Origin of the sequence: Dyella sp. (assembly GCF_035486915.1) — a bacterium.
In the GTDB taxonomy this organism is placed as follows: domain Bacteria; phylum Pseudomonadota; class Gammaproteobacteria; order Xanthomonadales; family Rhodanobacteraceae; genus Dyella_B.
In genome coordinates, this window is sequence record NZ_DATHMR010000102.1 from 1 (window position 1) to 53,819 (window position 53,819).

The following is a 53,819-nucleotide window of genomic DNA, read 5'->3' on the forward strand; positions in this document are numbered from 1 at the left end:
TGGAGGCCTTTTTGTTTTCATCCCAATGATGCGTATAGAGCTAACTGGAGGAGTAGTTATCGTTGGAATTGTGTAATAAAGATACGTTTGCTCGTTCCAATCACTTACGAAGACTTCTGCGCGTTGAATTCCCCTACTCAACGTGCCAGCTGGATGTAGACCCAATGCTCTCAAATCTCCTTCAGCCTCTTTCACGGACAGCGTTGAGCTGCATGAAACATCCACTGTGGAAGTGGAACCGTACTGCCATTGCAGTGCTCGCCAAGTTGAGACGGCCTTGTTATATGGAAGAGCTTCTTCATGCGTCTCCACCCGAAGGGATAAATAAGGCGAAAAATTGTTATTTGTTGATGGCAGGGAAAATTGTTCGTAAATGCCAACGACGTCCGTCGGGCTTACATTAACGACATGTTGCATCTTCACACCTGCCACGTGCTCCATGTCTTCGATACTTATGTAATTGTTGTTTCTTGCCATCAAAGGAAGGAGTTTTTTCCATAAGGAATAAAGGCAATCCTGAGACGGTAAAGGTCTGCTTTGGATTGATTCTGGCGTGTCAATGACAGCCTTAGATGTCTCATGTGTACACGATGCCAGTGAGAGCGTCGTGGCTAGGAGCATCACCTTTAACTTATCCATACCTCTTCCTAAACGTATGATGATATAAGGCGAACAATTATGTCCGCTTTCGGCCGCGATTTCAGCCGAAAACGGACATTACTCGCACAGCAGAAACTTAGTAAAAGGGTGCGATCGACTACTCACGATCAACCTTTGGTCAACACGCAAAAAAGCCAACTTCTACGGTTGGCTTTTTTGTTTTCGAACGTCTACTAACTTGATGTCGTCAAACCACGGTGTCGACAAACACTCCGCGCAGTCCGGAGACACCGCTTTCGCTGAAGTTGTGTGCCAGCGTTTGCAGAAACAATGGCAGGCTGGGGATTGTGCTGCTTGAAGAATCGGTCGATGTTTCAGATGACGAACCAAGTGACGACCAAAGATTTTGGAAGACCGTGGTCAAACTACCGGTGCCGCTTGAGGTGGGCGACGCGCTGTTCGAACTGGCATTCAATGACTGAGCCAGATTGGAGAATGTCGAAGCAATGTTTCTGTACTGCTGGACTTGCTGCGACCCTTTCAGTTGCTGCGGCAGAGCTGCGAACTGCGTACCGCTCGTTGCAGTCGTGTTATTTGAGCCAGCCGCGCCGGGTGCTGAGGTTAATCCGAGTTGCGCCATCGCGCCTGCAATAGCCGAAGCTAGCGGGTTCGCATCTGTGTCCGACGTGCCCTTCGAGGCGACAAGAGCCGCAGCTGTCGACTCATTGAGCTCTTTTTTGTGATGGGTGTAGCGGGATGAAACGAGGCCGCCGATGGGCTGCAACTGCGTACTGCTAATGCTTGAAATAGTCATAACAGGCAGCCCGTCGTGGACAGTGAGCACTCCTATATTACCTCGCAAATCCCTTACCGCGCTAAGTAGACCCGCCCCCGGTCGAAAGCGGGCATTAAATATATGAATTTAGCGACTTTCGGGCTTGAGCAAACGTAGTGTGTTGAGTTGACTCTCAAGAGCTTCCATGGAGTCCCAGGGCAAGATGGGTGAATTTTGCCTTTCGTCTGGCGGGTTCTGGAGCAACCCATCAGACCAACCACCGCAGCCCATAAGAGGTAACAGTGGCCGACGGTGCAGCCACGCAAGACAAACTTCCGAGATAGTGCCAGCGCGACCTCCGATGACAATGCATGCGTCGCCGGCGAGTGCCATGATCAGATTTCTTGCGTCACCCATTCCACATGGAATGACGACTGTTGCTGGCCAGTCTGGCGCTGGCATGTCCGCGTTCGTGATGATGCTGACAACCATTCCGCCAGCGGCCTGAGCGCGTTGTGCCGCTATTCGGGTAGCTGGACTTCCGCATCCGCTGATCACGGTAATGCCTAAGCGGGCGAGTAGTTCTCCGGCCTGTCCGGCCAGATCGTATGCCTTGGACCCTGGCTCTGCACTTCCCAACACGCAAACTTGAGGTTGGCGAATAGTATCGATCATGTCTGTCCTTATGGCTGCGCGGTTCACTTCCTTGATGATAAATTTTTTAACGCAACGGAGCCCGCCATATCGAATGCCAACACACTTACCCAGTGTACGCTTTGAGTCAAAACCAGGTTTCGACGAGACGATGATCGTCACTGGGCAAGCGCGGACAGATGGTTAGCCCTGGCGGCATCTTCTTGCGCAATTCTTGCAGGGAATGTGCAATCAGCTTTTCACCTGTCGGCTTTTCGACCTGATAACGCCGAGCGACGAAGCAGTCGGGGTGCTCCGGCGGATATTGAAGGACGATCCAGATTGAGAGCGCTTCTTTGCTCATCGTGATTGGCTTGATGCGTGTTCATAAGGGAAGTCTTTGTCACTGGCAATATCGGCGACAACACAGATCCCTTGACGCTGAATGGTCCCGGCAATGGATGCTCGCGCCATTCTTTCTTAGTCAGTTCAAAGCGCGGGTGAACCAACGGACCTTGGCTTTGGCCCGCGTTCAATGAGCTCGGCGATTGCCACGTTGCTTCTTTCAGCGCATCGCTAGTTTTTACGATCAGCGAATCGTTCGAGGCATCTTGCGCTCGCCCGAATGATTCACGAGAGCTGGCGAAGCATTTCCATGCCGGGCGCGCAGGCCGATTCGAGGCGTGCGCGCTCGTCGGCGGGCAAATTCACCCATTTCGGCGGATTCTTCCGCACGCGCGCGGCCGCCTGCGCAAGCCAGGAAGGATCGTCCAGGCTGGGGTCCATGAAGCGAACGATGCGCCGGAGTTCGGCGTGTGGCGCATCGAGCATCGACTCGTAGCGCACGTGGAGAACCCGCTCGGCGGGCACGTTCTGCAAAAGTTTCAGGCCCACGATGATCATCTCGGACCAGGCCATGCCGATCGGCGCGATCGGTAACTCGAAGCGCTGGAATACATCGACGTCGAAGCTCTCGGGTACAAGCCCACGCCACGCCGGCGGCAGGTCCGCGGGTGCGTCGTACGTCGGCGTGAGATAGGGGGCCGAGCCGAACCGCTGCTTGAAGATCGCGCCGATCATTCCCATCCGCATCGGAGGAAACCGGCTCGCCGAGACTGCAAACTCCCGGCCATCGCGAAAGACATGGATGAACTTGGCCGTCGGAAAGAAGTGAGACAACGGATGGACGAGACCGAGCGAAGCGCCCGAGCGTTCGCACCAGAATCGACGTCCCAGGCGTGTACACAGCCACTGGAAGACGTTGAGGTATTGCCGGTAGATGCGATCTTCCGGCAACGCCTGCACGAAAACGCGCAGCTCTTCGTGGAGACTGTCGGGGTCTTCCGTGAGCAACGGAAGCGTCATCGCCAACAGCGGTGGAATGCCCGTTTCGCGAAAGCGCAGTGCAGAAGCCAGGGGATATCGAAACTCGTCGATGACGAGACCGCGCTCCATAAGACGCAGCCACGCCGTATGGCGAGAGCGCGGTTCGCTCAACACAGACCAGAAGTTCGGGCCGTCGACCGGATCTTTCTGGAAGCCCTGCGGATGAAGCGCGTTGAACAACTCCGAGAGACTCAGCACGTCTGGATGCAGCGAGAGCAGATCGGAAAGCATCGTCGAGCCGGAACGGCCCGTGCTGACAATGAAGAGGGGGGCTTGGGACGAAGCTGTCATCACGGGGCGCGAGTCTACTACTTAGATGGCGAAAGCAGCGATCACTGCCAGTCACATGAAAAATCTCTTTCTGCGCGATGCAACACGTTGGCTGGCATCGCCACTAACCCATTGAGACGCCCCTGCGGATCGAATGAACGTTGCCTCGAGGAGCGTACGACTCAACGTGGTGAGCGCGTTGTCCGTGGCAATCAGCTCATTATTGTGAATCCCCACAACGAACCGGGAAAAATCGCTAAGCGTCGGGTGTTTCAAGGCTGTGTTCGGTCGGCTGCGGTGTGATGGTCATCACCATAAGCCGTTCGGAACCCTCAAAACGATGCCACATGCCCGCAGGTATGACGACGAGTTCTTTCTCGGCGAGGAAGTACCGTTCCTCTCCCGCATTCTTTAGCAAGATAACCGTGGTTGTTCCATCCAACACCATGACAACTTCGTCGCCATTGGGGTGACGCTCCCATTCACTGGAGCCCGAGTAATAACTCACATAAACGGCACCATCGCGGTACGGTGCGACTTCGGCGAAGGCTTCATTCGCCTCGTCTCCAAATGCCATTTCCGGAGATCGGTTCGGTAAGTGTTTCAACCCGGACAAGACATGCACGAGTGATTTTTTCATAGGCAACCAGCGATCCTTCTTCTATCCAATGACTTGATTGACGGGCGGCGACGCGAGGCTGCACATCTTGCGAATGCTATCTAAGCGAACTTGCTATGCCCAGACCGCGTGGCCTTTCAGTCCATGCTCGCCACTTTTCGACATTCAATCCTTTTATCGCGAGCCAAAGCGCAAACAATCCTTCGCCAACCGGACAAGGGAACAGCAGATAGGGGAGCAACCGTGCCTGGAGTGCTGGCGAGATGAAACTGACGAAACCATCGGTGAAATAGCAGAAGCCCGAAATGCCGAGCAGAATGCCGACGATTCTCGGAAGAAAGCCAGAACGGAAAACCACAAAGCCGGTCAGCATCTCGTCCAGTCCGTAAAAGACGAATGAAATAAGAAGACCCGTATTCTGCAGTTGCAGAGATAGATACGAGAGGCTTTGCAATTGTTCGGGGCTGAATGCGCCCATCGCGCTTGCCTCCGTCGCTAGCTTCAATGGCACGTAGGCATTGAGCATGTCCAGACTTTCGATGGCCGTACCGACAAGTCCACAACCCATCGCGACCGCCGCAATGATGAGGTTTACGCGCTTGAGCAGTATGAAGGCGATGATTTCAGCGGGGATGTTACATAGCAGCAACACGATGTGGGCCGTAAAGCCCATCCGAAAGAGTGTTTCGTGTGCGGCGATGTTATGGATGGTTTCCGAGACGCTGCCGTCGACGATCAGCGTGTTTCTCACGTAGCCGATATCGAACGCGCCGGTCACGATTCCCACCAACGCCAGAATGCCGACGACTCTCGCCAGAACAAGCGGAGAAAACGGTTCGGAACGGAAATGGGACATCATGAAGCTCCCTCTTGTGGACGTCGCAAATATGCAACAACCCGTACGAAGATGGCCTGCCATTCAAGATAAGTTTGCGGCGATGGGCTTTCGCGTGCCAGAAGTACTCGTCATTGGCCGCAAGGGGAGCCCATGACCGTGCCGCTTTTCATTCCATTTTTCGCGTGCCGCCGGCGATGGCCATTCAAGCGGGTTTAAATCAATGATCGTATGAAGTTGAGAACGGGATCGAAAAACGTTTCGTGCATACGTTCGGCGAAAATGAGAACCACGCAGATAGCGACGATGACAAACATGACGGCCTTACCCACCGTGCTCAATACCTTCATGAGCGTCACTTTCATGGCATCCCCTGCTCCTGGCCAGCTGATCGGCTTTTGCAGATAGTCGCGCTATCGGTAGCCGATTGCGAAGCGGAAGCTTACTCCTATTTCCGCGCCCAGAGCCCAGAGCTAGGCGTTGAAATGCGGCAGCGGTAACGCTTCCACCTGGGGTCTGGCAAAAAGATAACCTTGCTGAAGTGGAATACCCAGATCGTGCAGCGCAAGGGAGTCGTCGGCGGTTTCCACACCTTCCGCGATAATTTTTATCCCCAGCTCGTCGCACATGCTTACCGTGTGCCGGATGATGGCGCGCCGATTCTTGTCGAGCGAAATGCCCTTGATCAGGGCGAGATCGAGTTTCAACAGATCGGGCTGGAAATCCGCCAGAAGATTCAATCCCGAATAGGCCGCGCCGAAATCGTCGATGGCGGTAAGAATGCCTTGTGCGCGGTACGCCTTCAAAACGATCAGCAAGCGATCGAGATCGGCGACGGCTTCTTGTTCGTTCACTTCGAAAATGATGCGCGATAGCGGCCAATCGACACGCTTTGCCGCCGCGACCGTACCCAGCAGGCAGTGATAGGCGTCGTACACCGCATTGGGCATGAAGTTGATGGAGAGCAGCGCCGGCGGCTTCAATCGACCCGCCCATTCAAGCGCCGTAATGCGACACAGCTGATCGAACGCAAAGCGGTTAACGGCATCGACGCTGGAAAGAATATCGCTGGCTGACGCACCATCTTGGCCGCGCACAAGTGCTTCGTGCGCGAACGTCGTCTTATCGATAACGTTGATGATCGGCTGGAAAGCCATGGTAATGGCCCGCTGAAAAACATTTTTGTCGCTGCAGCGCTCACATGTTCCCATTTTTCTCACCCATGAACAGGCCGCTGCTAACAAATCGGTATGTGTTTCTGCCGGCTTCCTTAGCCAGGTAGAGCGCCTCGTCTGCGAGTTTCATCAATGCGTCCTGGGTTGCCGATCCTTTGAAGAAGACAGCACCCATACTGATGTGCACGTCGATGCAATGGCCGCCAGTGCGCACGGCCACGTGTAACTTTTCCCACAATGTGCGTACGAATGTCTCGGCAGCAATCTCTACGCTCACGTGATCGCACAGGATTACGAACTCGTCGCCACCTATGCGTGCAACGACCGCGCCATCGTGCATGAAGCTTTGCAGGCAGCGCCCTACTTCGGCCAATACGAGATCGCCGGCGGCGTGACCGTAGGTATCGTTGATGGATTTGAAATTGTCGATGTCGAGCACCGCCATCAGCACGGGCGCCCGGCGCTGGCATGTCTGTCTTAACAGCGTGGCGGACTGTTCGTTGAAGTAACGGCGATTGGCCAGGCCCGTCAGTGCGTCCTGATGAGCCAGCCGAAGCAGTTCGCGCTCCACATTTTTGATGTGCGTGATTTCGGTGGTCAGCGCGTACACGCCACGAACATGACCCTTGGAGTCCTTGTCGGGCACATAATGCGTCTGGAAGTGAAGAAGCCTGTTCCGATAGGTGGCCTCGTATTCGAACCACACGGATTCACCTGCGTACGCGCGATCCAGGTATTCCTTGAGTTGATCGTAAAGCGTCGGCCCGCGCACTTCCTTGACCGTCTTTCCGATCATTTCCGTGGGGGCTTCGCCGGATACCTGTTCGACGAAGCGGTTGACGTACGTGTAGCGCTCGCACAGATCGATACGTGCAATGATCGCGGGCACGTTGTCGGTGATGGTGCGCAGCTGCGCCTGACTTTCCGTCAACGCTTGCTGTATCTGCACACGTTGCGTGACATCTCTGCCCGTGTAGATGATTTCTGTGGTGCCGTCCCCATCCGGGCTTTCGACGAGTCGCGCGAATGCCTCAATCCAAAGATAGTGACCGGCGCGATGTTGCAGTCGATACGTTGCCGTGGTCGTACCGCCCAACCGGCGCAAAGTAGCGACCACGTCGGCAATGCGCTGCCGATCGTCGGGATGAATCAGATCAGGACGTGGCGCCATGAATTCCTCGACGTCCCACCCCAGCAGTTCCTTCACGGATGGCGATACATAGCGACGGTCGCCATTGGGGCGAATGCGCATGACCAGATCGCCACTGTTGTCGGCGAGCATGCGATAACGAATTTCGCTGTCGCGAACACGTACCTGCAGCCGATCCTGCTCGACCAATGCCAACGCTACCGGCAACGCAATGAGGCACGTGACACCGATGAAGACCTGCGCCATCACAACCTTCAACGCAGGCGTTGCATCGTGCACGAGGTTGAACGGCCCAACGTCCAGTGCCGTAGCCGTACTGGTGATCAACGCGACAATGGCTATGCCGATCACCAGACCTGCAAAGCGATGGCGGAAGATCAGCAACAGCAATGGCGGATAGATCATGAACAGCAATGGGTATCGCGACACTGCAAATGCCACGAGGGATATCGCCGCCAGTAACAGCAGGTGCAAGACGAGTGACAAGGGCGTACTGGATGAATTGACCAGCCGGCTTCCGCGCGTCACGACAACAATGGATGTCGTTGCCGCGATGATCATGCCCAACAAATGCGCTCGGAAAACCGTGTTGAAGCTTACCCAGAACGCCAGGTCGGGCCAGACGTGCGTGATCGCAGCGACCGCGAAGGCCGAAAGGCCGCAGGCGATTGCAGCACTGATCAGAGCGACGCGGGCCAGATCGGTAAAGCGCGTTTCCTGGGTGATGACAGGAAAGTGACGCCTGATGGCCAAAGTGACCATTAGCGTCTCTCCGAGATTGCACAAGCCCAGTGCGAGGGACGGCAGGAACGCAAGGTTCCCGACGAATTCCCTAGCGGCGAAGTAGCCCAGAAAACCGGCAATCAGCAAAGGCCAGGTTTCCCGCAGCGGCTTTCGAATCAGCAGCCCGATCATGGCTCCGTTTGTGAGCCACAGGCACGCTGGCGTGTGTGTATAGCGCGCCAACACAATGGCATACAGCGAAAGGACCCCGCTCAAGGCAAAGAGGCCCATCAGCTGCCAAACCATTCCTGGCGCACGCTTCAACGGCATTGTTAGATCCCGGATTCCCTTTTTTGGCAGTCGTAGCTGCCGTGCAGTCTTGTTACCTAAGCAAGACTTCTGCCATAGGCCGGGATGTAAGGCTTGGGTGTGCCGGGACAGCTTGTAGAAGGGTTCGCTTAACAAACCGCGTTCAGCTTCAGCAGCCGGGCACCGGCAGCTGTGATGTGTTCGCCCCTTCTTAATGTATAGATCAACCCGGGCGATTTTCTTTCATTCTTCAGTGCACGCTTATTGGCCACTCTTGTGCGCAGTCAGACCGAGAAGAAAGGCTTGTGTTTGCTTTAGCGCTTCGTTCGATTCCGGCAGGGCCAAGTCGAATTGGTATTCGTGATCCAGCGCCGGGGTGTGCGACGCGGGATAAAACAGTGTTTCGACATGCACGCCCTGATGCCGCAGCGCATCGGCCAGCGCGTAGGACTGTGGCGCCAGCACGTCGATGTTGCCGACACTGATAAAGCTTGCAGGGAACTCAGGCGTGACATGCGGGACGATGGAGAAAGCATCCAACATCGACACCGGCGGATTCAGCGAGCCGAAGTACGACCATATGAAAGTGCGTGCGAGCTTCGATGATGAGGCCTCCGACACGATCACGCGGCCATCATACGGACCACAAAACAACACTGTGCCCAAGAGCTGCGAGCGAGCAATACCGGGATGTATACCCATTGCCCTCGCATAGACGGGCGATGAAACAAGTAGAGCGATCTGCGCCGCCAGCTGAGCGCCCGCAGAATCGCCTGCAAGAATGAACCGATTGCGATCCAGGTGCAGTTGCGCAGCGTTGTCGGAAAGGAACGTTAATGCATGGTTGAGCGCAACGACCGGCACCGGATACGGATGTTCCGGAGCTAGCGGATAGTCCACTGCAACCACCGCATAACCGCCCGCGGCGAGAATGCGGGCGTAATTCGCCATTTCCATGCGGCTTCCTGCGATATACCCGCCTCCATGTATCCAGAAAACGACGGGCAACGCATGACCGTCAAGTGCAACGGGGCGATAGATATCCAACAGCGCGTTCGGATCGTTGGCGTTGTATTGGATAGCAGCCTGCGTGCGAATGCCCGGAGGCACGCGATGGCTCAACGCTGCGTTGCCATCGATACCATCGCGACTAAATTCCCGGCGAATGATAAGCACCGATGGCCATGGACTGCATTTGAATGCAGCGAATGCGGCGATAGCTACGATCGCCAGCAAGATCAGAAGACCCACCAACACGCGCGATAAGCGATGCCTGGTTGAGCCAACTGCGGTCATGACGGGACCTCGCTAGCGACATATTGCACGTTGTGTATAAGGAGCCTTGGTTTTTTCGCCGGCGGCGAATTGACTCAGACTCGGAAGGTTCTTATTTAAGCGCAAAGTGCTCCTGTCCCAAAGAGCAATAGGTGTCCATGCAAATACGGTCAAACTTGGACCTGCGTAATCGTCATTCCGGCGAAAGCCGGAAGCGCTTTACAACGGCGCATGCCGGTCATCTAGTGCCTTCCGGACTTTACGGTCGCTGGATTCCGGCTTTCGCCGGCATGACGACAAGGCAAGTTTGAGCCGCGACAGTTCAATCATCGAACACGCGTAAAGTGCATCACCCAATTCGTTTCCCATGTTTTTCCACCGTCAGGTGAGTAAGCCTGTTCCCATTGCGCGGAGTCGGCGGTGATATGCGACCAGACAAAACGTACGCGGATGGGTTTTCCGTTGAGGGTGTCGTTTGCATAGAACGTTCCAACCCCATTGACGAAATTGCCTTTGACCGGCGGATCGAGAGCGGCAAACGGTTCGCGGCTGTCCAGCCACCAAATGGCCCATTGGCCGGATACCGGATCGTAAGAACGCAATCCGACGCCCTTATAACTTCCGCTGGGCTTGTTGATGACGTTGTCGTCGACGTTGGAGTACCCGTTCATCAGTTTGTGCATGCTGCAGGTGCCGTCGAATTCCACCCAGTCGTGGCTGCCGGCCAGACGCGCCTTCAATTGGCGGTGCTCGACATGCCAATCGCCTACCAGAAAGTCGAAATCGTGCAGATGTGTGAGGTTGGGTGCCGATTGCACCGGCTTGGGCGCGTCCTGGGATGCGTGGGCGGGCGTGGCAGATATGAAAGAAACAAGCGCTGCAGCGATCAATACGGTGTGCAAGGATGTCATGGCAATGCTCCGTCGGTGGTGTCGAGGCGAGCATGACGTACAAAACATGTCAGAGCATGTCATGTATTTCCGTTGACGATCGAAGGGCGCTTTGGCATTGGCATGGAACGCTCAATTGGCTCTTGCAGGTTTCGGGCTTTCTGGCGTGAATGGCTGGCAGGCGGCGAAACAAAAAGCCACATCACGACACGCTGTACATCCACGACGGTTGTCCCTTTCAACGATTGGAACAGGAGCGTTGGATATGCGCATCATGGGTATGGGTCATCTGGCGTTTGCCTTGACGATGATCGCACTGGGTTTGCTTGGACTTTTCGCCGGTGACTTCGCGCTGGTCTGGCAACCCGTTCCGCCAGACATTCCGGGCCGCACCATACTCGCCTGCATGTCGGGCGCGCTCATGGGTGTCATGGGCGTAGGTGTGTTGATCAAACGGACGGCCGTGCCTGCGGCGTTTGCCCTGACGATTTACACATTTCTCTGGGTGATGCTGTTGCACGTGCCCCATCTGATCGCTACGCCCTCGCAGGTGGGAAATTGGGGCGCATGCGGCGAGATTGTCGTGCTGGTTGCTGGCGCGTGGATTCTTTACGCGTCGTTGGCGACACCGGCCGATAAGCCTTATTTTCAAGCCTTATGCAGCGCAAAAGCCGTCCGCGTCGCGCAGATGTCATTCGCTGTAGCCATACCCTTTGTAGGTGTCGAGCATTTTGTCTACGCGAAAGACACGGCTAATCTGGTGCCGTCGTGGTTGCCATTTCATTATGGCTGGGCGTATTTCACCGGTGCGGCGCACATCGCCGCGGGTATCGCGATTTTCTTCAATATTCTGCCGCGATTGGCCGCTGCGCTCGAAACATGCATGATGGGCATCTTCACGGTGTTCGTCTGGATTCCCGTCGCGATAACTACACCACCGCAACGATTTACATGGACGGCATTGTTGATGTCGGCCGTGATTACCGCCGGTGCGTGGATCGTTACCGATTCCTATCGGAAGATGCGCTGGTTTTCCTTCAACCGTTCGCGCAACCGGCTGGGTGAATGGGCAACCTGACGCCGCAAGGGACACGAAAGGGCCGCAAATGCGGCCCTTTCGCTATACGCGATCGGGATGGTGCCGGATACAAATAAGCGACATCCATGTCATCTAAGGTATGTAGACTGGCAACCCGTCACCCACCAGACGGGCCGTTTGCGCCATGACCACGGAAAATCCTTCCGCTCCCTGGAAGAAGCCCGCCCTGTTTGCAGCCAGCGTCGGCGCCTTGGGCGTCGTGTTCGGCGATATCGGCACGAGCCCGCTTTATACATTCAAGACTGTTCTGGACATGACGGGCGGTAATAACGCGCCAACGATTTATGGCGTTATCTCGCTGCTGATCTGGACGTTGATTATCGTCACGACGATCAAATACGCCAACTTCGCGATGCGCATCGACAACGATGGCGAAGGCGGCATCCTTGCGTTGATGGCGCTGCTTGGCGTGAAGCGACGCAAGCGTCCGCTGATTGTCGCGGCAGGCCTATTCGGTGCGGCGCTCATTTATGGCGACGGTGCGATTACGCCGGCGATCTCGGTGCTTTCTGCGCTGGAGGGTTTGAACATTGTCGCGCCATCGCTGCATCACTACGTGTTGCCGCTGACGGTTCTCATACTGTTTGCGTTGTTTGCCGTGCAGCCGGCCGGCACGGCAAGGATCGGCCGTGCGTTCGGCCCCATCATGGCGATATGGTTTTTGACGATGGCGTTGCTTGGCCTGTGGGGCGTCGTGAAGCATCCGGCCATCTTGTGGGCGCTTAATCCGTATTACGCCTTCCACTACCTGTTGCACAGCGGGGCGGCCGGCTTCCTTGTGCTGGGCGGCGTGTTTCTTTGCGTGACGGGTGCCGAAGCGCTCTATGCGGACATGGGGCACTTCGGCGCGGGTCCGATCAAACTTGCGTGGTCGACACTGGTTTTCCCGAGCCTTGTGCTGAATTACGCAGGCCAAGGCGCCATTGTGCTTGCCGGTGCACCGACCGAAGGCAACATTTTCTATCGCCTGTGTCCCGCATCGCTGACGCTCCCGCTGATCATCCTGTCGACGATAGCGACGATCATCGCGAGTCAGTCAATCATTACCGGCGCGTTTTCGATGACGCGCCAGGCGATCCAGCTCGGCTGGATGCCGCGCCTGAAAGTGTCGCAAACGTCTGAAGAGGGTTACGGACAAATCTACGTCGGCGCCGTCAATTGGTTGTTGATGCTGGTGACGATTGGCCTGGCGCTGGGTTTTCGCAAATCCGACAACCTGGCTGCCGCTTACGGTATTGCCGTATCGGCGACGATGCTGATGACCACCGCGTTGTTGTTCATCGCCATGCGCGAAATATGGAAGTGGAGTCTGCTTGCCAGCGGTCTTGTCGCGGGCGTGTTCTTCATTGTCGATGCATCGTTCTTTGCATCGAACATGATGAAACTCCTGGACGGCGGTTACGTGCCGCTGCTGCTTGCAGGGCTGGTGTACTCGGTCATGTACATCTGGCACCGCGGCGCCATGGCCGTGGCGCAGCGGCTCAGCGAAGATCCGGTTCCCGTCGATGCCTTTCTTGAAGATTTGCCGCATATGGGCATTACGCGTGTACCGGGCACTGCGGTCTTTCTCACGCGCGCGAAGGCGGTCACGCCGCCTGTCATGCAATGGTATGTGAAGCACAGCAAGGCGCTGCAGCAGAACGTGCTGGCGGTGACGCTGGATATCGCATCGACACCGTGGGTGGCTGCGAAGAGCCGCGTGGCCCTGGCGGAGGTGGCGCCTAACTTCTGGTCGGTCACTGCAACGTTTGGATTTATGGAACGACCCGATATGCCTGCGCTGATGGCGCAGATTCAAACGCATGGCTGTCCGATCGATCCCGCCAGGCTTTCGTATTTCATCGGTATCGAAAAGATTGTGCCGCGCGACGATCGCCACGGCTTGCCGGCATGGATCCGCGTGCCATTCACTACCTTCCTGCGCAACAGCGCACGTGTGACGGATTACCTGCGCATTCCCGCCAACCAGGTGGTGGATATCGGGCGGCAGGTTTCCATCTGATCGCCACACCGGGTCAGCCGATCATCGTATTGACGAAGTACGTTGCGTTCTGAGGGCACGCGCGTAGCGCCAGCCAAGGCGCCGAGGCGTCAATCGGCATGACCCTCTGCGTCAGGCCGTCATAGTGGGCGCCCCTTGCGCGTGCCCGGTGACATGCCCAGCACGTCGCCAGTTTGCTGGATGACCGGTGAAATTCCACATCGGGTCATGCTTGCTGCGCAAACCAAGGAGGCTGTAGAAGCCTGCCACTCATCGATCGCCTTATCGCGGCGATTATCACGATGAGAATATTGCGAATAATTCTCATTAATAATCATGATTCATGGTAGCGAGCGGCTGTATTCGCCCTCCACATGAGAATTTTTCTTTACGCAAGCTTGAAGACAGCCACGTGTTCACAGAGCGGCATCGCTATGCGGGACAGATGTTGCGTCGCATTTGGTCCGCGGTTTTTGTGCATTTTGCCAGCGATAGCGACTCGCGTTGCTTATCGTTCTTCACGCATCGTGAGAACTTGCCAGGCGTGCATCGCCATGCCGAACAGGCGCATCTAAGAGCGACAACGCGGTGGCATGCTCTTTGCCTTATTCCCAGTCAATCCGACAGACATAAACAACCACAGTGGGACGATCTGCCAAATCGTCCGGAAAGTACGGGCAAACGAGGAGACGAAGAAAATCATGTTGACAGCCACGCGACCCGATATGCAGTAGACCCACGGTAATGGGCGCATGACGACGCTTGTGCGTACATGGATCGAAGCTGACACGGATAGCGGTTCGATGAGTACGCATCGACGACGCCACCCATCACCAGGACCTCATGATGCAGCTAAACATCGAGACACTGTCGTTTATCAATGGCGGCCAGGCCCTGGTGCTTGCGCTGATGCTTTGGTACGGCACTCACGATGGCAGTCCTCATGCATTGAATGGGCTGCGCCTTCGTGCTGCTGCGTTACTTCTGGAAGCCGTTGCTGCGTTTCTTCTTGCAGCGTCTCAATGGATTTCTCCGCTCGTACTTTTGTTGGTGGCCAATACCTGCAACCTCGCCGGTCAGGCGATGACGATTGTCGCCCTGCGCATGCTGTTGAAGCGGCCGTTGCGATGGCGCACCGCGCTGTTGTTGGGCGTTGCGGGCTGGCTTGGCGTTACATGGTTGAGCACGGCCCATCCCAACTATCTTCTGCGCGTGATGTTTGGCTCCATCATCATCGCCTGCAATACAGGATTGAACATCCAGGCACTATGGGGCGGATGTCGCAAGCGCGAGACGCGCGCGCAGTGTCTGTTGCTGTGGACATACTTCCTGGCAATCGCACTGTTGATATGGCGCAACGGCTCGCTGCTGATTCTGTCGACGCCTCCGCAAGGCATCAGCTCCCCGTCGCCAGTGAATGTGATCTACGTGCTGATGCTCGGCATCCAGCCCTTGCTGGCGAGCGTCGGCTTTCTGCTGCTTTACAACGAGATTCTTCAGCGCGAGCTCTATGAGCTTGCGCGCATCGACCCGCTCACCGGCGTCATCAATCGGCTTGGGTTATTGGAAGCATCGCAAGTCCTGCTCGAACAAGCGCGCGCAAAGCAGGAGTCGATTGGCGTGCTGCTTATCGATGCCGATCACTTCAAGAGCATCAACGATCGCTTCGGTCATGACGACGGCGATCGGGTGCTGCTGGAACTTGTCGCCAACATCCGCTGCATGCTACGCGGAGGAGATATGGTTGGACGCGTCGGCGGCGAGGAATTTCTCGTGCTGTCTCCTTCCGTCAAGGCACCCGATTTGTTGGCGCTCGCCGAGCGCATTCGCTCGGCGATCGAGCGAACGTCGTTCCACATCGCCGGACAGGCTTATGCGCTCACCGTGTCCATCGGTGCGGCCATTGCCGAAGCGCACGAACCGGACATGATGGCTGCTCGGCGACGAGCCGACGTTGCGCTTTACGATGCTAAACGCGCTGGCCGCAATTGCGTGATGATTGCGGCGCAATAGTCGCTGATAGGGTGAACCGCAAGCGATTCCTTACGCGCACGCTTGACGCCATTTATGGCAGCTCGGAACGGTCATCCGCCCGCCTGGATTGCCCTCACCAATGCACCGACGTCCTTCACTACGTTGGGCTGGTCGTTGGGATTGATCGGATGCGGCTCGAAAGTGGGGTTTGTGGATGGCGGTGTCACTCTTACGAAAGGCATGAGCAGATACATGGGTACGCGACGCGGATCGCCGTTCTCTGCCTGTTTCTGGAACATGCCCGCAAACGGATTGGGTTGCGTTGCAAACGCCCGCTCATCCCTCCAGATACTGGCATCGGTCGTGGCGACCTCCGAGGGGAGCCTCAGATTCAGCGGTTGATGAACTGACGGTGCTGATGCGGTTTGTGAATCGCTCGCCTTTGCTGACGAGACGCTTGCGTTCTGAGCGCAAATCTGTCCGCTTGATGCAAGACCGACCAACCATAATGCGAAGACTGCGGTTTTGCTTCCCATGCCACTCTCCGTCGATGCATTCCATGTTTCCCGCGTGATGCATTATGCAGCGCAGCCACGCCCCATGCCCGATCATCATAAACGCAATCTTTTGCGAGCGCCTGACTGGCCGGTTACCTACGCGTCAACGGCACTATCGGGCACCCGTTTTATCTATTGGCGAGAGCTTTTTCACCGGCCTCGCTCCCCTGCAGCAGGACATATGACGCGCTCCGATGCCGGGCGCTACACTGAAATTGCCGGGGTAACGGTTTCTTGTACAAAACAGCGAGCGAGCATCACCACGCATGAGCCTGTACGACCTGTTAGCCAACGCAGTACGCCGCCTCTACGATGCGCGCATCGACACGCCCCCGGTATTGGAGACCGGTACATACTTTCCAGGTGCAGCACGGTTTATTTCGGCATGGCTGGAGATTCGCGACGAAGCGCTTGCGCTTTCCGGCCGCATGCAATCGATACCGCGTTTCCATGAAATCATGCCGGCGCAGGCGGATATTTCGGCGAACGATGGAAAAGATTGGCGCCTGTTCGTCCTGAAGGTATACGGCGCCGAAGTCGACAAGAACATGGCGGCATGCCCCAAGCTCGCCGAGTTGGTGTCCTCGACACCCGACGTCCTTTCCGCTTCGCTGTCGTTTCTCGCACCCCGAAAACATATTCCACGACATCGCGGTCCGTTTCGCGGTGTGCTGCGTTATCAGCTGGGTCTTTCGGTTCCCCTCGATGCGCAAGGACGGCCCGCTGCCGTGCTGGCACTCAACGATGTGGAACATCGCGTGGGCGATGGTCAGCAGCTGCTGTGGGACGACACGTATCCGCACGAGGTGTGGAACAACAGCGATCAGATGCGCCTTGTGCTGCTGCTCGATGTGCGTCGTCCTCATATGCCTTTCGATTTGCGCGTGCTTTCGCACGCATTGATTGCATCGGTGGGCATGGTCGCTCGCGTCCGCGGCTTGGCTTGATCGTCGCAACGACGAGCACTTGGATGTGAAGAACGGTCGGATCGCCTGACGCAACCGGTTGTTTCGTTTCCGTTATCCGTAAAGCGGCGTGCCTGCGTCGAACGCGGGGGCAAATTCCCTTTTCCCATAACAAAGCGCCGGTTGCGAACGTTTCGGCTACCGCGCCGTGCGGCACTTTCCTTAGCGTCGGCACCGAAATATGAGATGCCGCGCACGCTTTTTTGCTGAACGCGTGCAAGCCTCGTGAAGGTTTGTCGTTTGGACGGCCATTTATCGCGATCGTCTTCATGATGTGTAAGCAGGATGTAACAGTATTTATTTGCGAAAAGCACTGGACTAGGCGACCGCACCGGGCGCACCATCGACGTCCCCGGTACGCAAGCGGGGAGAAGTGGGAGCCCAATCGAGTCAACGGAATCGCGGCGCGAGTGGCTGCGTCGGGCCTATGCGGCGGTTCGCTGATTTTCTAGTACTTACATGCAGAGAGGTAGTAGCGCGACGATACGAAGTTCAGTTGGCCAATCAATCCATCACAGGGGGACTCGCTTTTTTCATCCATAGGGAGAGAAACGTGAAAACCGAGCATGTGATGAGAGGTTTATCGATCGCCGCAGCTGTTGCCGCGCTACCCTCGATTGCCCTGGCTTCAAATGCAAGTTCTGCGCTGGCCGGTCTCAATACGACCGAAGCGCCCCGTGTAACGCAAACCGTCGACAACCGCGTGGTTTCCACGCTTGGCAATACCCATCTATCGCTTATCGGCTCATCGGTAGTCAGCGGCGCCGTCGCGGACTCCACACCGATGAATCACATGCAACTGATTCTTCAACGCAGTGCGCTACGCACGGCGGCATTGGAATCGCTTACCGACGCGCTACACGATCCGTCGTCGGCGAAGTTTCATCAGTGGATAACACCGGAACAATTCGGCACGAGCTTCGGCGTGGCCGACGCAGACATCGGCGCGGTGAAGACGTGGCTGCAATCGCAAGGCTTCACTGTCAATGGCGTGTATCCGAACAAGATGCAGATCGATTTCAGCGGCACGGCTGGACAAGTCAGGCAGGCGTTCCGCACGCAGGAAAATCACTACATCGTCAATCATGTCAGTCACATCGCCAACGCTGGCGATATCAGCGTCCCTGCAGCGCTGAGCAGCGTGATCGTCGGCGTTGCCGGCCTCAACGACTTCCGGCCGCAACCTCTGCATGTGGCACCGCAGGTAGCGCAATTCAGCAAATCGTCGAACAACTTCAAGATCCAACAGCCGGCAAGTAGCAAAGCCGGTACGCCGGGTAATCCGATGGTTAACTTCACTGGCGGAGTACGCGGATTCGTCCCCTACGACATGCAAACGATTTACAACACAAGCTCGTTGTATACGAGCGGCTTTACCGGCGCGGGCATCACGATTGCAGTGGTCGAGGATCAGGATATGGATCCGACCGACTGGCCCAACTTCGTCAGCCAGTTTGGCCTTGGCAGTTACGGCGGCACGTTTACTCAATTCCAGCCGCAGTTGACCCCAAGTACGGGCAACTGTACCGATCCAGGCGGTGCCAATGCCGATGAGGAAAGCATCGAGACGGTGCTGGATTCGGAGTATTCCACGGCTATGGCACCGGGTGCCGCGATCTGGGTTGCGACATGCGCCGATTCAGATTCGTCGAACTTTTTCGGCGGCGTTTTCACCGCGGCGGATAATCTGATCAACAACACGAATGCCGCAGGCAGACCGAATGTCATCAGCGCCAGTTACGGCTACGGTGAAGGCTTTACCGATACCCCAAGCAAGACCGCTATCGATCTGATGTGGGCACAGGCAGATGCCGAAGGCATTTCGGTATTCGTGTCGACGGGCGATTCCGGTTCGAACCCGAGCTTCAATGGCTTCGTCATCAACGATGCTGGCATCGATGCCAACTCGTTGGCTACGTCGCCAAACGATACGGGCGTGGGTGGATCGGACACCGCCGATATTCTCGACGGCACCACTAAGAAGTACTTCAACAGCACGCCGAATGCGGTATACGGTACGGCGAAATCCTACGTGCCGGAGATCACCTGGAACACCTCTTGCGGTAATACGGTAGCCGCCCAAAATCTCGTCGGCCTGACGGCGTTGAAGTTCTGCAAGAACGCGTTGATCTACGACCCCAACGGCTACTACGTAACCTCTGAAAGTGGAAGTGGTGGTCCATCATCCGTCGACGCAAAACCGTCCTGGCAACGCGTCGTGCATGGTGCCCCCAAAGACTTGTCGCGCGACCTGCCGGACGTTTCGCTGTTCGGTGGTTCGTATGGCGGGTATTCGTGGGTGATTCTCTGCACGGGTCTGTATCCGTGCACACCTAACTTTGCCTCGCCAGTAGAACTGGTCGCCGGCACATCACTGTCTTCACCGATGTTTGCGGGTATCCAGGCGTTGCTCGACCAAGGTCTGTACGCCGCTGGATCGTGGTCGCCCAATCAGGGCAATGCCGCACCGACGCTGTACGAGCTTGCACGCAATGAGTACGGCGGTGCAACGGGATCGGCGCCTTCTACGCTCGCGCAATGCGATTCCGATAACGGCACCAAGGGAACCAGCAAGTGCGTGTTCTACAACATCACGGCTGGCGGCAATTCCACACAGTGCATACAAGTGACAGAATTCGCGCAAGTCACGCCCGATTGCTACTTCTACGGAACGATCCAGAACTATCTTGAAGCCTACGGTCCGACATTGGTGGGACTGACCTCAACCAGTGCGACGAAGTACAACAGCAACACCGCTGCATTTTCCTCACAGGCTGGCTGGAGTTTCGCAAACGGTCTGGGTTCGGTAAATGCCAACAACCTGTACTCGGCCTGGAAGAAATTCATGGGCCTGCCGTAATCGGCTGAGTTTTGTGTTCTGTCCCCTGGCAGCGCCAGCTGCCGGGGGATTTTTATGTCGATCGCAACGTTCGGATATTACGTTCTTCAACGAAACGTGCATGCTGACCATGGGATAAGCTCTTTTATCCCCTCCCCGTGGTACGAATTTTAAGTGGATCAGCCATCGGCCCGTCATAGCGTTGCTCGAGTAACGACCGCCGCGAGTTTCGGTTTTGCATTGGTGCAGCTGGATGTCACCATCGTGAACGTTGCTCTGCCGCGTATTGCCACGGATTTGCACACCGGTGTCGCGGGCCTGCAGTGGGTGGTTGATGCTTACGCGCTGGCGTTTGCGGTGCTGTTGCTCAGTCTTGGTTATCTGGGCGATAGACTTGGCGCGCGCAAAGTCTTTCTCGGCGGCATGCTGGCGTTTGCGCTTGCCTCCGTGTTGTGTGGCTGCGCCACAAATGCGGCGATGCTGATTGTCGGACGTATGCTGCAGGGTGTTGGCGCCGCCGCGATGCTGCCGTGCTCGCTGGCTTTGCTCAGTCATGCCACGGCACACGAACATGCATTGCGAGCACGCGCTGTCGGCTGGTGGACCGCAGCTGGAAGCATTTCGATTGCAGCCGGGCCGATTATCGGCGGCGTGCTGATGAGCATGACTACATGGCGCAGTATTTTCTTCGTCAACGTACCGGTTTGCGCGGTTGGTATATGGCTCGCGCTGCGCGTGCCGGAATCGGAACTCAAAACCAAGCGTGGGCGTTTCGATCTACCCGGACAATTGCTGGCGATCCTCGCATTGACGGGATTGACGATGACGGTGATTGAAGTTCACCCGCTGGGCGTGATGCATCCTTTGGTGCTCGCTTGCATCGCCGCCGTGCTTGTCGCGACTCCCTTGTTCTTGTGGGTCGAATCACGCAGCGCCGCACCGATGTTGCCGCTGCGATTTTTCAAGGCACCCGGTTTCGGTGTCGCCGTGATCTACGGTGTCGTCGTCAACATGACGTATTACGGCGTCGTGTTTCTGTTGAGCCTGTATCTTCAGCGCGTGCATGGCTACAGCGCCTTGCGCACCGGACTTGCGTACCTGCCGCTCACCGCCACGTTTTTCGGGGTAAATATATTCAGCGGCTGGCTGGTGGGTCGCATGGGCGCGCGCTGGCCCATGGTGCTTGGGGCGCTGATCGATGGTGCAGGCTTTGCGCTCTTTCTGCTGCTGGGCGCATCGAGTCCCTATTTATTGATGTTGCCGGCATTCGCACTGCTGCCTGCCGGCATGGGGCTGGGCGTTCCGGCCATGACGACCACGGTGCTGTCGGCAGTGGAAAAGCATGCGGCGGGCACCGCGTCGGGTGTGCTTAACGCAGCGCGTCAGGCCGCCGGTGCCGTGGGTGTCGCATTATTCGGTGCACTGGCGGGCGATCGCAACGATCTGATCGTTGGTGGCCTTCATACTTCGGCCATCATTTCTGTTGCGTTGTTGCTTGTTGCTGCGATGCTCGCGTTTATTTACATCTCCTCCGCGCATCCGGCTGCGCCGCATCGATCCAAGTAGGAGCTGCGGCTTTAGCGAGATAGGCAAGTGCGGCCGGCGACGTTTTCTCTTCCGTCACCATGCCGATGTAGCCGTCGGGACGAATGATCACCAGCGTGTCGTTGTGGATGTCGTAGTTGCGTGCGGCGTGCTTTGCCTGGTCATGCCATCCCGGCACCGCATCGCTTTCTTCAGATTCGCGAATGACGAAGCTTTTAACTGTGTCTCCGTGGTGTTCTTGGATGTCGGCGATCACGCTGTCCCAACCTTCTCCGAACGCGAGTAGGGTGATGTGCGTGCCGCGAATCAGATCGAACAGGCGATGCGTTTCGCCGTTCATCTGTAAACCCGGTGCATCCGGCGCGCGATCGCCGGCCTGGATCTTGCCGGCATTCGTTCGCAAATCCTGCGCCAGCCGATGTCCGCGGTAGTTGATGCCCAGCTGGAACGTTTCGGCACCGCGCGGTCCGGCGATGTGTTTTGCTTTTACTGCTTGCGCCAACAGCGCGTTGGAGATGCCAAGCACCCATGCCGCGACGGGTAATCGTTCTTCCTCATAGGTATCCAACAGTGCGGCATCGGCGCCTGCGACGACGGCAGCGAGTTTCCAGCCAAGGTTGTACGCGTCCTGGATGCCGGTATTCATGCCCTGCCCACCTGCGGGCGAATGCACATGCGCCGCATCGCCGGCGAGGAAAGCACGACCGACGCGATAACGATCGACCATGCGAACGTTCGCGCGCCAAAACGACATCCACGTGGCGTCATGCAGACGGATGTCGCTGCCTTTCGTGCGCCTATCCAGAATTTCCTGGAATACCTGTAACGATGGTTCGGTCGGTGCATCCGGACTCAACGATGCCTGGAATTGAAACGTATCCGTGCCGGGCAGCGGTGCAAGCGCGACGACGCCGTCCTCGCTGCGCCACGCATGCCAGAACTCACGATCGATGCCGGTAGCTCTGACGTCGCCGACGAACATGCGATGTGTTTCGAGCGTTTCGCCAATGAAATCGACGCCCAGCATGCGACGCGTTTTGCTTCGCCCTCCATCGCATGCGACCAGCCAGTTTGCGCGCACCGTTTGCGCTGTGCCGTTGCGCATCAGCGTCGCGGTGACGCCCGTTTCGTCCTGCACGAGATCTTCGAGCGATGTCGCCAGTTCCACGCGTCCGCCCCATTGGGCCAGTCGCTCGCGCAGAATGGTCTCGACGCGCCACTGGGGAATCATCAGCGGCGAACCATAAGGCGCGGCGGACGTAGGCTGCTGTCCTTCATAGAGATCGTGATCCTCGATGCTGCCGTCGACATCGTGAAAGCGCATCGGCACGTGGAAGCGGCCGCCAGCCAGGATGCGGTCCACCACCCCCAAGTCATCGAATACTTCCAGCGAACGGGGTTGCAGCCCTTTGCCACGGGAGGCGACCGATGGCTGCGGCAGCGCATCGATCAGGCGAAAAGCCACGTTCCGGCGCGCCAGTTCGCAGGCCAGAACGAGGCCTGTTGGGCCGGCGCCGGCGATCAGGACATCTATAGATGTGTTGGGGCTCATGGCGCTCACCTCTCTAACGTTGTTAGGGAGTATTCTATAACACGGTTAGAGACCTCTTACAACGTTAGAGAACGGACGGAGACACTGGAATGCGGGTAGGTCGGGAGCCAGTGGTGCGCGCGGGCCTGAAATTGCTGGACGAAGGCGGTCTGGAGGGCCTCACGCTGCGGGCGATTGCCGCAGAACTGGGCGTCAGGGCGCCCACGCTCTACTGGCGCTTCAAAAACAAGCAGGACCTGGTGGATGAAATGGCCAGCTACGTGCTGGTTGAATCGACCAAGGCGCTGGAAGCCCATCCTCAACCCGCGACTTGGCAGGCATGGGTGCTGGCTTACGCACATGGCCTGCGCAACACCTTGTTGCGCTACCGCGACGGCGCGCGGATGGTTTCAGGCTCCCGCCTGACCGATACGCGTGTGTACGCCTCGATGGAACGCGCATTGGAAATGTTTCAAAGCAATGGGATTGCGCCTTCCGATGCCGCGATGTGCCTGGCGACGATGTACAGCTATGTCATCGGCTTCACCATCGAACAGCAGGCGGTGCTGTCGCCCAAAGGGGAGCGCGATCCGCGTTATGCGCTCTCAACGCGCGAAGAGAGGGTGGATGCCGCGCGCTATCCGCTGTCGCGCAGCATCGGCCCGGATGTATTCGACAATTATGACGAGCGCTTCGAACGCGGCGTGCACGTTATTACGACTGGTTTCGCGCAGGAATTGGCGGTCTAGACGAGCTATGCCTGCGCGACTAGGGATCGCCACGGCACTGTAACCTGCACGCATCAACCTGCCCGCACTGCCGAATCGGCTGCTGCGGGTGGGTTTTGTGTCGTTTCTATCGGATCTTCGTCGCCACCCCATGGCGATCAATCTTCTGGCCGGTTCGGCGGCATTTCTGGCCTATGCGTCGATGTACGCCTTTCGCAAGCCGTTTACGGCGGCGTCATTCGAAGGTATGCATGTCGCCGGCATCGATTACAAAGTGTGGCTGGTGATCGCGCAGGTGATGGGTTACATGCTGAGCAAGGTGCGCGGCATCACCTGGATTGCGGAAATACAGCGCCAAAGGCGTGCGCGCACGCTCGCGGGATTGATTGGTTTTTCGTGGCTGGCGCTGCTTGGCTTCGCGTCGATTCCTGCACCGTGGAATATCCCGTTCCTGTTTCTCAACGGATTGCCGCTGGGCATGGTGTGGGGCGTGATCTTCGGTTATCTGGAAGGCCGGCGCGGCACGGAGATGATGGGTGCACTGATGTGCGCCAGCTTTATCGTGGGTTCGGGCGTGGTGAAAACCGTGGGTACCTGGCTGATGGTGCGTTGGCACGTCAGCGAGTTCTGGATGCCATTCGCCACGGGCATGTTGTTCATTGCGCCGTTGTGTCTAGCTACATGGATTCTGGAACACTTACCCGCGCCGGATGCTGCAGACATTGCCGCGCGCAATACGCGTGTGCCGATGGACGCCGCCACGCGCCGCGCGTTTCTCGCGCGTTTTCTGCCGGGCATTGCGATGATCGTGATGGCTTACGTTGCGCTCACCGTCACGCGCGATTTCCGCGATAACTTCGCCGCCGAAATCTGGAGCGATCTGGGCCGTGGCGGCGACGCATCTGTATTCACCGAAACGGAAGTGCCGATTGCGATTGCCGTATTGATCCTCACTGCGTTGACGATGTTTGTGCGCGACAACCTGAAGGCACTGATGCTCAATCACGTATTGATTTTCGGCGGCTTTGCGATCGCCGTATTGTCGACGTGGATGCACAGCCGCGGATTGATCGACCCGGTGGGCTGGATCGGTCTGAGCGGTTTTGGTTTATATCTCGCGTACGTCCCCTATAACGCCACGTTCTTCGAACGCATGCTGGCGACGTTTCGCGTAACGGGCAACGTCGGTTTCATCATGTACATCGCCGACAGCAGCGGTTACATGGGGAGCGTCGTGGTGATTCTGGTGAAGGAATTCGGCGGCATGCATCTGTCGTGGGCATCGTTCTACGCCGACACGGTGATGACGCTGTCGGGCATCGGCATGCTGATCACGTTGGTCTCTGCGTTGTATTTCCACGACAAAGCGCGGCGTGCGAAAGCACCTTCGGCGGTACCCGCCGCGGCGTGATGCGTTTACGCGGTAACGATCAATCCGGATAGTCGAGCTTCGGATACCAGTTCGTGCCACGCCCTTCGGGCGTCATATCGAACACGCCCCACATCGGCATTGGGTCGGGGGCGCCTCGCGGGTCCTGACCGGGGTCTGCGGTGGCCTCGCCCATCTCCAGGCTCCAGAAGTGGCGTATCGTGCCGTCGCGGCGCGTGAATACGTGGAAGGCCGGTATGTCGCTGCCGTCTTTGTCGATACCGCCGTAGTCGCGAATGAAGTTGCCGTTGTTGTCGGAATACAAAGGCAGATATCGCCAGTGGCGCTCTTTCTTGAAAGCGACAAGACGATCGATAGGCGCGCCGGCAACGACGGCCATTGCGACGCGTTGCTGCATGTCGCGCGCTTCGCCTTCCCACGAACTGAGCATCGCCGTGCACATCGGGCAAGGCCGCTCACGTTTTGCGCCGAACATGTAGCAGTACAGGACGAGCGTCTGCTTGTCGCCGAATAGAGCCGCGAAATCGGCCGGTCCGTTTTCGCCTTCGAAGCGATAGTCGCCGATCACCTCGCCCCCCGGCGGCAACGCCCGGCGTTGCTCGGCGACACGTTCGATGTGGCGGCGCAACTCTATTTCCTCGCGCAGAAGTTCGTCGCGCGCACGACGATATTCGGGGCTTTCGTTGGGGATGCGTACACCGTTGCGTTTCACCAGCTCGGCGGCGGGGGTGAGCTTGTCGGTTTGGGCCATGGTCGATCTCCGATGAAAAAGGCCGGTTACCTGAACGACGAACGGGGCCGTGTGGAATCGACACCGCGGCAAAGGCGTTTCTGTGGTCGTGTCAGGCCATGCCGTTGCGTCTCAATGGCCCAAGCGAATCGCCTGCAACAGTGTCGCGCCGGCATCTGCCAGGCATCCGTCGTTACAAATCACCATACTGCCGGACGGCACCGGATACGCCGCAATACGAGCCACACGCGCATCGATGTCGGCTTGCGATTCACGGCCACGCGCAGTGAGACGTTGTGCGATGCATTCGGGACTCGCCGTGATCAACACCGGTTGCAGCGTCGGAAACTTCTCGCACGCGCGATGGAACGCATCACGCGAACCGTTCACCAAAACATTGGCGCCGCGCGCCAGCCAATGCGCGACTTCATTGCCGATACCGTAGTGCAGACCGTGTGCCTGCCACGTCAACGCGAACAACCCGCGCTGGTCACGCGATTGAAATTCCGCTTCGCTCAACGCGACGTGATTTTCGCCGCCAGCGTGCGCTGGCCGGGTGATATACCGATGCGCGCACAGCACGCCGTGGGCGATACCGTGTTCGCGCACCCAGGCCAGCACGCTGTCCTTGCCTGCACCGGAGGGGCCCATCACGTAAAACAGACGCCCGTCGCTCATCCGGCCTGTCCTTGGCCGAAAGCGATGCGCGCAATCGCTTCGAAATCCGTGCCCGGTTTCTTTTCGCAGCAGATCGTCAATGCGTCGATGCGGGCGACGGAACTGACGGCGATCTTTGGCAAGAGGTATTTGCGCAGCGCGTGCTGTTCGTCCTCTGTCGCTGGCGCAGAAAGCGTCATGTGAAACCGAAAGCGGTCCAGCACGTAGGGATAGCCGAACTCCTTGAACAACGCGCGCTCCACTTCATCAAGGCGATCCGCACGACGGTCCCACGCGGCTTTCGATATCGATGCGCGTAACGGGTTGAGATCGCGCACGCAACGCTCGGCCAATGCATGGATGTGCGTTTCATCTGCGCTGGGACGCAATGCGAGAAAGCCACTCAACAAGTCGATGTGTAAAGGTAAATCGAAGGGTGCGAAAGATTGCGCTATGTCCGCAACTTTCTGATGCAACGCTTCGTAATTCGCGTGCTCTGCAAATTCAAACGGTGCGCTGAGCGTCGCATGCCAGCCGTAACGCCGCGCGTCCGCCATCAGTGCCTGAAGGCGGTTCTCCGCGATGCCTGGTATGGATGCGGTGGCGAACCAATCGCGTCCAAACTTGCCCAGAGCATGATCCGGAGCCGGGCAAAAATACACTGCATAGCGCATCAATTGTCTGCCATCAAAACAAGTTGCACCCAATCGCCGGAGAAGCGCGTGATGCCATATTGCACCGGTAAGCCGCGTGTATCGGCGTTGATCGATTGTACGTACAGCACCGGGCGATTGGCCGGTTGCTTCATCAATCGGGACGTATTGGCATCGGGCAGGCGTGCAGAAACACGCGTGTGTTTGCGTTCGTAATCGGTCACGCCAAATTCGTTGAGCGTGCGCGTAACCGACAGCAATCGTCGATACACCGCTGGCAAGCCCGAAAAGCGCGCGGCCGGAAAGTAAGCGGTGCTGTAATCCACGATGTGTCCGTCGGCACGGCTCAAGGTTTCGATGCGATAGGTGTATTCGTGGCGATCCAGGCACAGGGATTGCGCTACCTGGGGTGGCGGAATCTCGCGGGCGTCCTCGAGTATTTCAATGTCCGCCTCGACGTTGAGATTGCGCATGTTCTGCGTGAAGCGCGTGCGGCGGCTGATGGGGTAATCCAGCGTGTGCTCCTGCACGAAGGTGCCGCGGCCCTGTTCCGTGCGCACCAGATTGCGCTGTTCCAGCGCGGCGATGGCTCGTCGCACCGTATGGCGGTTCACGTTGAAGCGCGCGGCCAGTTCCTGCGCGGAAGGCAGCTGTTCGCCCTGGCGTAGCTGGCCCTTGAGGATGTCGGCCGCGAGGATGCCGCTGATCTGGTTCCACAGCGCCACGCCCCGTCCGCGTTCGATCTCGTTCATACCACTTCCTCAGCCTGTCTATTCACCGTCATGGCAGCGGCACGCTGGCCTGCTGAAATGCTTTCCGCCGGATATCTCCATCCGGCCGGGTCTGTCTAGATAACTAGACATTTGTGACAAGCCTAGGAACACACCATGGACACCTCCCCCAACTTGGCGCGCGCGCAGTGGATGTCGCTGCTGGCACAGGCCGATCCGGCCGAACTGATCGCCGCGATGGGCGCCTTCGCACCGCCCGCGGACGCCGCGTGGCTGCGCCCGGCGCAGACCGGCCTATACATGATGCGCGGCCGGGTCGGCGGCACGGGTCCTCAATTCAATTTCGGCGAAATCACCGTGACCCGCTGCAGTGTGCAGGTCGGCGATCATATCGGCCACGCCTGGGTTCGCGGCACGCAGGCGCGCCACGCCGAGCTGGCCGCCTTCGCCGATGCGCTGATGCAGGATCCGGCGCAGGCCTCGCAGGTGCGCTCACAGGTCATCGAACCGCTGCAGCGAGCGCTGGACGAACGGCGCGATGTCGAAAGCCGCAAGGCGGCCGCCAGCAAGGTGGAATTCTTCACCGTGGTGCGAGGCGAATGATGCTGGCCGCCTTTGCCCATCCCGTCTTTGACAGCCAGCGCACGTTTCGCGAATTGCTGCAGGCGATGGCTCGTCCGGCATCGCCGCGTTTGTTGCCCGTGTTGCCACCGTCACCCGCGCCGATTGCGCCCGCTGCGATGGCAGTGGTACTGACACTTTGCGACGCGACGACGTCCGTGTGGTTGCAGCAAGCGGAGGACGATGCGATTCGCCACATACGTTTTCATGCCGGGGTGAAGCTGGCGGAACAACCGCAGGACGCGGATTTCGCGCTGATTACCGATCCCGCTTCGATGCCGCCGTTAGAGGTGTTTGCGCGTGGCGATATGCGTTATCCGGATCGCTCCGCCACGCTGATCGTTCAAGTGCCCGCAATGAACGCCTCCCCTGCAAGCAAGGGAGGGAGTCGGTTCGGCGGTCCTGGGATTCGCAGCACGCAAGCGCTTGTCATCGATGGCTTGCCACATGATTTCTGGCAACAGCGCGCCGCATTGGCAACGCAGCTCCCGCTTGGAATCGACCTGTTTTTCGTCGCTGCGCAACACGTCGTTGCGTTGCCGCGCACGACCCGTTTGCTGGAGAGCTGAATGTACGTTGCCGTGAAAGGCGGCGAGCAGGCGATCGCTCGTTCGCTGGAATTGTTGGCCGAAGCACGCCGTGGCGACACGGCCGTGCCGGAGCTGGAGTTGACGCAGATTCGCCAACAGCTGCGCCTTGGTGTGGCGCGCGTGATGCAAGAGGGTTCGTTGTACGACGAAGAACTTGCCGCGCTCGCGATGCGGCAAGCGGCAGGCGACATGCTGGAAGCGATCTTCCTCTTGCGCGCTTATCGCACGACGTTGCCGCGCTTTGGCTATACGCAGCCGCTGAACACCTCGTCGATGCGCGTACGTCGTCGCGTGTCGGGAACATTCAAGGATATTCCCGGCGGTCAGGTTCTCGGTCCCACCTACGATTACACACAGCGATTGCTCGATTTCGATGCAACGCAGGCAACGACCGTCAAACCCGCCGATGCGCCGCTTCCCGCCAATATGCCGCGCGTGCTCGACCTGCTGGATGCGGAGGCACTGATCGAACGCATCGAACCGGGCAGCGATCCGGAGCCGATCGATCTTACGCGCGAACCGTTGATGTTCCCCGCCGATCGCGCGACGCGTCTGCAAAACCTCGCGCGCGGCGACGAAGGCTTTCTGCTGGGCATGGCGTATTCCACGCAGCGTGGCTACGCCGAAAGTCATCCTTTCGCAGGCGAAATTCGCATGGGCGAGGTGGATGTAGTGGTGTGCCCCGAAGAGTTGGGTTTCGTCATCGAAATCGGTTCGATCACGCTTACCGAGTGCCAGATGATCAATCAGTTTCACGGTGGCAACGGCGTGCCGCCGCAATTTACGCGCGGCTACGGCCTGGCGATGGGCGAAGGCGAGCGCAAGGCAATGTCGATGGCGCTGGTAGATCGCGCCTTGCGTTGCGATGAACTAGCTGAAACGAGTTACGCGCCGGCACAAAATCAGGAATTCGTGTTGTCGCATTCGGACAGCGTCGAAGCCTCCGGTTTCGTGCAGCACTTGAAGCTGCCGCACTACGTCGATTTTCAGGCGGAGTTGTCGTTGCTGCGCATGCTGGCGGCGCATAACAAGAAAGAAGACGCGGACGAGCAACCCGAGAGCGTGGCCGGGGGTGCGCGGTCATGACATCCAGCTACAACTTCGCTTTCCTCGACGAAGACACCAAGCGGATGCTGCGACGCGCGTTGCTGAAAGCGGTCGCCATTCCTGGTTACCAGGTGCCGTTTGGCAGCCGCGAAATGCCTTTGCCTTACGGCTGGGGTACCGGCGGCATCCAGGTCACTGCCGCCTTGCTCGGGCCTGAGGACGTACTGAAAGTCATCGACCAGGGTGCGGACGACACGACGAATGCGGTAAATATCCGCCGTTTTTTTGCGCGAGTCGCCGGTGTCGCGACGACCGAACACACCGTCGATGCCACCTTGATTCAAACGCGTCACCGCATTCCTGAAACATCGTTGCGCGAAGATCAGATTCTTGTGTTCCAGGTGCCCGAGCCCGAACCGCTGCGCACGCTGGAGCCACGGGAAGCCGAGACGCGCACGCTGCACGCTTTGGCCGATTACGGATTGATGCATGTGAAGTTGTACGAAGACATCGCCCAATACGGGCACATTGCCACCAGTTACGACTACCCGGTGCTGGTCGATGGCAGGTACCTCACCTCGCCTTCGCCCATTCCGAAGTTCGATAACCCGAAGATGGACCAGTCGCCCGCACTAATGTTGTTCGGTGCGGGACGCGAAAAGCGTTTGTACGCCATTCCGCCTTATACCAGCGTGGAAAGTCTGGCATTCGAGGATCATCCCTTCGAAATTCAGCGTTGGGAGCATCACTGCGAACTGTGCGGATCTCACGAAAGTTATCTGGACGAAGTGGTGGTCGACGATCGCGGCACGCGCATGTTTGTGTGTTCCGATACCGATTTTTGTTGCGGTCGTCGTGCGGAGGCGAAAGCATGAAGTCACTTCTGTTCGCTGCCTCGCTCCTGCTCGTCGCCCCAGCGAAAGCTGGGTTCCAGCGACTTTCACGGAAAGCCAAAGGTACTGGGTCCCAGCTTTCGCTGGGACGACGGTTCGCTTATTGGCGTGCGGGGAGGTGCGCATGAGCGCCCTGCTTCAGGTTCGCGGCTTGAGCCGCCATTACGGCCATCGCATCGGCTGCGAGGACGTCAGTTTCGATCTGCATCCCGGCGAGCTGTTGTGCATTGTCGGCGAATCCGGCTCGGGTAAGTCGACGTTGCTCAACACGGTCGCAGCGCAAATCGCTCCTACATCGGGCAGCGTGCGCTATTGCCAGAAGAATGGCAGCTGGCTCGATATCGGCATGCTGAATGAAGCGGATCGCCGACGTCTTGCGCGCGAAGAGTGGGGTTTCGTCACGCAAAATCCGCGCGATGGCCTTCGCCTGAATGTCAGCGCTGGTGCGAATGTCGCCGAGCGGCTCATGGCCTTGGGCATGCGCAATTACAGTCAGCTGCGCGGTATCGCACGGAGCTGGCTGGAACGCGTGGAGATCGATCCATCGCGCATTGACGACGCACCGACAAGCTTTTCCGGCGGCATGCAGCAACGCCTGCAGATAGCGCGCACGCTCGTTACGCAACCGCGTTTGGTATTCATGGATGAACCAACGGCGGGTCTGGATGTCTCGGTACAGGCGCGCATTCTGGATTTGTTGCGTCGACTGGTTAACGAATTGGGACTTGCCGCCGTGATGGTCACGCATGATCTTGCCGTCGCGCGCCTGCTCGCCGCACGCACGATAGTCATGCAAGGCGGACGTGTGGTGGAAACAGGACTCACCGATCAGATTCTCGACGATCCCCAGCATCCGTACACGCAGTTGCTCGTTTCTTCGGTGTTGACAACATGACAGCCAACTTGATGCTCGAATTGCGCGACCTTGGCAAGTCGTTTGAACTGCACCATCAGCATGGTGCGCGCCTGAATGTATTGCGTGGCATGAACCTGCGGTTGCACGCGGGCGAATGCGTGGTGTTGTCGGGGCCGTCCGGCGCCGGCAAGAGCACGTTGCTACGCGTGGTTTACGCCAACTATCGTCCGAGCTTTGGCGCCGTGCACGTGCGCCATGCAGAGCGCTGGCTTGATCTGGCCAAGGCAACACCGCATGAAGTGCTGGATGTTCGTCGCCGTACGCTGGGTTACGTCAGTCAGTTTCTGCGCGTGATCCCGCGCGTGCCGGCGCTCGATATCGTCGCCGAACCACTGCTGCAAATGGGCGGCGTCAGCCTGGAGCACGCGCGCGAACGCGCTGGCAACTTATTGCGCCGACTGAATGTTCCGGAGCGTCTATGGCAACTGCCGCCGGGCACGTTCTCCGGCGGCGAGCAGCAGCGGGTGAACATTGCACGCGGGCTTATCATGCCGCGCCCTATTCTTCTGCTGGACGAACCGACCGCTTCGCTCGATGCCGATAATCGTGCCGTGGTCGCCGAACTTCTTTCCGAAGCACGCGCTGCCGGTTCAGCCGTGCTCGGCATTTTTCACGATGAAGACATGCGCGATCGTGTCGCGACGCGTCTGTTCCCGATGCAAGCCCTTGAAGCCGCCTGAGACAACTATGAATGATCTAGCTTTGACCAATGCGCGCATCGTGCTCGACGACGGTATTGTCCACGGTACCCTGATCGCCCGTAACGGCATCATCCGGCTGGTCGAAGAAGGCTCGACGCAAGCACCCGGCGCCATCGATTGCGAAGGCGACTATGTGGTTCCCGGTTTGGTCGAGCTGCATACCGACAACCTCGAAAAACATCTGATGCCGCGCGCGGGTGTGCTTTGGCCGTCGATTCCTGCTGTGTTGACGCACGATGCACAAGTCGTGGCCGCCGGCATTACCACAGTGTTCGATGCACTGTCTGTCGGTGATCTCGAAGAAGACAGCGTGCGCGTCGAAACGCTCAAGAGCACGTATGATGCGATTCTCGAAGGCCAGGCGACCGGTGCGTTGCGTGCGGACCACTGGATTCACCTTCGTTGCGAACTGGCTTATCCGCGATTGATCGAAGCGCTGGAGCCCTTGGTGAACCACCATAGCGTGCGTCTGATGTCGCTGATGGATCACACCCCCGGCCAGCGCCAGTTCCGCGATCTGGCGCAATATCGCAAGTACTACAGCAAGAGCCATATCAGCTGGACGGAAGACGAGTTTGCGGATGTCGTGCAGCGTCGCGCCGAGCAGCAGGCGGCCTATAGCAGCAAGCACGAGAGCATCGTGCTATCGATGGCGCAGGGCCGCGATATCATTCTCGCCAGCCACGACGATACCGATGCGCAGCAGGTCGATCACGCGCGACGCATTGGCGTGACCATTTCCGAATTCCCCACCACGCAAGAGGCGGCCGACGCTGCCCATGCGCGTGGTCTGACGACGGTGATGGGCGCGCCGAATGTTGTGCGCGGCGGCTCGCACTCGGGCAACGTGGCGGCGTTGGATCTTGCACGTACGGATCGCCTGGACATGTTGTCGTCCGACTATGTACCCGCGAGCTTGTTGCATGGTGCCTTCATGTTGCACACGCTGGCAGGTTGGTCGATGCCGCGTGCGATGGCAACGGTAAGCCGCAATCCTGCCAGGGCGCTGGGTTTCGAAGATCGCGGCTCGCTGAAGGCCGGTTTGCGCGCCGATGTCGTGCGTATGCGCGACGTCGGTGGTTTGCCGATTGTGCGCAATGTTTGGGTGAACGGGCAGCGTTCGTTCTGATTGCTTCGCAGCTATGAAAGCCCGTATCGCAATGATTTGCGAACGGGCTTTTTCTTTGCATGACGCATTTGCACTGCAGAGCTTCACCTCTTTTTGAGGCGACTTCCTGTTTACTTTCCCTGCCGAACTATATCTCGACAATGGTTCGATGCCGCGCCGCTCTGACGCCTTTGTCCTTCCCGATGTTGCGTACAGACTCAGTGCTTTACACAAGTACACAATCCTGTGCGCTAAACGTCATCGCTTTTCACTTTTGCTTACATCACGTTGTCATGTGTTGTAGGGACGTCGCATTTTTAGACGTCTAAATGAATAAAACTTCTTTCGCTTGAACGTAGACATTTAAGAAAGTTGACTAATCAACGTCATCTACGTTTCATCGCAGCTCCCTAGCCTGTGTGTCATAGCCGTATCAGGCATCCATGCCGGCCGTGTCCGGTAACACACCCTTGGGGAGATAGACTTGAAGATCAATCCAATCACTTGCGCGGTGCTGGCCGCGCTTGCGGTCACTCGCGTGTCGTACGCCGACGGCACGACGCAACCGGCATCTACGCCAGCTACTCAAACGACTCAAACAAATCAAACGGGTCCGTCGGCACAGCCGGATTCGAATGGTCAGCCGTCATCGACGGGAGCTTCCACGCTCGGTGCGATTACGGTGACGGCACAGCACACGCTCGAAGACATTCAAGATGTGCCGATTACGATCCAGGCGTTTACCGGCACGACGTTGCAGCAGTTGAACATCCAGACGGCCAACGATCTCATCAAGTATCTGCCGAACGTGACGCTTGCTGAGAACGGCCCCGGTCAGGGCAACATCTACATGCGCGGCCTGAGCACGGGCTTCCTGGGCAACCAGTCGAGCGCATCGATTGCTCCGTTCCCGAACGTCGCTGTGTATCTCGACGATCAGTCGATGCAGTTCCCGGCGCGCAACCTCGACATCTACATGGTCGACATGGAACGCCTCGAAGTACTCGAAGGTCCGCAGGGTACGCTGTTCGGCGGCGGTGCCGAAGCGGGCGCAGTCCGCTACATCACCAACAAGCCCAATCTCGACAAGGTCAGCGGCAGCGCCGAAGCCGGCGTCAGCGCTACCGATGGCGGTGGCCCGAACAATTCCACCAATGCGGTGCTGAACTTCCCGATCATTCCCGGCACGCTCGCCGTGCGTGGCGTGATCTACAACGATCATCAGGGTGGCTACATCGACAACGTGCCGAGCACGTTCACGCGTCAGCCCACCGATGGCGGCGGCGCGATGGCGCCTTATGTGGCTGCCGGTGGCACCTCGGTGATCAATAACTATTCCGTCGCCAAGAACGATTGGAATCCGGTCGATTACCAAGGTGCGCGCCTGTCCGCATTGTGGAAGATCAATGACGACTGGAACTTCCTGATCGCCGAGAGCTATCAGAACCTGGACGCGAACGGTCAGTCCTCGACCTACCCGATCGGTGCGGACGGCCAGAAGCTGGGCACCGACCAGATCACCGCGTTCGTGCCGGCGTGGAACGACGATCACTTCACCAACACCGCCTGGACGTTGAACGGCGAAATCGGCGATCTCTCGCTGGTGTACACCGGCGGCTATACCAATCGCCACATCAGCGAACAACAGGATTACACCAACTACTCGCGCAGCGCAGGTGGCATGTATTACCAGTGCACCGGCACCTCGGCCGGCCTTTCCAGCGCCGGTAAACCGACCTGCTATTCGCCGGTCGGCTATTGGAACGACCACGTAAACAGCACGCACCAGAGCCATGAGCTGCGTCTGAGCACGCCGGAAGACTATCGCTTCCGTGTCATCGGCGGCGTGTACTACGAAGATTTCAACATCGACGATCACATGGACTTCAACTACAAGACCATTCCGTCTTGTACCGCGGAGAACCTCGCCAGTGCGCTCGCCGGCGGCAACCCGTGTGTGGCCAACGCAGAGTCTTCGCCGGGCGTCGTCATGCCCGACAACACGGCCTTCGGTGAAGTCGAGCAGCGCGGTTACAAGCAGGAAGCGGCGTTCGGTTCGATGTCCTACGACATCATCCCCGAGGTTCTGACCGCGACCGCCGGCACGCGTTATTACCACTATTCCGAATGGCAGACGGGCACGGAGTTCTACACCACCAGCGCGCAGGTGAACGTTCCCAACGGCACCTATGTGGGCAACGACACGGTGATGAACTACCACCAGACTTATCACGGCTTTAAGAGCCGTGCGAATCTGCTGTGGCACATTTCGCCGAACACGATGGTGTACTACACCTTCTCGCAGGGCTTCCGACCGGGCGGTTTCAACCGCACCTCCTCGGGCGTGGCGAAGCTTGATGGCGAAGCGCAGTATCAGAAGCCGATCAGCTACGCGCCCGATACGCTGACTAACAACGAACTCGGCTTCAAGACCACATTCTTCGACGACCGCGTACTGCTCAACGGCTCACTGTATGACATGCGGTGGGACAACGTGCAGATGCAGTTCTTCAACCCGCTGGTGCTGGGTAACACCACCTTCGCGGTTAACGGACCGAACTACAAAGTGCAAGGTCTGGAACTTCAATTCCAGGCGAAAATCACGGATAACCTGTCGGTCATCAGCTCCGGTTCGCTCAACCACTCCAGGCAGACCAATTCGCCGTGCCTGGTCAACAATATCGCCGGTTCGGCTGGCTTTAACGAGTGCATCGTCGAAACGGGCGCTGCCGGCGCCGTAACGTCGTTCGCCAATCCGTTCGGTGAAGTGGGCAGCGTGCCGGCCTTCTCGCCGCGCTCGCAGGCCAATCTGCGCCTGCGTTATGACTGGACGTTGCTGGGCAACTACAACGCGTTCTGGCAGATCGGCGCCAGCTACACCGGTTCGATGTATAACCAGCCGGCAACCTATCCGAGCGGTGCGGGCGTTACGGACGTCACCACGGTGGAGCTGCGTTACCTGCAGGCTGCCTACACCACTTACGACGCGTCGATCGGCGTGGCCAAGGACAACTGGAACTTCTCGCTCTACGGCACGAACCTTGGCAATAGCCACGCCAGCGTGTTTACGTCCTCGGCCCAGTTCATCGAGTCGCAAGTGCCGATTCATCCGCGTGTGATCGGCCTGAAACTCGGCTTCAAGTTCTAACCTGCTGTCTCCGCAGACAAGCCAGTAGAATTCGGGTGGGCGCAAGCCCACCCTCTTTTTTTAAGGTTGTTGATCATCCATGAATGCCCCGGCAGTCGATTCCGTTCCCGCATCGGTGGAGCAGGAAATCCAGCGCATACGCCAACTGCAAAATGATGGCCAGCACGCGCAGGCCGTGCAGGCAGCGCACGCACTGGCCATCGTCGCACCGGACAATCGCGACGCGCTCTACTTGATGGCACGAAGCCAGCGCTATCTCGGAAGCATCGACGATGCGTTGAAGACTCTTGCGCATCTGGAACAGGGACACTCGAATTTCAGCCGATTGCATGAGGAACGCGGCCACTGCTACGTCGTCATGCGTGATGCGCCGCGCGCGATCGATGCGCTGCTGCGCGCCGTCAACATCAATCCGGCACTTCCCTCGAGCTGGAATTTGCTCGAAGGCCTGTATCGCATGACCGGCGACAGCGCCAATACCGCGACGGCCGCCTCACACGTCGCGACACTTAAGCATCTGGCGCCCGAAGTAGTGAGTGCGACGAGCTTTTTCGCAGATAGCGAGCTTGATCGCGCCGAAAACGTCATTCGCCCTTACTTGCTGAGGGTGGGCAACGACGTCGAAGGTATGCGGCTCCTTGCGCGCATCGGCCTTGCGCGCGATGTACTCGACGATGCGGAAATCTTGCTTGAAGCGGTGTTGAAGATCGCACCGAACTACCACCCTGCACGCTTCGATTACGCCAGCGTGCTGTTCGAACGGCATCAGTACCAGCGTGCGTGCGAGGAAGTGGAGAAGCTGCTCGCCATCGACCCTCGTCATCTCGACTACCGCGTACTGCACGCAAGCACAAAGGTGGGCCTTGGCGAACATGATCTCGCTATCGCGCTCTATCAAGAACTTCTGCGTGAGGCTCCGCAAGCCGCCGATCTGCATCTTTCGCTGGCCCATTCGCTGAAAACGCAGGGGCGGCAGGCCGATGCCATTGACGCGTATCGTGCCGCAATCGTCGCACGCCCGAACTTCGGCGATGCTTACTGGAGTCTTGCGAACCTCAAGACCTATCGCTTCACAGACGACGAAATCGCTCGCATGCGCACCGAGGAAGCATCGCCGGGAACACCCCTCGTCGATCGTTATCACTTGTGTTTCGCCTTGGGCAAAGCGTTTGAAGATCGCAGCGATTACGCCCAGTCATGGCGATATTACGAACAAGGCAATGCGCTCAAGCGTTCCGAAAGCCGCTATCGCCCCGAGATCATGGAAACCAATACGCGCAAGCAGGTCGACGTGTGCACGCGCGAGTTCTTTGTCAATCGCTCGAATGTCGGCGACCCGCGCCCCGATCCGATCTTCATCGTCGGGCTGCCGCGCGCGGGCTCTACGTTGCTCGAGCAGATTCTCGCCTCGCATTCGCTGGTCCAAGGCACGCAGGAACTGGCCGATATTCCGCGCATCGTGGTCGATCTGCAGGGTCGCGATCCGGATCTCGACGAGCCGCGCTATCCCGGTGTGCTGGCCGAGATGAAACCGGAAGATTTTCGCCAGCTCGGCGAAAAATATCTGCGCGACACGCGTATCTATCGCACCGCTAAGCCTTACTTCATCGATAAGATGCCAAACAACTTTCGGCATCTCGGCTTGATCCATCTGATGCTTCCGAATGCGAAGGTCATCGATGCGCGTCGCGAACCGATGGCTTGTTGCTTCAGCAATCTCAAGCAGCTCTTTGCCACCGGCCAAGAATTCACGTACAGCATCGAGGATATCGCGCGTTACTACCGCACGTATCTGGATGTGATGCAGCATTGGGACGAGGTGCTGCCCGGCCGCGTGTTGCGCGTCTATCACGAGGACGTGGTCGACGACCTGGAAGGCAACGTGCGGCGCATTCTCGATTTCTGCGGCTTGCCATTCGAACCGGCCTGTCTGGCGTTCCACAAAACCGAGCGAAGCGTGCGCACCGCAAGTTCCGAGCAGGTACGCCGCCCCATTTTTCGCGACGGTCTGGATCAGTGGACGAAGTTTGAGCCTTACCTTGGGCCGCTCAGAAACATGCTCGGTGATGCGCTGACGCGTTATCGGACCGATGCACCATCGTTGCAAACCTGACATTTTCCGGTTGCTGGAATCTATCTCAAAATCCGGCAGCGCATAGAACCTCACCGTCATTCCCGCTTTCGCGGGAATGACGGTACTGAGGGGCATTGTCGTGCGGGCTGAAAAGCGAATGTCGATTTACGACCGCCCCGTTCGTCGCTCAGAGGGATAGTCTGTCGTTGAGCGCCGCTCAACCATCCTTGCACGCCTCGAACATCTCGCCCGGCAACGCAACAAGGGAGCAAACCGATGAAGAAGAACGCCTTTTTTTTCAGCTGCCTGGTCGCGTCTGGCGCGCTCGGCGTCATGACTTTCGCAACGACCGCGTCGGCTCAGCAGCAGCAGAGCTACCCCAGCATGGCGCCGCTTGCTCAATACCTGATGTCCGATCAGGCAGCGGAAGTTGCATTGGCAAAGAGCGCCGCACCTGCCGCGATTTCCGATCATGCAACGGTGCTTGTCCTCCAGGCGCATGGCTACATCACTGCCGTGAAAGGCACGAATGGATTCGTGTGCGCCGTCGAGCGTGGATGGATGTCCCCTTTCGACGCGCCGCAATTCTGGAATCCAAAACTGCGCGGGCCAATTTGCTTCAATCCGCAAGCCGTCAAATCGATCTTGCCCATTACCTACAAGCGGACGGCGTTGGTATTGAGCGGGCGATCCAAGGATGAAATCAAAAAGGCCATGACGACAGCCTTCGCGACAAAACAAATGCCGCCGCTGCAACCGGGCGCCATGTCGTACATGATGTCCAAGCAAGGCTATCTCGACGACAAATTCGGCCACTGGATGCCACACCTGATGTTTTATACGGCCACCAACGTGGATTGGGGCGCCGATCAGGACGGATCGCCCGTCATGTTGAATCCACAATTCCACGGCCAGCCTGAGCCGGTGAATGTGTTGATGATTCCTGTCGGCAAATGGTCGGATGGCTCGGTCGCGCAAAGCATGTGAGAGCTCGAGGCGTCCGTTCGGAGCGCGCGGCGTGACATTCGGTGTGTACTGGGTTTTATATAAGGCCTTCCAGCCCGCGCACCACTTGGCTTTTTTTGCTCGTCATTCCCGCGCAAGCGGGAATGACGGTGAGGATTTTGCGTGCAGCCGGTTTCGAAGTAGGTTTTAATCGGAGCATACGTAGAACCTTTTGCTAGCAGTCGCGATAAACGAGATCAAAACTCGAGGCCTGCCATGAACGCATCGGAACGCATCGATCAGCTGATCGAACAACTCACCGACTGGCGCGGCAAAACATTCGCTGACCTACGCAAGGCCATCCTCGACGCCGATCCGGCGATCGTCGAGGAATGGAAATACATGGGAAGTCCTGTTTGGAATCGCGACGGCATGATCGCCGTTGCGAACGCACATAAAGAAAAGGTGAAGATCACTTTCTCCCACGGCGCGAACCTTCCGGACCCTGATAAGCTTTTCAATGCGGGCCTCGACGGCAAGGTGTGGCGGGCGATCGATTTTCTCGAAGGCGACAAGGTCAACAAGCGCGCGCTGAAAAATCTCGTACGCGCCGCGATTGAATATAACCAGAGCAAATCGAAAAAGAAGGCGCCAGCGCGCGCGGCTGCGAAAAGTAAAAAGAAATGATTCTCGCATGTGACGATGCAACGTGACACGATCAAGCAGATGACCAGCAAGCGCTCCATGACACAACACCTGCGCGATCTCGCGCGGTTGCGCCGTGTTCGTGATCAGATCGACCGGGACTACGCGCAACCGCTGGATGTCGAAGCACTGGCTCGTCGCGCGCATATGTCGGCCGGACATCTGAGCCGCCAGTTCCGGCTTGCCTATGGCGAATCGCCGTACAGCTATTTGATGACGCGGCGCATCGAGCGTGCGATGGCGCTGCTGCGTCGTGGCGATCTCAGCGTCACCGATGTTTGTTTTGCGGTCGGCTGTTCATCGCTGGGCACCTTCAGCACGCGGTTTACCGAGCTGGTCGGTCTGTCGCCCAGCACCTACCGGCGTGAGCAGGCGCACGCGACGGTAGGAATCCCTTCGTGCGTGGCCAAGCAGGTAACGCGACCGATCAGGAATCAAGAAGCAGCGGCCTCCGAGCCAGAACTAAACTGACGCCATGGACATCACCACCCACTGAGAAAGGTCACCATGGACATCACCATTCACTCCAGCTTCCTCGCGCAGAACGACCCCGACGCCGCTCTGAGCTTCTACCGCGACACCCTCGGTTTCGAGGTGCGCAACGATGTCGGGTACGGCGGAAAGCGCTGGATCACGGTCGGCCCCGCGGGTCAGCCCGGCACGTCGATCGTGCTGTATCCGCCGGAGGCCAGCCCGGGCATCACCGACGACGAACGTCGCACGATTGCCGAGATGATGGCAAAGGGCACTTTCGGCATCATTCTTTTGGCTACCAAAGACCTTGCGGGTACGTTCGAGCGGCTGCAAGCACGCGATGCCGATATCGTGCAGGAACCGACGGACCAACCTTATGGCGTTCGCGACTGCGCTGTTCGCGATCCCGCAGGCAACATGATCCGCATCCAACAGCTGCGCTGAGTCGGTTCATTGTCTGCGCAATCGGCCGACCGACGAATCAGTGCGCTCGGTGCCTCAACTCCTTTTGTCTTGCGCAGCGTTTAACGCTGCGCGAAAAAACCTGACTATTTCCGAATCGAAAAGCTTATGGAATGCCGCTCGATCGAAGCCCGTGGGATCGACGCAGATCGACGGAACGATCGCAGCGAGATGAGAGCTGCACGGCGGTAGAAAATCGTAGTGGCCCGCGCCGGACACGAGGTGATATTCGGGTGACGTTGGCAACGCGTTGCGCACAACGTCTTCGAACCAAGGTTTCGGCTGGTGTTGATCGTTCGCCGCACCCCACAGCTGTACAGGAATGCGTACGTTTGCAAGACCCGCTTTGTCGAAAGCAAAACCGAAAGCCGGAGCAGCCACCACGATGGCTTTTATTCGAGGATCGGCGATCCATGCATGAGGCGGCACATCGTTGAACACCGTCGCCGAAGAAACGCCGCCGCTCTTCAGTGCCTGACACAAATCATGAGTCGGATTGGCGCGGCAATAAGCGTCGGTCTTGCCAAGATCAGGTACGCCTCCGGCCGCAACCAGCACTGTGAATCCGCCGTTGGAAAAACCGAATGCGCCAATTTTTTGTGGATCCAACCGCTCGTGTTCCGACCATGATTGAAGCATGTACGTAATAACGCGCTGGAGCTGCGCGGGACGCCGCCACAGTTTGAGCACCTGGCTCTGATCAGCGCCACTGTCTCCGCGATGACTGACTGCCGCCACGACAAAACCGGCGCGCGCAAGCGCAACGGCCGTATCGTAGTGGCTCACGAATGTCCCTCCCCCGCCATGGGATATGACGATAAGCGGAAGGTTGCGTCCATTCACCGGCGCACCCGACGCAGCGATACCTTGTTCGAACGGCTCCGTGCCACCGCTAACGACAGGGGCATTGGTGGGATACCAGACGCCAAGGTCCAGAGCCGGCTCGTTTCCGTTAGGGATTTCCAGCTTCTGAAATCCCGCGTTCCATGTGTGTTGATGGGCGTCTGCGCGGGTCTGGACAGACAGCAGCACCGCAAAAATCATGACTACTCGAAGCAGGTATCGATGCCTGGACATTGGCGGGCGCCTCGCTCTTTTCCCGAATGAAGGGTGACTATGCCACTGCGCGGACTTTCCAGGTAACGAATTGGTTTTATGGGAAGCCAATGGGATTGGATGTTTGCTATAGAGACAAAGCGGATACCATCGGGAGCAAGCCGCGTGTCGCCACGACAAGATGCCATCAGTCTTGATCCCCGTCAGGTATGCGCGGTGTTAAGTTGCAGAATCATTCAATCGCTCGCCGGAGTTCTTCATCATGTCTCGTGTCCCTGCTGTTGCCACGCGTCGCAAATTTTCGCGCCTCGCCCTGACCATTGCGATGGCCCTCGCGGCCGGGGGCGCGGCAGCGCAGCAAACGCGTACGGATAGCGTGCCGCCGCCGCAGGACATGCCTTATCCCGGCACCGTGTCGCTTCATGTCGATGCCAGCGATACGACACAGGGTATCTTTCGCGCCCACGAAACGATTCCGGTAAAGGCTGGCGCGCTCACATTGCTGTACCCGCAGTGGATTCCAGGCGACCACTCGCCGACCGGCCCGATCAGCATGCTTGCGGGCCTGCAAATCAGCGCCAACGGCAAACCCCTCACGTGGAAGCGCGACGAGTACAACGTGTATGCGTTCCATCTCGACGTGCCCGACGGTGTGTCCAGCATCGATGTGTCGCTGCAGTATCTGTCTGGGCGCACCGACAACGAAGGATTCGAAATCACCGATCGCATGATGGATATGGAGTGGAGCAAGATGGTGCTCTATCCGGCCGGTTATTTTTCGCGCGGCATCACCTTCTCGCCCAGCGTGACGTTGGCGCACGGTTGGCAGCTCGGCACCGCGCTGGAGACTGCCTCGCAGTCGGGAGACACCGTCACGTTCAAGCCGGTGACGCTCAATAACCTGGTCGATTCCCCGATTTACGCAGGCCTGTATTTCAAGCGTGTCGATCTGAATCCGGGCGGCGACGCGCCGGTGCATCTGGATATTGTCGCGGACGCACCGAAATATCTGGAGATGACACCGGAGCAGCTGAAGGTGCATCGCGCACTTGTGACGCAGGCGGTGAAGCTGTTCGGCTCGCATCACTACGACCACTACGATTTCCTGTTCTCGCTCTCGGATCAATTGAGCGGCAACGGCACGGAACATCATCAGTCCAGCGAGAATGGTCTGGGCGCCGACTACTTCACGGCATGGAGCGAGGCTGCGCCGGACCGCGATTTGTTGGCGCACGAATACACCCATTCCTGGAACGGCAAATTCCGCCGGCCGGCCGATTTATGGACACCCAACTTCAATGTGCCGATGGGCGATTCGCTGCTGTGGGTATATGAGGGGCAGACGCAATACTGGGGCTTCATCCTGACCGCACGCTCCGGGATGTGGACGCAGCAGCAATTCCGCGACGCCGTCGCGATGGATGTGGCCAACTATGAGCGCAACCGCGAAGGCTTCCAGTGGCGTACGCTCGAAGACACCACCAATGACGCAACCGCCGCGCGCCGTTCAAGCTTGCCGTATCGCAGCTGGCAGATGAGCGAGGATTACTACAGCGGCGGCCAGATGATGTGGTTCGCGGTAGACGCCAAAATTCGCTCGCTCACGCACGACAGTAAGTCGCTGGACGATTTCGCGCATGTATTCTTCGGCGTCGACAACGGCAGCTATGTCACCAAGACGTACACGTTCGACGACGTGGTCGCAGCACTGAACGGCGTCGCCCCGTACGACTGGGCGAGCTTCCTTCACGCACACGTCGACGAACTCAATCCGCCATTCGCGAGCGACTTCGCGGCGACCGGCTGGAAACTCGTTTATACCGATAAGGAAAGCGAATACGAGAAGCAGTACAACGAGCGCCCACAATCGTCCCGTCACTTGTACAACTTTGCATGGTCGATCGGCCTGACGATGACGGACAAGGGTGAAGTCAACGATGTGCGCTGGAACGGACCGGCGTTCAAGGCGGGTGTCAGCACCGGTGCCACGGTCGTTGCAGTGAACGGTCAGGATTATTCGAACGATACGCTGAAGAGCGCGATTACTGCAGCCAAGGGCAGCAGCGCGCCGATTCAATTGCTGCTGAAGTATCAAGGCGGGTATCGCACCGTGTCGGTGGATTATCACGACGGCCTGCAGTACCCGCACCTCGTGCGTGTCGAAGGAACACCGGACTACTTGAGCGAGATCGGCGCGCCGCGGAAATAAGCGGTGTCAAAGTTATGCATGACCTGTCCGCTTTTGACTGCGAAAGCGGACATCGCGGTGCGACGACACCCGAACGGTTTCATGACGAGTGACTTTGCTTTGGTGCAAAATCTTCAAATATTTAGCCGGATTTGCCGTCATCTCCCCGTCAGTTCTTGCGGTATCGGAATAAAGCGCGTTGGCCCCGCTAAGCGATCGATTTGAGTAAGATTACCTTCGAAGTAGTCAGGGGTAAGGTGCATGGGCTCTACAGGGGAGCACATTTCATTCGAACGTGCATTGGTCGTCGAGGATGACGAGCCCACGCAGCGGCGTCTCGTTCAACTTTTGCTTGAGTTGGTGGGTTCGATCGACGACATCACGGTGGCGGCCAGTGTTGCACAAGCCAAAGCCAGCCTCCCGGAGTTCAACCCTCGCATTGCGCTCGTCGATATCGGGCTTCCCGATGGCAATGGACTCGAACTCATCCATTGGATCGAGCAGCGGCATCCCGACACGATCACCGTGGCCATCTCGGCGTGGGGTCATGAAGAAGTGGTGTTGGCGGCGCTTCGATCCGGAGCCGTCGGGTATCTGCTGAAAGAGCGCGACGATGCGGAGCTTCGTGCCGCGTTGCAAAGCATTCGGCGCGGTGGTGCATTGATCGATCCGCTTATCGCGCGCCGTATCCTCGCCTTTGTTTCGCTCACGTCAACGCAGCATCCGGCAGCCTCGGGGGCTACCGCCGAATCACCAGCCAGGATCGACGCCTCGCTATCGGAGCGCGAATCGGAAATTCTGCAATTCGTCGCGCGTGGTTTCAGCAATCGCGAGATCGCCGAACTCACGGCGCTCTCGCGTTTCACCATCGAGGGTTACACCAAGAGCATCTACCGCAAGCTGGCCGTCAACTCGCGCACAGCGGCGGTATTCGAAGCCAAAGCCTTAGGGCTGCTGCGTTAGTGCGGCGCATCGTCTTCCTGTTGTTCGCATGCCTGTTGTTTTGCTCAGGGCTTGATGCGCTGTACGCGCAGACTACGTCATCTGCGACTACGCAGATTACACGGGCCGAAGCGGCGCCAGCGGACTGGTCGTCGCAATCCCCGCCCACCGAAGGCTGGGTTCCCGTCAAGCTGATGGATCTTTGGAATACGCGCTGGCCACAGCATGATGGTGTGGTGTGGTATCGCCTGCGGTGGCATCAGTCCAGTGCGGATCAACCCGTGGGATTGCTGCTCGATTACGTGTGTCTTGCCGATGTCGTCTATGTCAATGGCAGCCAGGTCTATCGCGATGCTCATGTGGTGGAGCCGCTGTCGCGGACATGGATCAAGCCGCAATATTTCCTGCTCGACAAACCCCTGCTGCATGACGGCGACAACGTCGTGCTGGTGCGCGTGTCCGGCTTGGCCCGCTACCAGCCGGGTTTGGGCATCGTAGCGGTAGGCGATCCTGCAGCAGTGCAAGCGCGCTACCAGCGCGGTGTGTGGTCACGTTACGACCTGCAGCTGTTTGACCAGATCGTCACGCTGGTGTTCTGTGGTCTGTTTTTCATTATCTGGCTGATGCGCCGCTCCGATAGCAGCTACGGCTGGTATGCGTTGAGTACGCTGCTTTCGTTCGCCTACGGCATCAATTTCATCGCTGACAACATCTGGCCCTTCCACAGCACGGATGGCTGGGAAGCATTCAATGCTTTTGCCTACGTGGCCGCATCTTCCAGCTTTGTCCTGTTTCTATTGCGCTACTGCGAGCGTCGTTGGCCGCGCTTTGAACGCGTACTGTTTGTCATCAACCTGACATCGCTGGTCCTTGCGTTCCTCGCACCGGGCGCAAGCGGACAGTACCGCGGCATCTGGTTCGCCGTGGGTGGTGCGAGCTATTACTGTGCCATCTTCGTATTTACCTGGTTCGCCGTGCGCGGCAAGCGCACGGATCATCGCGTGTTGGCGGCGTGCCTGATGATTCCGCTGGTGGTTTCGGTGTACGATTTTCTGCTGTTCTACGGCGTGATCAGTGGCGACATGTATCTGTTGGCCATTACATCGCCGCTGACCATTATCGGCATGGGTTTCGCGCTGGCTTACCGTTTTGCCGCAGCGATGAAGCGGGCGGAAAGCTTCAACGTCGAACTCAAGCACGAAGTCGATGCAGCTACGTGGCAGCTGGGCGAAACGCTGGAGCGCGAACATGCGCTGGCCTTGAACAACACGCGCATCGGCGAACGCCTGAACCTGGTGCGCGATCTGCATGATGGTTTCGGTGGCAGTCTTTTGGGTGCGATTGCGACACTGGAAAATCAGCATCAGCCACCCGACGCCACGCGCGTCGTCGCAACGCTGAAGGAACTGCGCGACGACCTGCGCCTGATCATCGATACGACCACGCATGAGCAGGACTCCGATCTCGCCGGTCTGCTTGCACCGTTGCGTCACCGCTGGAGCCAACGCCTGGATGCCACGGGCATCGATCTGCATTGGCAACAGGAAGGTTTAGACAATCTGCATCTGGGACCCGCGCGGAGTCTGGATCTGCTACGCGTGCTGCAAGAGGCACTGACTAACGTACTCAAGCACAGCAGTGCATCGCGGGTAGATGTCGCTCTCCAGCATCGCCATCCGGAGCTGCGCGCCAGCATCCGGGACGATGGACACGGCTTCGATACCAGCCTGCACGGCAGCGGTGCCGGTATGGCCAGCCTACGTAATCGCGCCACCCGTCTGGGTGGCCAATTCGTGGTTGAAACCGCACCGGGCCAAGGCACCGCCTTGTATCTACATCTCCCCCTGATCTTGGATCCTCATACCTCCTGACTTCGGGTTAGCTAGAACTGCTTATGCAGACCCAGCTGGATACCTTGGTCGCGCGAATGCGGCATCAGTATGTATTGGTATTCCGTGGTGATCTGCAGGTCGTTGCGAATCTGGAAGTCGCCGCCGAAAGCCCCCAGCACGCTGGTTCCATTGGCCGAATACGGATTCGTCAGCACATTCCAGGAGCCTGCCGAAGGCACGAACGCGTAGCTCAGTGTGGTGTCGGTGGTTCCCTGGAAATCATGGCCGACTTCCAGTCGCACATGCGGCATGAACAACGTATCGCCGAACGGAATCTTGCCGCTTGCGCGGAAGCCTGCGATCGCCTGCGACGTGCGCAAGGTCTGCGCACCGTAGGTCAACGCATCGGCTACATCGCCGGTTTCCGAAAAACTATTGAGCGAAGACAGCGACCAGGCGAACCGGCCATACGGCGACATCGTCCACATGCCAGCATGGTATTCATAGCCCGCCGTGAGTGATGCAAACCATTGGTCGCCATTGCGGTGGCCGATCAGATCGGTTTGGCTATCGGCCGCATAACGGCTGCTGTCGAAACGCAGGCCGCCGCCACCGACAACGCCATCGATGTACACATGCGCGGTCGGCTGGTAGCTGCCGTAAAGAGCCGCGCTATAACCTTCTGCCACGCTGCGTGTTCCGTCGTTGGCGACTTCGCTGTTGTCATGGTCGTAGCCAACGCTGATGCCGATCAAAGCATGCTCGCCGATGCGTTGGTCGACACCCGTATTCACCGCGATGGTGTCCGAATCGAAGCCTGCGGCTTGCCGATAGGCATCGAACGCGCCGAAGTTGGCCGTGCCATCCACCCATGCACCCAGGCCGGATGACGCTTGGGCTGCAGGCGCGGATGCATGGCCTTGCGATGGCTGGTCCATCGAAGCCGGGGCGTCATCTGTGCTTTCACTCGCCCCCATACCGGGCCGTGGGCCAGGGAATGGCGAAGCGCCTGAGCTCGACGCCTGCAAACCATTCGCGCCTGCTCCCGTCGGTGCCTGTAGCGATTTGCCATCCAGGCTGATGGACAGGTTGTTGCTGAAGCGCGCCGTTCCGTTGCCGTCGTGCAAACTGTCCAAGCGGCTTTGAATGTTGCTGAGTTGGTCTTGCGCAAAACGTTCGGCCTGCATGGCTTGTGCTTCGACCAGCCCCAGCACATCCGGATTGCGTGATGGATTGGACTGGGTGTTCACCAGCACCAGCACGTCCTCGATCTGCGACTGTCCGTTGGATGCGATCAGTACCGTAGTGATCTGCACCAGACCATGAAACGTCGAAGTGGGCGTGAAGGTCAGCGAGGCCGGTTGGCTCACACTTGCGTTACCGGCGCTCGCCGGCGACAACCCGAGCAATGCCGACGATACATAGGTGCCGGACGCAACGCTGGCGAGATTCACCGACACGGGGCTGCCCGACTGCGCCGTGACGGTTTGACTCAGGCCTGCGGCGCTGCCTGCCGCGGTCACCGTCACGGTAATCGTGCCCGGCGTCGACGCACCAAAATGATTGCTCAGCTGATAGCTGAAGGTGTCCGTGCCCACAAAGCCGGCCGCCGGCGTATAGAGGATCTGCTCGCCGCTTACGGTGGCGGTTCCGTGCGTGGGCTGCGCCGCCACATGGGCACCGGTCAAGGGCTGCGTGCCATTGGCCTCGGCCGACGCATCGATAAGTACGTTGGTTCCTTTCGAGGTGGCCACATAGAGCGGCGCGGCAATGGGCACGTTCAGCGGCGTGACGGTGACCGTAATCGTCGCAGGCGCCGAGTGGCCGCTTGGATTGATCGCGGTATACGTAAAACTGTCGGTGCCACCGTAGAAGGTTGACGAAGGCGTATAGATCACCGTCTCGCCCGAGACACTCACCGTGCCGTGGCTGGGACTGCCGGCGATGTTCACCGCGGTGATATCGACTCCCGTAATCGCACTGGTCAGATTGATGCTCGTCGCGGTGTCATAGGGCGTCGTCGCCGAAGCGGCGGCCACAGTGGGGATAGCTGGCTGACCCACGGTTACGCTGACCGTGGCCGGCGTCGATGTGCCGGTTGGATTGCTGGCGGTGTAGGTGAAGCTGTCGGTGCCGCCATAGAAAGTCGATGAAGGCGTATAGATCACCGTCTCGCCCGCGACACTCACCGTGCCATGGCTGGGACTGCCGGCGATGTTCACCGCGGTGATATCGATCCCCGCAATCGCACTGGCCAAGTTGATGCTGGCCGCCGTGTTGTAAGGCGTCGTCGCCGAAGCGGCCGCCGCGGTGGGGGCACCTGGCGGGCTCACGGTTACGGTCACCGTGGCTGGCGTCGATGTACCGGTTGGATTGGAGGCGGTGTAGGTGAAGCTGTCGGTGCCGCCATAGAAAGTCGACGAAGGCGTATAGGTCACCGTCTCGCCGGAGACACTCACCGTGCCATGGCTAGGACTGCCGGCGATGTTGACCGCGGTGATGTCGACTCCCGCAATCGCACTGGTCAGGTTGATGCTGGCCGCCGTGTTGTAAGGCGTCGTTGCTGAAGCGGCAACCGCGGTGGGGGCACCTGGCTGGCCCACAGTGACTGTCACCGTGGCGGGTAACGACGTGCCACCCGGGTTCGTTGCGGTGTAGGTGAAGCTGTCGGTGCCGCCATAGAAAGTCGATGAAGGCGTATAGGTCACCGTCTCGCCGGAGACACTCACCGTGCCATGGCTTGGGCCGCTCGCTACGGTAACCGCCGAGATCTCGGCACCGGAAATTTCACTCGTCAGGTTGATGTTCGTGGCTGTGTTGTACTGCGTCGTGGCGGATACGGCGACGACCGTGGGTGCGGGTGGCGGGTTAACGGTGATCGTCACCATGGCAGGTGCGGACATACCGGCCGCGTTGCTGGCCGAGTAGGTAAAACTGTCCGGCCCCGAATAGCCGCCAGCTGGCGTATAGGTGATCGACGTACCAGAGGCTCTCGCCGTGCCATGTGCAGGTGTAGTGCCCACGGCTACGGAAGTGGGATTCCCACTGATATTCAAGGTGATGGGGTTATTGTTGCTGTTGTAACTCACCGCAGCGCTGACCGGATTGGCCGTCGGCGGGGTAAAGGTAAACGTGCCGCCGGAGAACGTGCCGGCATCCGTGGTCACGCTGATCGGCACGGAGCCTGCCCCATTCGGCGCGGTGACGGTAACTTGTGCGGTGCCGCCGGAGCCGTAGCTGGCGCTGACGTTGGTAGCCGGCATGCCGCCGAAACTCACCGCAGTGGTTCCCCACAGACCCGACCCGGAAAGGATGACCGTGGTGCCCGACGTGCCGGACGCCGGGCTGACGCTCGACACCGTGGCACCGACCGATGTGCAGGTGATGCTGTAGGTAATCGTGCCGCTGCTTTGATTACTCTCCAGGTTATCCGCCCCCGCCCCCGAACCCGACTCCGTGCCGGACACCGTCCCACCGTTGTCGACCATCTGCAGCCAGGAGCCGCCGTAGTACGCCGATCCCGAGGTAGTTAGTGTTACCGCATCGCCCGCATTGACCTGCTGATCATTGGTGAGCAACTGAACGTATTGGTAGGGGCCCAGCGAACCGGACACGTTGAGGGCTTGGCAACCTGGTGACGCTTGCGTCAGCTGTGGAAGACCGAGCAGCGAGACGCCCACTAAGGCACAAAGCCCCAGCCGCCCGAGCAGCTGCGCCATGCCGCGTTTCGTATTCATGCCCCTGTCCCCTGACTCGTATCGCCGGGCACTCTGGCCCGGGAAAGGGCAAAGGGATATCCCCGAAATCAGGGGGTTGTACTGGATGCCATAACGAACATGCCTAACGCCCGATGCATCCGTGCGAGTCCGGGCGCGACCGATGCGAGTACCCTCCGCGCGGTTCAAAGCCTGCGTTGAAGCGGACATTTTGCCAGCCACGCGGAAGATCCAGCCGTACGACTGGGCGCGACCCTAAGCTTCTAAACGTTCGACTCGTTCAGATACGCGCACGGCATTCATTGAATGGCTTGCGCTTGCGCAGCGTGCACGGATGCACGCTCGCTCAGCCATCGAAAAAGTTGGCCGCCATCGCGCGGTGCCATCAACCACAGGAGCAACCTGTAGGTTTCCGCCAATGCGCGAAAGTCTTCGGTCAGGCGATCGTGCAGCGGCATGCTGTGCGTCATGCGTAACACATCGTCGCTCGAAAGCACGAAACCGATGGCGGTGGCCTTGTCCCATGCGCGTACGTATTCGCGTGCCAAGCTGATGACCACAGTTTTGCCGCGCCGTACGCCAAGCGCTTTCAGTTGATCGGCCAACTGGGGTTGCGCGCATCGTTTGGCGGTTTGCGAGAGATGCGCAAGCAATGCAATCCATTGGGCGTGGGCTAGCAGAGGATCCACGCCAGCGTCGCGCAGAGGAGACATCGCATCGTCCAACGTCGCCTCATCCGCAGGATGTCGTCCACCGAGCGTGGTGATCGCCAATAGGGGCAAGTGGCCGTTCGCAATACCGTTGAAGAGCTCCTGCTCCATCCTTGTCTCCCCACGTTCGAATCAGGCGGCGATAAGGTACTTGCCGCTTAAAAACAAAGTGATGGTTATCCGGCGGGACAACCATCACTTGTTTGCGGCGCAAGGCGCGGACACCCGCGGCGACAATGCCAGTCGTCTATGCCGCTCCAAACGCCTTCACAGCGGTACACCAACTCACTTCAGATCGAAGCGATCGAGGTTCATCACCTTGTTCCACGCCGCGACAAAGTCGTGGATGAATTTTTCCTTCGCGTCGGCGCTTGCATACACTTCGGCCAGCGAGCGCAACACCGAGTTCGAGCCGAACACGAGATCGACGCGCGTGCCCGTCCATGTCTGTGCACCGCCCTTACGCGCGTGTCCTTCAAACAGACCCTTGGACTTCGACGACTCCTTCCACTCGGTGCCCATATCGAGCAGATTGGCGAAGAAATCGTTCGTGAGCGCTTCGGGGTGTTTGGTGAACACGCCGTGGTTGGTCTGACCGACGTTGGTGTTCAGCACGCGCAGGCCACCGATCAGTGCGGTCATCTCCGGCGCTGTCAGGGTGAGCAATTGCGCCTTGTCGATCAGCAGCATTTCGGACGGTACGGCGTACTCTTTCTTTTGGAAGTTGCGGAAGCCATCGGCAACCGGCTCAAGCGGCGCGAACGATTCCACATCGGTTTGATCCTGCGATGCGTCGGCGCGTCCCGGCGTAAAGGGCACCTTCACCGCATGGCCCGCGTTCTTGGCAGCCTGTTCGACACCTGCGCAACCGCCGAGCACGATCAGATCGGCCAGCGAAACGCGCTTCTTGTCGCTTTGTGCGCCGTTGAAATCCTTTTGAATGCCTTCGAGCGTCGAAAGCACCTTCGCCAATTGTGCAGGCTGATTGGCTTCCCAATCTTTTTGCGGCGCGAGGCGGATGCGCGCACCGTTGGCGCCGCCGCGTTTGTCGGAACCGCGGAACGTCGATGCCGATGCCCATGCCGTCGACACGAGCTGCGATACGGAGAGTCCCGACGACAGGATCTTGCTCTTGAGCGCCGCGATGTCATTCTCATCGATCACAGGATGATTGACGGCGGGAAGCGGGTCTTGCCAGATCAATTCTTCGGCCGGCACTTCCGGGCCGAGGTAACGCGCACGCGGACCCATGTCGCGATGCGTGAGCTTGAACCATGCGCGCGCAAACGCGTCCGCCAACTGATCGGGATGTTCGAGGAAGCGGCGGGAAATTTTTTCGTATGCCGGATCCAAGCGCAGCGACAAGTCGGTCGTGAGCATCGTGGGCCGCTGCTTTTTCGACGTATCGTGCGCGAGTGGAATGGTTTCCTTGGAGTCTTTGGCCACCCACTGGTTGGCGCCGGCGGGACTCTTGGTGAGTTCCCATTCGTGGCCGAAGAGATTCTCGAAGAAACCGTTGCCCCATTTCGTCGGTGTAGCGGTCCAGGTAACTTCCAGGCCGCTGGTGATGGTGTCGGCGCCTTTGCCGGAGCGGAATTTATTCGCCCAGCCCAAACCTTGTTCGGCCAGATCGGCGCCTTCGGGTTCGCGGCCGACGTTGTCGGCGGGGCC

At 58.5% G+C, this 53,819-nt stretch carries 45 protein-coding genes; 24 read left to right on the forward strand and 21 right to left on the reverse strand.

What is annotated here, in order from left to right; all coding sequences use genetic code 11:
* The 12 genes from VK725_RS08085 to VK725_RS08140 all read right to left on the reverse strand — a co-directional run.
* Nucleotides 1-639, reverse strand: a 639-nt coding sequence (locus VK725_RS08085) for a hypothetical protein (protein ID WP_325317551.1), incomplete at its 3' end; no start/stop codon positions are given.
* A 208-nt stretch (nucleotides 640-847) separates the two neighbouring features.
* Nucleotides 848-1,414, reverse strand: a complete 567-nt coding sequence (locus tag VK725_RS08090; protein WP_325317552.1) for a hypothetical protein — start codon at nucleotides 1,412-1,414, stop codon at nucleotides 848-850.
* A 108-nt stretch (nucleotides 1,415-1,522) separates the two neighbouring features.
* A complete protein-coding gene (locus VK725_RS08095) occupies nucleotides 1,523-2,050 on the reverse strand; it encodes a Rossmann fold nucleotide-binding protein (protein WP_325317595.1) in 528 nt (175 codons plus the stop codon).
* A gap of 106 nt (nucleotides 2,051-2,156) precedes the next feature.
* Nucleotides 2,157-2,372, reverse strand: a complete 216-nt coding sequence (locus VK725_RS08100) for a hypothetical protein (RefSeq protein WP_325317553.1) — start codon at nucleotides 2,370-2,372, stop codon at nucleotides 2,157-2,159.
* 266 nt (nucleotides 2,373-2,638) lie between these two features.
* Nucleotides 2,639-3,685 (reverse strand): sulfotransferase, encoded by a 1,047-nt coding sequence (locus VK725_RS08105; RefSeq protein ID WP_325317554.1) that lies wholly within the window; start codon nucleotides 3,683-3,685, stop codon nucleotides 2,639-2,641.
* A 235-nt stretch (nucleotides 3,686-3,920) separates the two neighbouring features.
* On the reverse strand, nucleotides 3,921-4,304 hold the full coding sequence (locus VK725_RS08110; RefSeq protein ID WP_325317555.1) for a cupin domain-containing protein: 384 nt from the start codon (nucleotides 4,302-4,304) through the stop codon (nucleotides 3,921-3,923).
* A 76-nt stretch (nucleotides 4,305-4,380) separates the two neighbouring features.
* Nucleotides 4,381-5,142, reverse strand: coding sequence for a DUF4386 domain-containing protein (locus VK725_RS08115; RefSeq protein WP_325317556.1), 762 nt, complete (start codon nucleotides 5,140-5,142; stop codon nucleotides 4,381-4,383).
* 191 nt (nucleotides 5,143-5,333) lie between these two features.
* Nucleotides 5,334-5,483: a hypothetical protein gene (locus VK725_RS08120; protein ID WP_325317557.1), complete on the reverse strand. Its 150-nt coding sequence runs from the start codon at nucleotides 5,481-5,483 to the stop codon at nucleotides 5,334-5,336.
* A 108-nt stretch (nucleotides 5,484-5,591) separates the two neighbouring features.
* Nucleotides 5,592-6,329 (reverse strand): EAL domain-containing protein, encoded by a 738-nt coding sequence (locus VK725_RS08125; RefSeq protein WP_325317558.1) that lies wholly within the window; start codon nucleotides 6,327-6,329, stop codon nucleotides 5,592-5,594.
* Entirely contained in the window at nucleotides 6,316-8,496 is a 2,181-nt protein-coding gene (locus tag VK725_RS08130) for a diguanylate cyclase domain-containing protein (protein ID WP_325317559.1), read from the reverse strand. The genes VK725_RS08125 and VK725_RS08130 overlap by 14 nt, the downstream gene beginning before the upstream one ends.
* Before the next feature lie 240 nt (nucleotides 8,497-8,736).
* Nucleotides 8,737-9,771 carry an alpha/beta hydrolase gene (locus VK725_RS08135; RefSeq protein WP_325317560.1) on the reverse strand — a complete coding sequence of 345 codons (1,035 nt, stop codon included), beginning with the start codon at nucleotides 9,769-9,771 and terminating at the stop codon, nucleotides 8,737-8,739.
* A 305-nt stretch (nucleotides 9,772-10,076) separates the two neighbouring features.
* Nucleotides 10,077-10,661: a hypothetical protein gene (locus VK725_RS08140; protein ID WP_325317561.1), complete on the reverse strand. Its 585-nt coding sequence runs from the start codon at nucleotides 10,659-10,661 to the stop codon at nucleotides 10,077-10,079.
* A 244-nt stretch (nucleotides 10,662-10,905) separates the two neighbouring features.
* On the opposite strand from VK725_RS08140, the gene VK725_RS08145 reads away from it, so the two are divergent.
* From VK725_RS08145 to VK725_RS08170, 6 genes are all read left to right on the forward strand, one after another.
* Nucleotides 10,906-11,718: a hypothetical protein gene (locus VK725_RS08145; RefSeq protein ID WP_325317562.1), complete on the forward strand. Its 813-nt coding sequence runs from the start codon at nucleotides 10,906-10,908 to the stop codon at nucleotides 11,716-11,718.
* A 145-nt stretch (nucleotides 11,719-11,863) separates the two neighbouring features.
* Nucleotides 11,864-13,741, forward strand: a complete 1,878-nt coding sequence (locus VK725_RS08150) for a potassium transporter Kup (RefSeq protein WP_325317563.1) — start codon at nucleotides 11,864-11,866, stop codon at nucleotides 13,739-13,741.
* Nucleotides 13,742-14,563: 822 nt separating this feature from the next.
* Entirely contained in the window at nucleotides 14,564-15,733 is a 1,170-nt protein-coding gene (locus VK725_RS08155) for a GGDEF domain-containing protein (RefSeq protein ID WP_325317564.1), read from the forward strand.
* A gap of 784 nt (nucleotides 15,734-16,517) precedes the next feature.
* Nucleotides 16,518-17,198 carry an aspartyl/asparaginyl beta-hydroxylase domain-containing protein gene (locus VK725_RS08160; RefSeq protein ID WP_325317565.1) on the forward strand — a complete coding sequence of 227 codons (681 nt, stop codon included), beginning with the start codon at nucleotides 16,518-16,520 and terminating at the stop codon, nucleotides 17,196-17,198.
* Between the two features lie 571 nt (nucleotides 17,199-17,769).
* Nucleotides 17,770-20,076: a S53 family peptidase gene (locus VK725_RS08165; protein WP_325317566.1), complete on the forward strand. Its 2,307-nt coding sequence runs from the start codon at nucleotides 17,770-17,772 to the stop codon at nucleotides 20,074-20,076.
* A gap of 153 nt (nucleotides 20,077-20,229) precedes the next feature.
* Nucleotides 20,230-21,621: an MFS transporter gene (locus VK725_RS08170; protein WP_325317567.1), complete on the forward strand. Its 1,392-nt coding sequence runs from the start codon at nucleotides 20,230-20,232 to the stop codon at nucleotides 21,619-21,621.
* Here the strand turns inward: VK725_RS08170 and VK725_RS08175 are convergent.
* The gene (locus VK725_RS08175; protein ID WP_325317568.1) at nucleotides 21,572-23,152 is read right to left on the reverse strand and encodes an FAD-dependent monooxygenase; all 1,581 of its coding nucleotides are present in this window, start codon (nucleotides 23,150-23,152) and stop codon (nucleotides 21,572-21,574) included. The genes VK725_RS08170 and VK725_RS08175 overlap by 50 nt on opposite strands.
* 89 nt (nucleotides 23,153-23,241) lie before the next feature.
* Here VK725_RS08175 and VK725_RS08180 point away from each other — a divergent pair, with 89 nt between their 5' ends.
* Nucleotides 23,242-23,880 carry a TetR/AcrR family transcriptional regulator C-terminal domain-containing protein gene (locus VK725_RS08180; protein WP_325317569.1) on the forward strand — a complete coding sequence of 213 codons (639 nt, stop codon included), beginning with the start codon at nucleotides 23,242-23,244 and terminating at the stop codon, nucleotides 23,878-23,880.
* Between the two features lie 97 nt (nucleotides 23,881-23,977).
* Nucleotides 23,978-25,270 (forward strand): DUF5690 family protein, encoded by a 1,293-nt coding sequence (locus VK725_RS08185; RefSeq protein WP_325317570.1) that lies wholly within the window; start codon nucleotides 23,978-23,980, stop codon nucleotides 25,268-25,270.
* A gap of 19 nt (nucleotides 25,271-25,289) precedes the next feature.
* Here VK725_RS08185 and VK725_RS08190 read toward each other — a convergent pair whose 3' ends face one another.
* The 4 genes from VK725_RS08190 to phnF form a co-directional block, all read right to left on the reverse strand.
* Nucleotides 25,290-26,000: a DUF899 family protein gene (locus VK725_RS08190; RefSeq protein ID WP_325317571.1), complete on the reverse strand. Its 711-nt coding sequence runs from the start codon at nucleotides 25,998-26,000 to the stop codon at nucleotides 25,290-25,292.
* Between the two features lie 111 nt (nucleotides 26,001-26,111).
* Complete coding sequence (gene phnN / locus VK725_RS08195) at nucleotides 26,112-26,657, reverse strand: phosphonate metabolism protein/1,5-bisphosphokinase (PRPP-forming) PhnN (RefSeq protein ID WP_325317572.1); 546 nt, start codon at nucleotides 26,655-26,657, stop codon at nucleotides 26,112-26,114.
* Nucleotides 26,654-27,310, reverse strand: a complete 657-nt coding sequence (locus VK725_RS08200; RefSeq protein WP_325317573.1) for a DUF1045 domain-containing protein — start codon at nucleotides 27,308-27,310, stop codon at nucleotides 26,654-26,656. The genes phnN and VK725_RS08200 overlap by 4 nt, the downstream gene beginning before the upstream one ends.
* Nucleotides 27,310-28,041 carry a phosphonate metabolism transcriptional regulator PhnF gene (gene phnF / locus VK725_RS08205; RefSeq protein WP_325317574.1) on the reverse strand — a complete coding sequence of 244 codons (732 nt, stop codon included), beginning with the start codon at nucleotides 28,039-28,041 and terminating at the stop codon, nucleotides 27,310-27,312. The genes VK725_RS08200 and phnF overlap by 1 nt, the downstream gene beginning before the upstream one ends.
* 135 nt (nucleotides 28,042-28,176) lie before the next feature.
* Here phnF and phnG point away from each other — a divergent pair, with 135 nt between their 5' ends.
* The 13 genes from phnG to VK725_RS08270 all read left to right on the forward strand — a co-directional run bounded on the left by phnG (nucleotide 28,177) and on the right by VK725_RS08270 (nucleotide 41,686).
* Nucleotides 28,177-28,623, forward strand: a complete 447-nt coding sequence (gene phnG, locus VK725_RS08210; RefSeq protein WP_325317575.1) for a phosphonate C-P lyase system protein PhnG — start codon at nucleotides 28,177-28,179, stop codon at nucleotides 28,621-28,623.
* Nucleotides 28,620-29,210 (forward strand): phosphonate C-P lyase system protein PhnH, encoded by a 591-nt coding sequence (gene phnH, locus VK725_RS08215; protein ID WP_325317576.1) that lies wholly within the window; start codon nucleotides 28,620-28,622, stop codon nucleotides 29,208-29,210. Before phnG ends, phnH begins: the two co-directional genes overlap by 4 nt.
* Nucleotides 29,211-30,317: a carbon-phosphorus lyase complex subunit PhnI gene (locus VK725_RS08220; protein ID WP_325317577.1), complete on the forward strand. Its 1,107-nt coding sequence runs from the start codon at nucleotides 29,211-29,213 to the stop codon at nucleotides 30,315-30,317.
* Nucleotides 30,314-31,153: an alpha-D-ribose 1-methylphosphonate 5-phosphate C-P-lyase PhnJ gene (locus tag VK725_RS08225; protein ID WP_325317578.1), complete on the forward strand. Its 840-nt coding sequence runs from the start codon at nucleotides 30,314-30,316 to the stop codon at nucleotides 31,151-31,153. Before VK725_RS08220 ends, VK725_RS08225 begins: the two co-directional genes overlap by 4 nt.
* Before the next feature lie 142 nt (nucleotides 31,154-31,295).
* Nucleotides 31,296-32,066, forward strand: a complete 771-nt coding sequence (gene phnK, locus VK725_RS08230) for a phosphonate C-P lyase system protein PhnK (protein ID WP_325317579.1) — start codon at nucleotides 31,296-31,298, stop codon at nucleotides 32,064-32,066.
* The gene (phnL, locus tag VK725_RS08235; RefSeq protein WP_325317580.1) at nucleotides 32,063-32,767 is read left to right on the forward strand and encodes a phosphonate C-P lyase system protein PhnL; all 705 of its coding nucleotides are present in this window, start codon (nucleotides 32,063-32,065) and stop codon (nucleotides 32,765-32,767) included. Before phnK ends, phnL begins: the two co-directional genes overlap by 4 nt.
* Before the next feature lie 7 nt (nucleotides 32,768-32,774).
* On the forward strand, nucleotides 32,775-33,917 hold the full coding sequence (locus VK725_RS08240; protein WP_325317581.1) for an alpha-D-ribose 1-methylphosphonate 5-triphosphate diphosphatase: 1,143 nt from the start codon (nucleotides 32,775-32,777) through the stop codon (nucleotides 33,915-33,917).
* A gap of 463 nt (nucleotides 33,918-34,380) precedes the next feature.
* Nucleotides 34,381-37,044: a TonB-dependent receptor gene (locus VK725_RS08245; RefSeq protein ID WP_325317582.1), complete on the forward strand. Its 2,664-nt coding sequence runs from the start codon at nucleotides 34,381-34,383 to the stop codon at nucleotides 37,042-37,044.
* Between the two features lie 79 nt (nucleotides 37,045-37,123).
* Nucleotides 37,124-39,157, forward strand: coding sequence for a tetratricopeptide repeat-containing sulfotransferase family protein (locus tag VK725_RS08250; RefSeq protein WP_325317583.1), 2,034 nt, complete (start codon nucleotides 37,124-37,126; stop codon nucleotides 39,155-39,157).
* A 237-nt stretch (nucleotides 39,158-39,394) separates the two neighbouring features.
* Nucleotides 39,395-40,105 carry a hypothetical protein gene (locus VK725_RS08255; protein WP_325317584.1) on the forward strand — a complete coding sequence of 237 codons (711 nt, stop codon included), beginning with the start codon at nucleotides 39,395-39,397 and terminating at the stop codon, nucleotides 40,103-40,105.
* 234 nt (nucleotides 40,106-40,339) lie between these two features.
* The gene (locus tag VK725_RS08260) at nucleotides 40,340-40,750 is read left to right on the forward strand and encodes a DUF1801 domain-containing protein (protein WP_325317585.1); all 411 of its coding nucleotides are present in this window, start codon (nucleotides 40,340-40,342) and stop codon (nucleotides 40,748-40,750) included.
* A gap of 15 nt (nucleotides 40,751-40,765) precedes the next feature.
* Entirely contained in the window at nucleotides 40,766-41,239 is a 474-nt protein-coding gene (locus VK725_RS08265) for a helix-turn-helix transcriptional regulator (protein ID WP_325317586.1), read from the forward strand.
* 36 nt (nucleotides 41,240-41,275) lie between these two features.
* On the forward strand, nucleotides 41,276-41,686 hold the full coding sequence (locus tag VK725_RS08270; protein ID WP_325317587.1) for a VOC family protein: 411 nt from the start codon (nucleotides 41,276-41,278) through the stop codon (nucleotides 41,684-41,686).
* A 54-nt stretch (nucleotides 41,687-41,740) separates the two neighbouring features.
* On the opposite strand, the gene VK725_RS08275 is transcribed toward VK725_RS08270, so the two are convergent.
* Complete coding sequence (locus VK725_RS08275; RefSeq protein WP_325317588.1) at nucleotides 41,741-42,781, reverse strand: alpha/beta hydrolase family protein; 1,041 nt, start codon at nucleotides 42,779-42,781, stop codon at nucleotides 41,741-41,743.
* 241 nt (nucleotides 42,782-43,022) lie between these two features.
* Here VK725_RS08275 and VK725_RS08280 point away from each other — a divergent pair, with 241 nt between their 5' ends.
* From VK725_RS08280 to VK725_RS08290, 3 genes are all read left to right on the forward strand, one after another.
* Nucleotides 43,023-44,969 carry a peptidase M61 gene (locus tag VK725_RS08280; RefSeq protein ID WP_325317589.1) on the forward strand — a complete coding sequence of 649 codons (1,947 nt, stop codon included), beginning with the start codon at nucleotides 43,023-43,025 and terminating at the stop codon, nucleotides 44,967-44,969.
* 240 nt (nucleotides 44,970-45,209) lie between these two features.
* On the forward strand, nucleotides 45,210-45,911 hold the full coding sequence (locus tag VK725_RS08285; protein ID WP_325317590.1) for a response regulator transcription factor: 702 nt from the start codon (nucleotides 45,210-45,212) through the stop codon (nucleotides 45,909-45,911).
* Entirely contained in the window at nucleotides 45,911-47,761 is a 1,851-nt protein-coding gene (locus VK725_RS08290; protein ID WP_325317591.1) for a sensor histidine kinase, read from the forward strand. The genes VK725_RS08285 and VK725_RS08290 overlap by 1 nt, the downstream gene beginning before the upstream one ends.
* 11 nt (nucleotides 47,762-47,772) lie before the next feature.
* Here VK725_RS08290 and VK725_RS08295 read toward each other — a convergent pair whose 3' ends face one another.
* The 3 genes from VK725_RS08295 to VK725_RS08305 form a co-directional block, all read right to left on the reverse strand.
* Nucleotides 47,773-51,459: an Ig-like domain-containing protein gene (locus VK725_RS08295; RefSeq protein ID WP_325317592.1), complete on the reverse strand. Its 3,687-nt coding sequence runs from the start codon at nucleotides 51,457-51,459 to the stop codon at nucleotides 47,773-47,775.
* A 278-nt stretch (nucleotides 51,460-51,737) separates the two neighbouring features.
* The gene (locus tag VK725_RS08300) at nucleotides 51,738-52,259 is read right to left on the reverse strand and encodes a hypothetical protein (RefSeq protein ID WP_325317593.1); all 522 of its coding nucleotides are present in this window, start codon (nucleotides 52,257-52,259) and stop codon (nucleotides 51,738-51,740) included.
* A 174-nt stretch (nucleotides 52,260-52,433) separates the two neighbouring features.
* A partial coding sequence (locus VK725_RS08305) for a peroxidase family protein (protein ID WP_325317594.1) occupies nucleotides 52,434-53,819 on the reverse strand: 1,386 nt, incomplete at its 5' end.

Coding starts and splice junctions, on each gene's coding strand:
- VK725_RS08090 (WP_325317552.1), bottom strand. CDS start 1,414: ATGACTATTTCAAGCATTAGCAGTACGCAGTTGCAGCCCATCGGCGGC.
- VK725_RS08095 (WP_325317595.1), bottom strand. CDS start 2,050: ATGATCGATACTATTCGCCAACCTCAAGTTTGCGTGTTGGGAAGTGCA.
- VK725_RS08100 (WP_325317553.1), bottom strand. CDS start 2,372: ATGAGCAAAGAAGCGCTCTCAATCTGGATCGTCCTTCAATATCCGCCG.
- VK725_RS08105 (WP_325317554.1), bottom strand. CDS start 3,685: ATGACAGCTTCGTCCCAAGCCCCCCTCTTCATTGTCAGCACGGGCCGT.
- VK725_RS08110 (WP_325317555.1), bottom strand. CDS start 4,304: ATGAAAAAATCACTCGTGCATGTCTTGTCCGGGTTGAAACACTTACCG.
- VK725_RS08115 (WP_325317556.1), bottom strand. CDS start 5,142: ATGATGTCCCATTTCCGTTCCGAACCGTTTTCTCCGCTTGTTCTGGCG.
- VK725_RS08120 (WP_325317557.1), bottom strand. CDS start 5,483: ATGAAAGTGACGCTCATGAAGGTATTGAGCACGGTGGGTAAGGCCGTC.
- VK725_RS08125 (WP_325317558.1), bottom strand. CDS start 6,329: ATGGGAACATGTGAGCGCTGCAGCGACAAAAATGTTTTTCAGCGGGCC.
- VK725_RS08130 (WP_325317559.1), bottom strand. CDS start 8,496: ATGCCGTTGAAGCGTGCGCCAGGAATGGTTTGGCAGCTGATGGGCCTC.
- VK725_RS08135 (WP_325317560.1), bottom strand. CDS start 9,771: ATGACCGCAGTTGGCTCAACCAGGCATCGCTTATCGCGCGTGTTGGTG.
- VK725_RS08140 (WP_325317561.1), bottom strand. CDS start 10,661: ATGACATCCTTGCACACCGTATTGATCGCTGCAGCGCTTGTTTCTTTC.
- VK725_RS08145 (WP_325317562.1), top strand. CDS start 10,906: ATGCGCATCATGGGTATGGGTCATCTGGCGTTTGCCTTGACGATGATC.
- VK725_RS08150 (WP_325317563.1), top strand. CDS start 11,864: ATGACCACGGAAAATCCTTCCGCTCCCTGGAAGAAGCCCGCCCTGTTT.
- VK725_RS08155 (WP_325317564.1), top strand. CDS start 14,564: ATGATGCAGCTAAACATCGAGACACTGTCGTTTATCAATGGCGGCCAG.
- VK725_RS08160 (WP_325317565.1), top strand. CDS start 16,518: ATGAGCCTGTACGACCTGTTAGCCAACGCAGTACGCCGCCTCTACGAT.
- VK725_RS08175 (WP_325317568.1), bottom strand. CDS start 23,152: ATGAGCCCCAACACATCTATAGATGTCCTGATCGCCGGCGCCGGCCCA.
- VK725_RS08180 (WP_325317569.1), top strand. CDS start 23,242: ATGCGGGTAGGTCGGGAGCCAGTGGTGCGCGCGGGCCTGAAATTGCTG.
- VK725_RS08190 (WP_325317571.1), bottom strand. CDS start 26,000: ATGGCCCAAACCGACAAGCTCACCCCCGCCGCCGAGCTGGTGAAACGC.
- phnN (WP_325317572.1), bottom strand. CDS start 26,657: ATGAGCGACGGGCGTCTGTTTTACGTGATGGGCCCCTCCGGTGCAGGC.
- VK725_RS08200 (WP_325317573.1), bottom strand. CDS start 27,310: ATGCGCTATGCAGTGTATTTTTGCCCGGCTCCGGATCATGCTCTGGGC.
- phnF (WP_325317574.1), bottom strand. CDS start 28,041: ATGAACGAGATCGAACGCGGACGGGGCGTGGCGCTGTGGAACCAGATC.
- phnG (WP_325317575.1), top strand. CDS start 28,177: ATGGACACCTCCCCCAACTTGGCGCGCGCGCAGTGGATGTCGCTGCTG.
- phnH (WP_325317576.1), top strand. CDS start 28,620: ATGATGCTGGCCGCCTTTGCCCATCCCGTCTTTGACAGCCAGCGCACG.
- VK725_RS08220 (WP_325317577.1), top strand. CDS start 29,211: ATGTACGTTGCCGTGAAAGGCGGCGAGCAGGCGATCGCTCGTTCGCTG.
- VK725_RS08225 (WP_325317578.1), top strand. CDS start 30,314: ATGACATCCAGCTACAACTTCGCTTTCCTCGACGAAGACACCAAGCGG.
- phnK (WP_325317579.1), top strand. CDS start 31,296: ATGAGCGCCCTGCTTCAGGTTCGCGGCTTGAGCCGCCATTACGGCCAT.
- phnL (WP_325317580.1), top strand. CDS start 32,063: ATGACAGCCAACTTGATGCTCGAATTGCGCGACCTTGGCAAGTCGTTT.
- VK725_RS08240 (WP_325317581.1), top strand. CDS start 32,775: ATGAATGATCTAGCTTTGACCAATGCGCGCATCGTGCTCGACGACGGT.
- VK725_RS08250 (WP_325317583.1), top strand. CDS start 37,124: ATGAATGCCCCGGCAGTCGATTCCGTTCCCGCATCGGTGGAGCAGGAA.
- VK725_RS08255 (WP_325317584.1), top strand. CDS start 39,395: ATGAAGAAGAACGCCTTTTTTTTCAGCTGCCTGGTCGCGTCTGGCGCG.
- VK725_RS08260 (WP_325317585.1), top strand. CDS start 40,340: ATGAACGCATCGGAACGCATCGATCAGCTGATCGAACAACTCACCGAC.
- VK725_RS08265 (WP_325317586.1), top strand. CDS start 40,766: ATGCAACGTGACACGATCAAGCAGATGACCAGCAAGCGCTCCATGACA.
- VK725_RS08270 (WP_325317587.1), top strand. CDS start 41,276: ATGGACATCACCATTCACTCCAGCTTCCTCGCGCAGAACGACCCCGAC.
- VK725_RS08275 (WP_325317588.1), bottom strand. CDS start 42,781: ATGTCCAGGCATCGATACCTGCTTCGAGTAGTCATGATTTTTGCGGTG.
- VK725_RS08280 (WP_325317589.1), top strand. CDS start 43,023: ATGTCTCGTGTCCCTGCTGTTGCCACGCGTCGCAAATTTTCGCGCCTC.
- VK725_RS08285 (WP_325317590.1), top strand. CDS start 45,210: ATGGGCTCTACAGGGGAGCACATTTCATTCGAACGTGCATTGGTCGTC.
- VK725_RS08295 (WP_325317592.1), bottom strand. CDS start 51,459: ATGAATACGAAACGCGGCATGGCGCAGCTGCTCGGGCGGCTGGGGCTT.
- VK725_RS08300 (WP_325317593.1), bottom strand. CDS start 52,259: ATGGAGCAGGAGCTCTTCAACGGTATTGCGAACGGCCACTTGCCCCTA.